At 39.9% G+C, this 57671-nt stretch carries 50 protein-coding genes and 1 tRNA gene (1 of these 51 running past the window's edge); 22 read left to right on the forward strand and 29 right to left on the reverse strand.

Annotated features, from left to right (window positions below):
• Positions 1 to 390: 390 nt before the first annotated feature.
• The 3 genes from M2132_RS02425 to M2132_RS02435 form a co-directional block, all read right to left on the reverse strand.
• On the reverse strand, positions 391 to 693 hold the full coding sequence (locus tag M2132_RS02425; RefSeq protein WP_280670984.1) for a hypothetical protein: 303 nt from the start codon (positions 691 to 693) through the stop codon (positions 391 to 393).
• A gap of 203 nt (positions 694 to 896) precedes the next feature.
• Positions 897 to 1397: a hypothetical protein gene (locus tag M2132_RS02430; protein WP_280670986.1), complete on the reverse strand. Its 501-nt coding sequence runs from the start codon at positions 1395 to 1397 to the stop codon at positions 897 to 899.
• A gap of 8 nt (positions 1398 to 1405) precedes the next feature.
• On the reverse strand, positions 1406 to 2329 hold the full coding sequence (locus M2132_RS02435) for an RHS repeat-associated core domain-containing protein (protein WP_280698191.1): 924 nt from the start codon (positions 2327 to 2329) through the stop codon (positions 1406 to 1408).
• Between M2132_RS02435 and M2132_RS02440 the strand changes: the two genes are divergently transcribed.
• The gene (locus M2132_RS02440) at positions 2240 to 2437 is read left to right on the forward strand and encodes a hypothetical protein (RefSeq protein WP_280698196.1); all 198 of its coding nucleotides are present in this window, start codon (positions 2240 to 2242) and stop codon (positions 2435 to 2437) included. The genes M2132_RS02435 and M2132_RS02440 overlap by 90 nt on opposite strands.
• Here M2132_RS02440 and M2132_RS02445 read toward each other — a convergent pair.
• The 11 genes from M2132_RS02445 to dprA all read right to left on the reverse strand — a co-directional run bounded on the left by M2132_RS02445 (position 2434) and on the right by dprA (position 16817).
• Positions 2434 to 2775 carry a hypothetical protein gene (locus M2132_RS02445; RefSeq protein WP_280670988.1) on the reverse strand — a complete coding sequence of 114 codons (342 nt, stop codon included), beginning with the start codon at positions 2773 to 2775 and terminating at the stop codon, positions 2434 to 2436. The two genes, M2132_RS02440 and M2132_RS02445, sit on opposite strands and share 4 nt — an antisense overlap.
• Positions 2776 to 2951: 176 nt before the next feature.
• A complete protein-coding gene (locus tag M2132_RS02450; protein ID WP_280670990.1) occupies positions 2952 to 3347 on the reverse strand; it encodes a hypothetical protein in 396 nt (131 codons plus the stop codon).
• Between the two features lie 6 nt (positions 3348 to 3353).
• Entirely contained in the window at positions 3354 to 3845 is a 492-nt protein-coding gene (locus M2132_RS02455) for a hypothetical protein (protein WP_280670993.1), read from the reverse strand.
• Positions 3846 to 3975: 130 nt separating this feature from the next.
• On the reverse strand, positions 3976 to 4329 hold the full coding sequence (locus M2132_RS02460; protein WP_280670995.1) for a hypothetical protein: 354 nt from the start codon (positions 4327 to 4329) through the stop codon (positions 3976 to 3978).
• 5 nt (positions 4330 to 4334) lie between these two features.
• A complete protein-coding gene (locus tag M2132_RS02465) occupies positions 4335 to 5534 on the reverse strand; it encodes an RHS repeat domain-containing protein (protein WP_280670997.1) in 1200 nt (399 codons plus the stop codon).
• Between the two features lie 159 nt (positions 5535 to 5693).
• A complete protein-coding gene (locus M2132_RS02470) occupies positions 5694 to 6305 on the reverse strand; it encodes a hypothetical protein (protein ID WP_280698193.1) in 612 nt (203 codons plus the stop codon).
• A 5-nt stretch (positions 6306 to 6310) separates the two neighbouring features.
• On the reverse strand, positions 6311 to 7060 hold the full coding sequence (locus M2132_RS02475; RefSeq protein WP_280671001.1) for a hypothetical protein: 750 nt from the start codon (positions 7058 to 7060) through the stop codon (positions 6311 to 6313).
• A gap of 12 nt (positions 7061 to 7072) precedes the next feature.
• Positions 7073 to 10864, reverse strand: coding sequence for a DUF6443 domain-containing protein (locus M2132_RS02480; RefSeq protein WP_280671004.1), 3792 nt, complete (start codon positions 10862 to 10864; stop codon positions 7073 to 7075).
• Positions 10865 to 10880: 16 nt separating this feature from the next.
• Positions 10881 to 14231 carry a hypothetical protein gene (locus M2132_RS02485; RefSeq protein WP_280671006.1) on the reverse strand — a complete coding sequence of 1117 codons (3351 nt, stop codon included), beginning with the start codon at positions 14229 to 14231 and terminating at the stop codon, positions 10881 to 10883.
• Between the two features lie 58 nt (positions 14232 to 14289).
• Positions 14290 to 15435, reverse strand: a complete 1146-nt coding sequence (locus M2132_RS02490) for a T9SS C-terminal target domain-containing protein (RefSeq protein ID WP_280671008.1) — start codon at positions 15433 to 15435, stop codon at positions 14290 to 14292.
• Between the two features lie 269 nt (positions 15436 to 15704).
• The gene (gene dprA, locus M2132_RS02495; RefSeq protein WP_280671010.1) at positions 15705 to 16817 is read right to left on the reverse strand and encodes a DNA-processing protein DprA; all 1113 of its coding nucleotides are present in this window, start codon (positions 16815 to 16817) and stop codon (positions 15705 to 15707) included.
• 158 nt (positions 16818 to 16975) lie between these two features.
• On the opposite strand from dprA, the gene M2132_RS02500 reads away from it, so the two are divergent.
• From M2132_RS02500 to M2132_RS02525, 6 genes are all read left to right on the forward strand, one after another.
• Entirely contained in the window at positions 16976 to 17929 is a 954-nt protein-coding gene (locus M2132_RS02500) for a cation diffusion facilitator family transporter (RefSeq protein ID WP_280671012.1), read from the forward strand.
• Between the two features lie 318 nt (positions 17930 to 18247).
• On the forward strand, positions 18248 to 19885 hold the full coding sequence (locus tag M2132_RS02505) for a dipeptidase (protein ID WP_280671014.1): 1638 nt from the start codon (positions 18248 to 18250) through the stop codon (positions 19883 to 19885).
• A gap of 152 nt (positions 19886 to 20037) precedes the next feature.
• On the forward strand, positions 20038 to 20835 hold the full coding sequence (locus M2132_RS02510; RefSeq protein ID WP_280671016.1) for a hypothetical protein: 798 nt from the start codon (positions 20038 to 20040) through the stop codon (positions 20833 to 20835).
• Between the two features lie 186 nt (positions 20836 to 21021).
• Entirely contained in the window at positions 21022 to 22344 is a 1323-nt protein-coding gene (locus M2132_RS02515) for an aspartate kinase (protein ID WP_280671018.1), read from the forward strand.
• Positions 22345 to 22418: 74 nt separating this feature from the next.
• The gene (gene lysA / locus M2132_RS02520) at positions 22419 to 23576 is read left to right on the forward strand and encodes a diaminopimelate decarboxylase (protein ID WP_280671020.1); all 1158 of its coding nucleotides are present in this window, start codon (positions 22419 to 22421) and stop codon (positions 23574 to 23576) included.
• Between the two features lie 86 nt (positions 23577 to 23662).
• Positions 23663 to 24811 (forward strand): glycosyltransferase, encoded by a 1149-nt coding sequence (locus M2132_RS02525; RefSeq protein WP_280671022.1) that lies wholly within the window; start codon positions 23663 to 23665, stop codon positions 24809 to 24811.
• 84 nt (positions 24812 to 24895) lie between these two features.
• On the opposite strand, the gene M2132_RS02530 is transcribed toward M2132_RS02525, so the two are convergent.
• The 5 genes from M2132_RS02530 to pepT all read right to left on the reverse strand — a co-directional run bounded on the left by M2132_RS02530 (position 24896) and on the right by pepT (position 30877).
• A complete protein-coding gene (locus M2132_RS02530; RefSeq protein ID WP_280671024.1) occupies positions 24896 to 27250 on the reverse strand; it encodes a TonB-dependent receptor in 2355 nt (784 codons plus the stop codon).
• Between the two features lie 101 nt (positions 27251 to 27351).
• Complete coding sequence (locus tag M2132_RS02535; protein ID WP_280671026.1) at positions 27352 to 27720, reverse strand: hypothetical protein; 369 nt, start codon at positions 27718 to 27720, stop codon at positions 27352 to 27354.
• A gap of 253 nt (positions 27721 to 27973) precedes the next feature.
• Entirely contained in the window at positions 27974 to 28456 is a 483-nt protein-coding gene (locus tag M2132_RS02540) for a methylglyoxal synthase (protein WP_280671028.1), read from the reverse strand.
• 41 nt (positions 28457 to 28497) lie between these two features.
• Positions 28498 to 29595: a glycine cleavage system aminomethyltransferase GcvT gene (gene gcvT / locus M2132_RS02545; RefSeq protein WP_280671030.1), complete on the reverse strand. Its 1098-nt coding sequence runs from the start codon at positions 29593 to 29595 to the stop codon at positions 28498 to 28500.
• Positions 29596 to 29653: 58 nt separating this feature from the next.
• Positions 29654 to 30877, reverse strand: a complete 1224-nt coding sequence (gene pepT, locus M2132_RS02550; RefSeq protein WP_280671032.1) for a peptidase T — start codon at positions 30875 to 30877, stop codon at positions 29654 to 29656.
• A 289-nt stretch (positions 30878 to 31166) separates the two neighbouring features.
• Here pepT and M2132_RS02555 point away from each other — a divergent pair.
• Positions 31167 to 31240 (forward strand) — tRNA-Thr (locus tag M2132_RS02555).
• Positions 31241 to 31362: 122 nt separating this feature from the next.
• Positions 31363 to 32601 carry a hypothetical protein gene (locus M2132_RS02560; protein ID WP_280671034.1) on the forward strand — a complete coding sequence of 413 codons (1239 nt, stop codon included), beginning with the start codon at positions 31363 to 31365 and terminating at the stop codon, positions 32599 to 32601.
• A 109-nt stretch (positions 32602 to 32710) separates the two neighbouring features.
• On the opposite strand, the gene M2132_RS02565 is transcribed toward M2132_RS02560, so the two are convergent.
• On the reverse strand, positions 32711 to 33286 hold the full coding sequence (locus M2132_RS02565; RefSeq protein WP_348523148.1) for a superoxide dismutase: 576 nt from the start codon (positions 33284 to 33286) through the stop codon (positions 32711 to 32713).
• 316 nt (positions 33287 to 33602) lie between these two features.
• Here M2132_RS02565 and nusB point away from each other — a divergent pair, with 316 nt between their 5' ends.
• From nusB to M2132_RS02595, 6 genes are all read left to right on the forward strand, one after another.
• A complete protein-coding gene (nusB, locus tag M2132_RS02570; protein WP_280671036.1) occupies positions 33603 to 34529 on the forward strand; it encodes a transcription antitermination factor NusB in 927 nt (308 codons plus the stop codon).
• 98 nt (positions 34530 to 34627) lie between these two features.
• Complete coding sequence (gene yajC, locus M2132_RS02575) at positions 34628 to 34948, forward strand: preprotein translocase subunit YajC (RefSeq protein ID WP_280671038.1); 321 nt, start codon at positions 34628 to 34630, stop codon at positions 34946 to 34948.
• Positions 34949 to 35047: 99 nt separating this feature from the next.
• Positions 35048 to 36049, forward strand: coding sequence for a YbbR-like domain-containing protein (locus M2132_RS02580; RefSeq protein WP_280671040.1), 1002 nt, complete (start codon positions 35048 to 35050; stop codon positions 36047 to 36049).
• On the forward strand, positions 36046 to 36621 hold the full coding sequence (gene coaE, locus M2132_RS02585; protein ID WP_280671042.1) for a dephospho-CoA kinase: 576 nt from the start codon (positions 36046 to 36048) through the stop codon (positions 36619 to 36621). The genes M2132_RS02580 and coaE overlap by 4 nt, the downstream gene beginning before the upstream one ends.
• 11 nt (positions 36622 to 36632) lie before the next feature.
• Positions 36633 to 37529, forward strand: coding sequence for a metal ABC transporter solute-binding protein, Zn/Mn family (locus M2132_RS02590; protein ID WP_280671049.1), 897 nt, complete (start codon positions 36633 to 36635; stop codon positions 37527 to 37529).
• On the forward strand, positions 37522 to 38319 hold the full coding sequence (locus M2132_RS02595; protein ID WP_280671051.1) for a metal ABC transporter ATP-binding protein: 798 nt from the start codon (positions 37522 to 37524) through the stop codon (positions 38317 to 38319). The genes M2132_RS02590 and M2132_RS02595 overlap by 8 nt, the downstream gene beginning before the upstream one ends.
• Positions 38320 to 38386: 67 nt before the next feature.
• Here M2132_RS02595 and M2132_RS02600 read toward each other — a convergent pair whose 3' ends face one another.
• From M2132_RS02600 to M2132_RS02610, 3 genes are all read right to left on the reverse strand, one after another.
• Positions 38387 to 38779 (reverse strand): HIT family protein, encoded by a 393-nt coding sequence (locus M2132_RS02600; RefSeq protein WP_280671053.1) that lies wholly within the window; start codon positions 38777 to 38779, stop codon positions 38387 to 38389.
• Between the two features lie 14 nt (positions 38780 to 38793).
• Positions 38794 to 39264, reverse strand: a complete 471-nt coding sequence (gene greA / locus M2132_RS02605; protein ID WP_280671055.1) for a transcription elongation factor GreA — start codon at positions 39262 to 39264, stop codon at positions 38794 to 38796.
• A gap of 167 nt (positions 39265 to 39431) precedes the next feature.
• The gene (locus M2132_RS02610; protein WP_280671057.1) at positions 39432 to 40598 is read right to left on the reverse strand and encodes a thioredoxin-like domain-containing protein; all 1167 of its coding nucleotides are present in this window, start codon (positions 40596 to 40598) and stop codon (positions 39432 to 39434) included.
• A 205-nt stretch (positions 40599 to 40803) separates the two neighbouring features.
• Here M2132_RS02610 and pnp point away from each other — a divergent pair, with 205 nt between their 5' ends.
• The gene (gene pnp / locus M2132_RS02615) at positions 40804 to 42969 is read left to right on the forward strand and encodes a polyribonucleotide nucleotidyltransferase (RefSeq protein WP_280671059.1); all 2166 of its coding nucleotides are present in this window, start codon (positions 40804 to 40806) and stop codon (positions 42967 to 42969) included.
• 439 nt (positions 42970 to 43408) lie between these two features.
• Here pnp and secDF read toward each other — a convergent pair whose 3' ends face one another.
• Positions 43409 to 46369 carry a protein translocase subunit SecDF gene (secDF, locus tag M2132_RS02620; protein ID WP_280671061.1) on the reverse strand — a complete coding sequence of 987 codons (2961 nt, stop codon included), beginning with the start codon at positions 46367 to 46369 and terminating at the stop codon, positions 43409 to 43411.
• Between the two features lie 316 nt (positions 46370 to 46685).
• Here secDF and M2132_RS02625 point away from each other — a divergent pair, with 316 nt between their 5' ends.
• The 3 genes from M2132_RS02625 (at position 46686) to M2132_RS02635 (ending at position 49343) form a co-directional block, all read left to right on the forward strand.
• Positions 46686 to 47072: a DUF1573 domain-containing protein gene (locus M2132_RS02625; protein WP_280671064.1), complete on the forward strand. Its 387-nt coding sequence runs from the start codon at positions 46686 to 46688 to the stop codon at positions 47070 to 47072.
• Positions 47073 to 47204: 132 nt separating this feature from the next.
• Entirely contained in the window at positions 47205 to 48326 is a 1122-nt protein-coding gene (meaB, locus tag M2132_RS02630; RefSeq protein ID WP_280671066.1) for a methylmalonyl Co-A mutase-associated GTPase MeaB, read from the forward strand.
• Between the two features lie 60 nt (positions 48327 to 48386).
• The gene (locus tag M2132_RS02635; protein ID WP_280671068.1) at positions 48387 to 49343 is read left to right on the forward strand and encodes an ROK family protein; all 957 of its coding nucleotides are present in this window, start codon (positions 48387 to 48389) and stop codon (positions 49341 to 49343) included.
• A 15-nt stretch (positions 49344 to 49358) separates the two neighbouring features.
• Here the strand turns inward: M2132_RS02635 and M2132_RS02640 are convergent, their stop codons facing one another.
• The 4 genes from M2132_RS02640 to recN are packed head-to-tail and all read right to left on the reverse strand — an operon-like array spanning position 49359 to position 54159.
• Positions 49359 to 51287, reverse strand: coding sequence for an NAD(+) synthase (locus M2132_RS02640; protein ID WP_280671070.1), 1929 nt, complete (start codon positions 51285 to 51287; stop codon positions 49359 to 49361).
• Between the two features lie 24 nt (positions 51288 to 51311).
• Entirely contained in the window at positions 51312 to 51689 is a 378-nt protein-coding gene (locus tag M2132_RS02645) for a RidA family protein (RefSeq protein ID WP_280671072.1), read from the reverse strand.
• 45 nt (positions 51690 to 51734) lie between these two features.
• Positions 51735 to 52472 (reverse strand): 23S rRNA (guanosine(2251)-2'-O)-methyltransferase RlmB, encoded by a 738-nt coding sequence (gene rlmB, locus M2132_RS02650; protein WP_280671074.1) that lies wholly within the window; start codon positions 52470 to 52472, stop codon positions 51735 to 51737.
• Positions 52473 to 52497: 25 nt separating this feature from the next.
• Complete coding sequence (gene recN / locus M2132_RS02655) at positions 52498 to 54159, reverse strand: DNA repair protein RecN (RefSeq protein ID WP_280671076.1); 1662 nt, start codon at positions 54157 to 54159, stop codon at positions 52498 to 52500.
• A gap of 104 nt (positions 54160 to 54263) precedes the next feature.
• Here recN and M2132_RS02660 point away from each other — a divergent pair, with 104 nt between their 5' ends.
• Together M2132_RS02660 and M2132_RS02665 are read left to right on the forward strand one after the other, a co-directional pair.
• Positions 54264 to 54923 (forward strand): hypothetical protein, encoded by a 660-nt coding sequence (locus M2132_RS02660; RefSeq protein ID WP_280671078.1) that lies wholly within the window; start codon positions 54264 to 54266, stop codon positions 54921 to 54923.
• On the forward strand, positions 54910 to 55239 hold the full coding sequence (locus tag M2132_RS02665) for a DUF2185 domain-containing protein (RefSeq protein ID WP_280671080.1): 330 nt from the start codon (positions 54910 to 54912) through the stop codon (positions 55237 to 55239). The genes M2132_RS02660 and M2132_RS02665 overlap by 14 nt, the downstream gene beginning before the upstream one ends.
• A 154-nt stretch (positions 55240 to 55393) precedes the next feature.
• Here M2132_RS02665 and M2132_RS02670 read toward each other — a convergent pair whose 3' ends face one another.
• Positions 55394 to 57418, reverse strand: a complete 2025-nt coding sequence (locus M2132_RS02670; RefSeq protein WP_280671082.1) for an OPT family oligopeptide transporter — start codon at positions 57416 to 57418, stop codon at positions 55394 to 55396.
• 244 nt (positions 57419 to 57662) lie between these two features.
• Between M2132_RS02670 and M2132_RS02675 the strand changes: the two genes are divergently transcribed.
• On the forward strand, positions 57663 to 57671 hold the beginning of the coding sequence (locus tag M2132_RS02675) for a winged helix DNA-binding domain-containing protein (RefSeq protein WP_280671084.1). The gene runs 1047 nt beyond the window's last position; only the first 9 of its 1056 coding nucleotides appear in the window; the start codon lies at positions 57663 to 57665; its stop codon lies beyond the right edge, outside the window.

The raw sequence follows: 57671 nt of genomic DNA on the forward strand, positions 1-57671 counted from the left end.
CAAGAGATTGAGCAAATATTCAACGCGCTTATTTCATTGATAATAAATAATTTAACTAAACAAATCAGCGAATTGTTTCAACTACTGATTCGCATAAATTATTAAAATTGAGGTAATGGAAGCAACTAAAAATGACATAAGAATTTTTCGGTTTATTTTTTTCTTATAGAAAGAAAACGTACACAGCAAAACAGAAGTGCTTAAAAAAACACAGAATAGAACTGTTCCTGATTCAAAAATATAAAGAGAATCAAAAAAGCCTATAATTTCATTCTCGTTGATACAAACCTGTAATAGGTAAAAAAAAACAAAAATAACGGACAAACAAATCAGAATAAAAGTAAAGAGCAATAAAGTTGTTAAATTAGTTTTTTTCATAATTTTTGACTTTTAAAAAGGTAAAAAGTAAACAGATGAAAAAGAAGGATCTGGAGAAGTATCTCTCCAACGTGGCTCATATTCTAAGCGGTAATTGGTAGCAATGGAGTAAATAGGAAATCCTCTTCCTTTTTTTTTGTCAAATACAGGTTGGTAATCACACCTAAAGGTATAGAAACGATATTTTTCAATTGAATCGTTCGATAAATAAAAATGACATCGATACTCACTGCGACTCATGCTATTGGATGTTTCAATTATTATTATTGTATCATTTTTGTTCAGATTTTCAAAAGCGTTTAGTGTATCCATCATTATTTTCCTGTAATATCTCCCAAATGGTTTATAATCGGTAGAAACACACGAGTCATACAAGTGTTGTAACTTTAGATCCATTTCACGACTAAGTATAGGTTCAAATGCCGGCATATTCTTGGTTGAGCTACAAGCTAAAAAATAGCATAGTGACAAACATACGATAGTAGTATATAAGAATTTATAATATTTCATCTGCTTTACTACCAAAAATCATCTGTAGAAACAATAACCAAACTATCGGGCCTAACAATTTTTATAGTACGACTTGGTAGTTCATATTTCAGATCACATTGTTCGGAATCTTTATACCCTGGTATAGAATCCTTGAAAGGAATAAGTGATTTTTCATGAAAAAGATTAAATGAATAATTTTTAGCATAATAGATAACTAAGTGATCATCAATAAAGGTATAACCAAAAGCACGACTTTTATCATAAAAATAATCAGCATGTAATTTTAAGAAACGCCTTCCTTGTTTATCTTTATCATATCGTAGAACATAAAACAGTTTATATTCCGAGTAACGTCCTATCTCTTGCTCTACATAGTTTATGAAAGACTTTATCTCTCTTTCAAGAACAGGAGAGAATACACTTTCTTGTTTCAATTCTGAAGCAATCTCTTTAGATACTTTTTCCGTTTTTTTACTATTACATGCAAAAAAAACAAAAAGGCATAATATTATAAAATAAGATTTCATGCAATTCATCATTTGCGTTTTTTGTTCAATATTATATTTTGTAATCCTTTAGGTGTATTTATATTCAAATATGTTTTGCTTTGTGGATTTGTTGGTGTATACATATATAATTCATTTAATTGTGGGTTGTATACGTAATAATTTGGGAGTTCTTGATGATATCGTTCATATTTTCTGTTTTCTTCTCTAATATAATACATATCTTTAGTATATAAAATACTTCCGTCAGCATCTTTTTTATATCCAGATGCTCCTTGAGCATTGCTTTTGGGGTGAAAATGTAAGTCGAAAACTTTTTTTGTAAAGTCAAAAGGCCCATCTGTATTTATTACATATATTTTTTTATGTGATGTAAAAATCACATAACTTAAGGAGGCATCATTATTCATATTATATCCATTTAGCCCCCATTCAACATTTGTATATTTTGCCAAAAAATAAAATAAATTAAAAGCATCTGTTGCACTTTTTGTTGTAGCATAATTCCCTCCCTCTCCTTTAGAGCTTACTCTTCCAGTGCTCGTATATCTATTATTTATTAATCCAGGTAATAAAAGTCGATCATATATAGTTGTTTTAACCATTTTTATCCCAACTCCTAAAATATGACCAAAACTATCTCCCGTTCCCGACCATGCATATAAAGTGTCAAAATCATCATCATTTTTTAATCCCAAAATCATTTTTCCATCTTCATTGACAAAATAAATATCCATACCTGTAGGGTCGATGAACCTTAAAGGATTATTTCCACAATATGCATATGGACTGATAGAATAATAACTATCAGCATGCGGATCCACACTTGTGAACCGTCCCAGAATGGGGTCGTACTGACGGGCATGGAAGTCATAAAGATTCAAGCCGTGCATCGTGTCGTACTCCTTATCGCCAAACTTATAGGGATGAACGCCTTCGTCCCTGCTGAGCACCTGTATAGGCTGACCAAACGGGAAATAGTCCGTCTTCTGGACAACCTCGCCAGAGGCATCGGCTACGATACGGTTGTTGCCCAGATGGTCGGTCTTGTAAAATCTTAAAAATAAAAATAAATTCCCACACCACCATTTAATGCTAACTTAAACATTTGTAGAAAATACTGACTGTCTTGTTTGAATTTTGGAGGAAATTGTTTTTCTTCTAAATAACTGATTATATATTTTATAGATTTAACATCCATAATACTCTCGTCCTCAAAATCATCAATATTTACATCTGCTATTTGATTGATATCATCAAAAACAGACATATCCCATAAATTATAAAAAAACGCTTCATTTAGATATAATGAATACAATTGATCATCTGAAGCTTTATCATAATATAACAAATCTTCTGCATGCTTATCCTTAGGTACAATTATTAATTTTCTAGACATATAGATAATCTTTTAATAATCTGTATTCTTAAAATGAGTTACTTGATTATATTCTGAAGAACTACGTCCCATCTGCTTGCCTTCATAGATCTTATTGTTAGGTACATTTCCATTCATATCTAAATAGATTCTTTTTCCCGTTAGTGTTGTATTCTCTATTCTAAAATAATTTCCTTTTACCTCATTTTTGGGAACATTTGTTTTACTCGTTCTTTTTCTAATATTTTTAATTTTTCTTTTGTAGCCGGATAACTATTTTTATTAAATAGTTTAACTATATTAGTAAAATTCGTTTGTAAAAAATTTTTATATTCTTCAATAGAGGTTATCTTATCAAGTTTTTTTTCATTATACAAAATTGCTTTTACTAAAGCTAAATCATACCAATTCTCATTTGCTTGATTATATCGTATTTCAATCATTTCAGAAGATTTGGAAGAGCTAAATTTTATTAGAAAGCAAATATTAGTAAATATATCATAGTAATCACCAAAAAAGACAGATGTATCCTCTTTAATTAATTTAAATCCGTTTGATTTTAAAAAATTATATATTATTCCATTATTTTTCATAGTATTCTATTTAATTAACCAAAGCCCATTAGGACTTACTTTGTAACCTTTACTGAATAAATACTTCAATTCCATTTGGTAAAAACTGCCAGGTTTAACTTGATTGAGAGGCGTAGCAAGCCTAATGTTATCTCCTCGCAAAATCATTCGATCAAGGAATTTTTGATTTGCTGACCATTGTTCTGCTGTTGTCATTCTATTCCAAACATTTGTAGGTATATTAAATCGCTTAACACCTAACTTTAAAGCAAGTTTTGAATATGCAGGATAATGTCCTAAAACTGTGGTTCCTGCTTTTGCCCCTTTTCCAGCTACACTTCCTATTTTCAAGACAGGAAGCATACCAGTTGCAAGCGTACCTGCTGCTACACCTCTATTATAATCGTTTCCATCAAAGTTTTTGCCTGTGAAAAGAGCATATATATCTTCAAAAACAGTAAAATACCTAAAAGCAAGCTTTCCAGTTCTTTGATACTCTTCTGGGCTTTTTCCATCCATCCAATATGATGCTCGCACACCCAATAAAATAGTAAAGACTACCCGAAGTTCATCTCTACTATTCTTTCTAATTCAATATTAAGATAGCCGTAGTTACAAAATCATTCTTTAATATAGTACATTATCCCCTTTAAACAAGTTCATTCCATTTTTTATTGAAAAATTCACTTTCAATACTTTCGGCATGAAATCTTTCAATGAAATCCATATAGGTCATATTGCTATCTATCCAATAACCATAATTTTTTTTGTAAGGCATTTTTAAAATCGATTTATAATCTTTATTCAATCCAATTTCTCTGGTAGGGAAACCATCGTTTTCATCAAGTTCTAGTAACCAATACACGGCATTATTTATTTTGTCTTCATAATCTGGATTTGCTTTGGGAAAAAGCAAGAATACTATTCTAATCAATAACTTTTGAAAGAAATTTTCTTTGAAATTATCCTTATTAAATCTAAATTCAAATTTTATATATTTCATGTTTTTTATTTTTTCCAGTGAAAGTGTCCAGGATCTTGAACTCGCCAATTATTACCTGGTAATTTAGTCTGTCTGAGTGATTGATTCCATCTTCGTAATGTAGGGTTACCTATTCTATGAACATACCTTGGAGATGCTCCCCATCTTGTTCCATATGTGACATAATCCCCTTTACGGCTAAAAGATTTCCCATATGGCCTAATCCATTGCTTCACTCCTCCTGTTGCTTTTGATGCAACAGTACCACCTTTATATATTCCCCATACTAATCCAATAGTATTTACAAAAGAATCAGACATCTTGAAGTTAGGTGTTCCATCTAAATTATAAACACCTCGTCCTCCCGTCAACTCATTCTCTGGCCCATAGTTAAATGCAAAACCAAAAAAAGATTTCATAGCAACAGTAACATCATTTACTATATTATAACCTAAGTTAGCAAAAAAATTATCTGAATATGATAATTCCTGCCAAAAAGACACCTCTCCTTGAACAAATTGAGGTTGATCTTTAGCCATTCCGCTTACAGCATCAGACAATGAAATACCACCAGTTCCAGAATATCCACTACTCATACCACCAAAGCCTCTACTATTGCTTGTGGAGCCAGAACTACCGCCGCCTCTGTTCTGATCTTCAATGTTAGTAGTTCCAGATATAGGTTTACTCACGATAGTTTGTAGCACTTCTCTATATTTATCGTAATCAAATCCTTTCATTTTTGGCTTTTTCCCTATTATTACCACATTTGGAAGTTCTCCTCCATAAATGACAGGTATACCAGGAAAGTGTAAGTTAACCCATTTGAGAAGATCCCCATTCCCATCATCCATCATCCCCGTTGGATCAATCCTATTAATGGGATTGTTAGAGCAATAGTGATATGGTGTTTGCGAGTATGAGCATTCCGCCAATGGATCCACACTTGTGAACCGTCCCAGAATGGGGTCGTACTGACGGGCATGGAAGTCGTAAAGATTCAAGCCGTGCATTGTGTCGTACTCCTTATCGCCAAACTTATAGGGATGAACGCCTTCGTCCCTGCTGAGCTCTTGTATGGGCTGACCAAACGGGAAATAGTCCGTCTTCTGTATAACCTCGCCAGAGGCATCGGCTACGATACGGTTGTTGCCCAGATGATCGGTCTTGTAAAAATAGTAATTTCCGTCTTCAATATACCCTCCTTCTATGAAAATTGTTTTCAAGGCTTCGGCCTTGATGATCTTTGAGTTGTTTTTCAGTTTTTAAGAGAAAAAAATAGTAAAGACTACCCGAAGTTCATCTTTACTATTTCTATCTCACATAATATTTTCAATGATTACTAAACAGTTATAAAACAGCATTTAACTTAGGGTATTGCTGACTTATTTTGTATGATAATAGTACCCTCGATAATCATATTCACCCTTAGGATTCTTTATCAAAACGGAAACCATGTAATAGATGCAAGGGAGAGTCCCTCTTTCACTTTCAACCGCGATATGTTCTTCAATGTTATCATTTTGGACTGCTTCTATAATAGGATGTAGAGAAGTATCTCCCCTAGGTGGTATATATTCCAAGCGACAATTGGTAGCAATAGAGTAAATAGGAAATCCTCTTCCTTTTTTTTTGTCAAATACAGGTTGGTGATCACACCTAAAGGCATAGAAACGATATTTTTCAATTGAATCGTTTGATAAATAAAAATGACATCGATACTCACCGCGACTCATGCTATCGGACGTTTCAATTATTATTACTGTATCGTTTTTGTTCAGATTCTCAAAAGCGTTTAGTGTATTCATCATTATTTTCCTGTAATATCTCCCAAACGGTTTATAATCAGTAGAAACACACGAATCATACAAGTGTTGTAATCTTATATCCATTTCACGACTAAGTATAGGTTCAAATGCCGGCACATTCTTGGTTGAGCTACAACCTAAAGTCAGAACCAATCCTAACAACAATGTTATTAAAATGAAGTTTTTCATAATATTCAACTATCAATAAAATGTTCTCTTATTTTATCAGTAGGGTCTTCAAGAGTGAAGTATACCGGTTCCCATTGTAGTCTGCCTTTCCCCTTTGTTAATTTATAATATATACCTTCTTGTTTGTGATCTGTTTCATCGCCATGATTTTGAATATGTCTTGTATTATAACCATAACTTTGAATATGGCTTGTTTTATAACTGTAACTTTGAATATCGTATTCCCCTTCGGAATTTTTAATAAAAATAGATGTTATGTAAGTGACAGAAGGTATTGATCCTAACTCAATACTTGTTTTTATAGACCTTTCCAAATGTCCTTTTTGAAAAGCTTTGATTATCATATCAGTAGATTTATGATTTGTGTTTGTGGGAAAAGGCAATGACTCTTTTAAAACCCACTGTCTTTTTTCTTCAAGACTCTTTCTTTGAACTTGTTCTTTCCTATAAACTCTATATTTTTTTTCATTATCGTTTGACAAATAAATACTAGTTGTATAAGATGCATAAACACTTATAGTATATTCTTGAATGATTATAGTATCGTTCTTATTCAAATTACTTATGGTATTGAGTGTATCTACCATTCTCTTATGATCAGCCTCATTAAAATCATCCTTTATTGGGCAAGAATTAAATAGATTTTTCATTTCTTTAATTATTAATTTATGTTGAGATTTATTGCTACCCTTAGCCGTGTTGCAGGTTGATATTATTGTAACACAAATTGATAATGTAATTAATAAATTTTTCATATTGTTTTATTATTATTTTCTCCTTCTAAAAGAAGAACCGGGAGATTCTGCTTTTAGTGGATGAATTATTGCTGGTTTATACTCATAGCCTGAATAAATATTAATTCCCCGTCCAATAACATCTCCATGATATATTACTTGAGATGCATTTATAGGCTCTCCAGTGTATTTATCTATAGCATAGTGTGTTCGTAAAGGAAGCATTAGTTCAGATTGAACAAGATTTTCCCAATGTATTGCAACTATTTCGGCAGTCATAACATCCTCACCTCCAGACGAGAACCAAACATTGAAAACTTTTTCTCCTCTATATATAAAATCCATTCTATGCGCCAACTCATGAAGTAAATCGAGCCAAAAGGGACGTTTGTAACCGTTCATTGATTGCATAGGTGTATTAGGATTTACTTTAAATTGATTATTTATCAGGATTATATTACCATTCAATATCATATTATCTCCATTCCAAGATTGAATAAATGCATGATTATATTCATTTGCAAAGAACCCTAAAAGGCCGGCTCCTGAATGAGTAAATTCAATACAGCTGAAAGCATCTATGATACCATCAAGAAAGAAATCGCCCCCCGCATAGGGAATAGTATAATCAGTTTTTTCGGGGTCCCATTGATAAAGTTTCCCATTTTCATATTTATACTCATTTCCCAAATGATGAATATAAATCCATTTTCCGGTAGGGTCAATAAATTTAAGCGGATTGTTTGCACAATAAGCATAGGGGCTGATGGAATAATACATCTCTGCACAAGGATCCACACTTGTGAACCGTCCCAAAATGGGGTCGTACTGACGGGCATGGAAGTCATAAAGATTCAAGCCGTGCATTGTGTCGTATTCTTTATCGCCAAACTTATAGGGATGAACGCCTTCGTCCCTACTGAGTTCCTGTATGGGCTGACCAAACGGGAAATAGTCCGTCTTCTGTATAACCTCGCCCGAGGCATCGGCAACGATACGGTTGTTGCCCAGATGGTCGGTCTTGTAAAAATAGTAATTTCCGTTCTCAATATACCCACCTTCTATAAAAATTGTTTTCAAGGCTTCGGCTTCTATCACCATATTCTCATCGTAACGGATAGTCTTCCGGTTCCTGTACGGATCAAAAATAGGAAAGCTAAGAGCTTGTCCTGAAAGCGGAAATATAATAAGTGGAGTGTTCCAGGCATACTTCACAGCAAGCTTACAGCCTCCGGCGGTATATTCGTAGTCAACCTTCCCTTCGGCAAGACTGTTGTTCATTTTCACCTGCAAGGGCATTCCGTTGTAAAGGTCGTAATAGATGGAATCGCCCTTGTTAGCATCCCACACCATTGCCCCGTTGGTATTGTAGCCATACTCCTGGCTCAAGGTCTTATACTTGATGAAATATCCTCCATCGGGCGATATGTCGTCTACTTTTTTCATCTGGTTACCCGTGTAAGTGATGTCGAGTGCCTCCCTGCTCTTTCTGACGGGAGTGTTTACGCCATATTCTATGTGCTTGACATTACCATGCTTGTCGTAACGATATGCGGAGCCACAATCATTAAAATTGAAGATGTCGGTATAAGCAGCCGAGGTGATTCGCGAAAGCCTGTCGTAACTGAACGAATACGAATTAGATGTGTTATTACGGGCCGAACCCCATTTAGTCGAGGCAATGTTACCTCCCGGGGTATAAGTAAGAGTTTGTGAAAACAGATCACTGTTTATCTGTTTTACCTGCGAGCGAACATTGTATGCGTAATCGGTTTTAAGGGCAGGTTGTTGTGCAACCTGTTCCGATACGAGTCGTCCCATTTCGTCATATTCGTTTTGTGCCAGAATAACAGGAGCATTGTTATTCAGTGCGTGTGTAGTTTTCAGTAAACGCCCGGCATGGTCGTACTCGTACGTGTAGAACTCTTCTGTTTTTGTATATTGATGAGCAGCATGATGAACAATTTTCCGCTTAATGGGCTGCCCCGAAAAATTATAATCGGTAAACTCCACATGCAACCTGATCGGGGTGCGTGTTCTTCGTTGGATAACTTGTCCACGGTCGTCGTAATAAAAAACGGTAGGTACATAGCCCTGCCCTCCATCGGGAAGATCAAAAAAGTCGAGTGTTGCTGTAAGTAATCCTTTGGCCGAAGAGTATCTCTTTTTTGAAAAGCCGGCAGGTTGTCCTTCAACAGAAGCCTCCCCTCCTTCGGCAAAAAGTTCACCTATTCCGGTAGTACTGTTCTCAAAGATATAATTGTCGTAAAAACTCACAAAAAGTATTTTAGCCGATAAATTAAGGTCGGGAAGAGTGTGGGAGGTATATCCTTTCCACCCTTTTTCATTGGGATCAGGCTCTTCGCAAACAACAATATTTTGACAGTCGGTAGATAGTTGGAAGCGGGTTTTATTTGTTGTATAAAGCCCCGATATAATCGGCCGGCCGAATTTATCGTATTTGTTAAATGCCCATTTGCCTGCTTTGCGTTGCTCGCCGTCTTGCGAGAATATCAACTGGTCGGCTTTATCGTAAATATAATACTCCCAATCGCATCCCGGCAGTTTTTTTTCCGAACATCGACCACGGGCATCGTATTTGTATATATAAGCATATTGCTTCATTTTTGTGGATGTGTCGTAAACCGTTTCTCCTGCAGCAATACCATCGGAGAGCAATGGAGGCAGTACATATCTCAGATTTCCCTTATCGTCATAGACATAATAGGTATCGTAGTTCCCATCATCATTAATCTGCCGGGTAAGAATGGTTTGGCCTATCATATTTCTAAACTCATAGATTCCATTTCCATCTTCGTTCTTTATTTCTACGATAGATAATTCAGCTTCTGGATAAACACCAACCTTAGTTATATTATTGGAAGTACCAATTGTAAACTTACAACAATGAAGCCTGAATATACTGGTATTGAATAAATATGCGATTTTGGACGACTTACCGTTGTTATGCCATTCTTCGCCTGGGCCATATTGTTGTAATGGTCTGCCAAGAGGAGAGTTTTCATAAATGTTTTTCATGTATGGCGCGGCATCGTTATGCTGAGCTTTAATAGTGTTTTTGATTAAAGAGGTTGGACTAAGGTAGGCGCCTTTCCTGCTGAGAGAGACTGGAAGCCATGTGATAGAATCTCTGCCCGAAGAGTCATATTCTTTCAATACTATTAAGTCATTTCCTTTAGGAGTTATTCCTATTTGTGTAAACTGTGACTGTCTACCTATTCCATCCATGTATTCCACCTGATCTACGTACTTCGAACCATCGGTCGATGTATAAGTCCTTACAACATTATAACTTCTCCCTGCAGATAAGCTGGGGGGGGCCATTGTGATATAGCCTGAGATAGATGTTGTTATATTTCCATTGGCATTACTATATCCTTCCGAAACAACATAATAAGTTCCGGGAGCCAAATTAATCATTTTCAGATACGAATGTGCCGTTTTGGAACAAGCTCCCTCTCCACCATAATTATCATTATATGCAATTCTTGTACCAGAAGAATTCAGTAGATGAACATAAGTATTAGACACTTCCGATCCACAGAGGGAGATAACTATATCCATCGCTCGTGAAAGGGTAAACTTATAATAGACATCCTTGGATGGTTTTCCTGCATACGAAGACCCCAAGGCTGTGGTATTGGTGTTTGTATAATTATCGGTATTCTTTGTATCTACATACATGAACGTTTCGTTTTTGCTCCCCAAATTAATTGGGTTATTCTTAGTGTCGCCCACTTGAGCTAAAATTACTCCCGAAGGAAATAGTATAGCTGTTAGAAGAATTATTATATAGTGTTTCATATGTCTCTTGTTTTAATTAATTAGAGAAATGCGATTCTCGGGATTCAATTTTCCTTTTTTTGTTTTTATCATTATTTTCGTAATAATAAGTTTCTTTTAATGCCCCAAAATTATCGTATTCGAAATAAGTTTTGATTCCACGTGGGTCAGTTACTTCCGCAACCTCTCCCAATGAATTATATTTGTATGTAGTAATCATGGCATTAGGCAAATTATTTCTCAACAAATTACTTATTTCATCCTCTTTTGGTTTTCTATCGGAAGATATATTTGAGGGAAAACTTAATCCTTTTTTTTCAGGAGCAGCAGGAAAGTATAACTTCAATAAAGCTTGAACCTGTTCGTAAGTAGCGTTGCTTATCAGAGCAATGGGGTATCTCCCACAATAAGACCACAGAGTAATAGTTGTAAAAGAATCATCCTTTACAACTGTTATTGGATTCCCGTAAACATCATAGTTACTGTATCTTACACGGGGTTTAACAAAACGGGAGTGAACACCCAAGCTATCAGTATTAACCAGATAAGCTTTTTTATAAGCACTTAAATTTACAGAAGATGTCGATTCCAATGCGTATTCTGTTTGTAGTGCAGGAAATCCTTCTTCTGAGTTTGATGGATTAGCAGTTTGCCATGAATAAGTACTTATTTGGGATGAGATTATTTTATCATTATTCAACACAATCGTTTCTATTGGATAGGAAACCATATGTTTATTCAGCATATTTTTATAACGGTTATTATCTCTATCCGCAACAGAAGCAAAAGAATCATCAAAATCACTCAAATAATACCTTTCTGTCCGAATATTATCAGAGGTATTATTCGAGTATATTGTACGGCTTTCGGATTGAGGTAACCGATCCCTGTTATACGTATAGTTAGTAGTTATACTTTGTTTTTTACCTAAATTATAGTTAGTCTCTTTTACAGATGTGGGTAAATAAGAATAAGTATATATTAAAGATGCTGTTGCATTTTTTAAAACAATATTGCCACAAGGGTTAGATAGTCGACACTTAATATATTTTAAATATTCTCCTGGTGCTAAGGAATCATGGAAGTCCTTATATTCTTGAATAGCTTCGGTATATGGATATCTCCTATCAGAGCTTATAGCTGAGTAGCTTATTGTTTTTTCAAGAACAAGGTTTCCGTTTTTATCAAATCCCTCCATTTTATTTAATTTCCCTCTTTCCAATGCTTTTGATACGAAAGGAAGGTTTTGTTCCGGACCAATTTTGTCTATAACGCCGGCTATGTATTTCTGATCACTATGCCCGTTTGTGAAATCTGTAAAATAATACTTAAATCGGGTTCCATCCTGTTTTTTTTCTGTAATTTCAGAATACGAAATATGATTGTTTCCATAATTACTGGTTCCTGGTAACCCAAAAAAAGAAGAGATTAATTCTATATCCGTCGGATATCCTGGCTTTATTTGTGAATTCCTGAGAGAGATGGGAATTGTATTCATCTCATAAAATAAACCCAAAGGACCAGAAATAAGGAAACCACTGGATCTTTCCTGATTGTCTTTATAGATAAACTCACTCCATTGGCCAGGATCTATTGCTGAAGTATTTTCATAAACTGCAATTTTTTTGATTCTTAAACCTCCAACCTGTACAGGTTCACTTGTATAAGAAAAAGACGATACATCAGTCCAGTCATCATTCCATTTCCCATAATCATGAGGTTCGTATGTGAAGCGTTTCATTCCACCTGTAGGGAGAATTATATCTTTAAGCATTCCATATGTTAATTTCTCCGAAGACACATATTTTCGGGGACCATCCATCGAGATTAGATCTTTAAGAGTCTGACTTTTATTGCCATTATAAAAACCCCAAAAATCCGTTTCGAATGAAAAATAACGAGGTAGTTTATCCATATCATAATATCTAAACTCATAAGAACGGTTCTCGCCATCTCTTTGCCGACCCTGTTGCGTTACCTTTGTTAAAAATAAGCGCTGATTGGGGTTATTGTTATACGAAAATGTGAATTCATCAATTGTTTCACCTTCCCGATTCTCTATCTTTATGCCATCCAGTTTTTTCCATTTTATTTTTTTTAAACCTTCTCTTATTGGTATCTCCTTTGAAGGATGATAGCCTTCACGTTTCAAGATGTTAACATACGGTTTAGATAGATAATCATTAGGCTCAGCAGGTATTGTATCTTCATAATTAAAGTCTGGCGTACGAGAACTATAAGAAGAGGGATGTATATATGCGTATCGGGGATATTCTAATTCTAACGATTCTGACATAGATAAATGGACAGTTTCGTTTTTCGTTTCTATCTTGCTTAGATAAACAGGAGATACTAGATAGTTTTTAAAATAGGCTCTGGGATTATCGCTTGTCACATCCCACTCTAATCTTTCACTACAAATTTCTGAATCAACATATACCTTTGGGGGTGTATAAACATGGTGTATTTGTGTAACAAATTCTTCTCTTTCGTACGAGAAATCGATTGTGTCATAGGTTGGGGTAGTGATTCTTGTCAGATACCAAGCATTTGCTATCCAAGAATTTCCGTCTTGATTGAAGTAATTTAACGAATATTCAATAGCCTCTCCATAGGTATCTCGATATTCTACTCCTCCATAATCACCCCTGTCTGGGAATGCGAGTCTACCATAATCACCAAAACGATATTTAACTCCATCGCCTGTGGTTAATATAAACCCCTCAAGCGTTTGAGAACTTAAATATTTAGGCCGATCTGTACCCGAGTAAAGGAATATTCCCGCTCTTAAAATTTCAGGGACATAAGACTTCCCTAAAAGTTCAACTTTTACCGGTTGATCACACCTTACTTGCCATTCTCCATATTGGTTTAAATAAAAATATCCGGAACACCCTGGTAAATTAAACCTAAATTCATCGGGTTCAAGGTCAATGGTTTTGTTCTTATCTAAGATTCCCTTTAGTAAATCCTCTGCAGGCCCTTCGGCAAATAAAAATCCACAATTTGGTTTATATGTAACATCATATATATCAAAATCATCAGGTATACCTTTTATTACACGGGTAACAACCCCTCCCGAGGCTAATGACCAATTGGCACCTACCCAACCGGGATGCTGATCAACCTGAAAGCCGGAAGTATTATAGTTTAAAAAAATAGGAATCTTTACCTGACCCGTATTAATTGAATAGATTGGTATTTGGACTGATTGTGCCCCGGTATATAATGATCCCTTTTGTTCGTTCTGATATCCCCAAACAATACTATTAGGACTCAAAAGACTACCTACTAAACCTAATTCTTTAACCACTTCCTGTGCTACTGTATTTAGTGGAGTAAATATAATACTCAATATTGTTAAGGTTACATAAAAATATTTCTTCATGGATTATACTATGTTTTGATTATTATCTATTTGCTTTGTTTCTTCTTTTAGCTTGAGATTATCTCTTTATTACAACTGAGCCTGTGTGTTCACCATTTACTATGAATTTCAGGGCATAACTACCCGGGAAGAGATCCGAACAGTCCATTGTGGCAGTATGTACTCCTGCCTCTTTTCTTCTTGCCGGGATATCCTTCACCAACCCGTGGGTAACACTGTAAAGGGTGATGCCTATCTCAGCCCCTTCTTCCAGCTTGTATTCAATGTTCAGAGTTGTAGATACAGGGTTCGGGAAGAAGTTGTACGAAAAGTTCTTCTCTATCCAACTTATAGGGTTGTCTGTATCCGGTGTGTTGGGTTGTTGATCGAGGCTGTCAAGCACGGCAAGGTTTTCATCGTCCGTATCCAGATAGTAATGTTCCTGTGGCGGATAGAAAAAAGCAGTGGTGAAATATACTTCCTTGTCTTGAGTTAACAGGTTGGTGTTCCTTACCGTTTCGAAAATAGGATAGCGGTAACCTTTCTCGTACCAACGGTAGGTCTCTATTTGCGTGTGGAAGGGAGGTACACTGTCCGCTATATCCAGACTGTCAAGTACACGCTCCATCGTCTGTACCGTCCTGATGCGGAATACATGATGAAGGGTATCTTTATTGGGCAGTATCATTATACCCATGGCATCGCCTTCCACCGATACGCTTCCCCTTATATCCATATATTCTGTACCTGAATAAATGGATTCGGAGTTGTAAGTGTCTTCTATCTTCTGCCCGTAAGCCAGTGGATAGTTAACCACGGGTATAGCCGGCATATTGTGCATCTGCGATACGGGGTTCTTAAAGCCCAGAAGCCTTAACATATTCTTTTGATGGCGATAAAAGTATTTGGTATAGTGTTCTGTGCCTATAACAAGGTCACCTTCCGATATATCATCCACAAGGATGGTATCTTTACCCAGTACATACAGCGAGTCATCCCACGAAACGGGAGCCGAGTAGGTAAGGCGGTATTCGTCGTTAATGGCTTTGAGTTGGCTGAAGTCCCAGATGACATTCTCTCCTTGACGTCCCGGGTCTTTATACTCTACCTGCTGCTTAACGATTTCATCGCCTGCACGAAGATGATTATTACTGTAAGTGATTTGTCCATACACGAAAACGGCAGGCAACAAAGAAAATAGAAATAGTGAAAACACTCGTTTCATATACTACTAAGTGATTATAAGGTTAATTTATGATTTTCCGTTAAATTGAAATACAAAAATACAAAAATATCGCAAATTTGATTTAATTTAAACAAAAAATCACAATTAACAGTATTTGTTTTCCTTTTGGGCTATTGATTAAAGAGTTAGTTAAAATAAACGATAGGAAATATGTGTTTATGGGCGAAAATGAGGTTAGATTGAAAGATTCAAAAATTTAGCATAATCAACCCACGGATAGTGTGTTGCTGTCCGGTTCTGTATCATCATCATTTCAGTCGATACATACCTCCGGGAAGGGGTTCTATTATGTTTTTCATTTCCATTTCCAACAATGTGGGTAAAAGCACTGGCAAAGATATACCCGACAAATCGGACAAGGAATTTACATGCATCGCGTCTTCCTGAAGGAGCAGATCGTGAATTCGTTGCTCTTCGGCAGATAGATTCTGAAACAGTTGAGGTTGTCGTTCCACTTGCTTTTTTGTTTTCAAATCCCAATTCATGGCCTTTATCAAATCGTCGGCCGATTGTAAAAGAATGGCTTTATTTTCTTGAATCAGGCGGTTGCATCCCAGCGATGAAGCGTCCGACACCCTTCCGGGAAGGGCAAAAACCTCACGGTTATAAGAGTTTGCGATATCGGCCGTAATGAGAGATCCTCCTTTCTTGTCCGACTCAACCACAACAACGGCATCTGCCAGCCCGGCTATGATGCGGTTACGCCTTACAAAGTTAAACCTTTCGGGTTCTGTTTCGGAGGTAAACTCGGTCAGCAATCCACCGTTTCCGAGCATATCCACAGCCGTTTTCCGGTGTACCGAAGGATAAATCCTATCCAATCCATGAGCCAGCACCCCAACCGTTGACAGGCTGTTTTTCAGAGCAGCACGGTGTGCCTGAATATCTATCCCATAAGCTAATCCGCTAACGATAAGAACATCAGGAAAGCTTTGCGCCACTTCTTCCACAAACCGTTCAGTAAATGAATTCCCGTAAGCCGTAGATTTGCGCGTACCCACAATGCTTATAGTTTTTTTTGCATCCAAATCGGCATTACCTTTATAATAAAGCATCGAGGGAGCATCTATACAGTGCTTCAAACGTTCCGGATAATCGGTTTGCGTATAGAAATACGTGCGGATTTTATTTTTTTCGACAAACTCCAACTCCTTTTCGGCTCGCAACAGAACCGAAGGATTCAATATCTCATCAACCATCCCCTTGCCTACTCCTCTGATTGACAAAAGACTCTTCCTTGTAGATTTAAATATGGCCTCTTCATCGCCAACCACTTCCATAAGCTGGCGAGCAGTGATACACCCTACCCCTTTTATCAGGGTAAGGGCTATTTGATATAGTTTTTTTGAATCGGTAGTCACACTTCAAAAGTAATTCCTTTAACCTGAAAAAACAAGGAGAAATTTAACCTTTCCACAAAATATTTCAGAACTTTATCCGATAAAATAAGGTTATTATAATTAAACTCTTTATTTTTGCAGGACAACCATTATTTATATTGATTCTAAATACAACAATCATGTCTGACCATCACAACCATCATAACAAAAAGCATGACCATGAACATGGGCATAGTCATTCGCATACACACAATGCCAACAAAACGGCTCTGTCATGGAGCTTCGTTCTCATAGCCGGATTCATGTTTGTAGAATTTGTGGGTGGATTCCTCACCAACAGCCTTGCCTTGCTTTCGGATGCAGGGCATATGCTCTCGGACGCTGTTGCTTTGGGTTTAAGTCTTAGTGCCGCCATATTCGGGGCAAGGGCTGCCACTCAAGACAAAACATACGGATATAAACGCTTTGAAATACTGGCTGCATTGCTCAACGGATTGGTGCTTGTTGTCATTTCCGTTTTTATATGCAAAGAAGCCATAGAGAGAATTTCGTCGCCCACGCCTGTGGTTGGTAAAGGGATGATAATTATCTCAACTATCGGGCTAATAATAAATATTATTGTTGCCTATATCCTATCGCGAGGGGAAACAAAGGATAACCTGAATGTAAAAAGCGCATTTATGCACGTTCTGGGAGACCTGTTAGGCTCGGTAGGCGCAATTGTTGCCGCCATACTGATAATTGCTTTTGGCTGGAACATTGCCGACCCGATAGCCAGCATAATTGTTTCGATACTCGTTCTTTTCAGCGGATGGAGGATATTGCGGGAATCACTAAACGTACTTATGGAAGCTAAACCTGCCAACATAGACAGCCGGAAAATAATTCAAGCATTGAAAGAAATCCCTGAAGTGAAAGACATTCACGATATGCATATCTGGACTATTACCTCCGACTTTCCGGCATTCACGGCGCATCTGAAAGTTGATATAAATTCCGACCGCGACCAAGTTCTTCAGAAAGCAATCACCGCCATAGAACAAATAAGCGGCATCAAGCACATAACCCTACAGATCGAAGGCGCGGAGATGGAAGGACATCAAGAAAACTGTTGTGATGGCCCGGTTGCATGAGATTTCAACACCTATTTTTTTCAAACTCTTAACAAAGAAAAAAAATAAAAGAGGAAATTCTTCACAGAATCTCCTCTTATGAGTTTAATCAAGATATTAGCATTTAAGGTAAAAAGATTGTTTTTAGGTTATTATCACAAAGATGTAACTTTAACAGTTATTATGCAAATCTGAAATCATATTTTAAAACATGTTTCAAATAAGTCATATTATTCATGTTTTTTATAACAAAAAAACAAAGAGTTGCTGGTTCGTGTAAAAATAAGTATTTTTACGGAATCAGTTGAGTAATATGTTTAAAAAATCAAAATAAATCTTATGAAGAAAAAACTCTTTTCTGCTTTTGTTTTCACGGCAATGTGTGCTTCACAAATTTTTGCCTGTACAAACTTTCTGGTAGGCAAACAAGCTTCTACCGATGGCTCTACAATGGTTACCTATTCGGCCGACTCGTACTCCCTTTATGGTGAACTATACCATTGGCCGGCAAAGAAATACGCAGCCGGAACCATGCTCAAAGTACACGATTGGGATACCGGTAAATACCTGGGCGAGATTAAACAAGCAGCCCAAACATACAACGTGGTGGGCAATATGAACGAGCATCAGCTCACGATAAGCGAAACCACTTTTACCGGACGCGAAGAGTTGATAGACACAACCGGAATAATGGATTACGGCAGCCTTATATATATAACCCTGCAACGTGCCAAAACAGCAAAAGAAGCAATAAAAATAATGACCGACCTTGTTGCCGAATACGGCTATTACAGCGGAGGCGAATCGTTTTCGATAGTAGACCCTAACGATGTTTGGGTGCTCGAGATGGTAGGCAAAGGCTCTGGTAGTAAAGGGGCTGTATGGGTAGCTGTACGCATTCCCGACGATTGCATCTCGGCACATGCCAATCAGGCACGTATACAGCAATTCCCATTGAAAGACCCTAAAAATTGTATTTACTCGAAAGACGTAATCTCTTTTGCAAAAGAAAAAGGATATTATAAAGGAAAAGACGAAGACTTCAGCTTTGCAAAAACATATAACCCTCTCGACTTTGGCGGACAACGGTATTGCGAAGCCCGTGTATGGACATTCTTCAACCGATACAACAAAGACATGGGTAAATACCTGTCGTATGCAAAAGGAGAAACCCAAGACCCTATGCCTTTGTATATAAAACCAGACCGTAAGCTTTCGCTGAGCGATGTACAAGCTATGATGAGAGATCACTACGAAGGTACAGAACTCGATTGGCGGGGAGATGTTGGCGCAGGCCCATTTGAGTCGCCATACCGTTGGGCTCCACTTGAGTGGGAATCTGATGGAGTAAAATATTGCAACGAACGCCCCGTGGCCACTCAGCAAACAGGTTTCACATTCGTATCGCAGATGCGCTCGTCGCTACCTAATGCAATAGGCGGCATCCTTTGGTTTGGAGTGGACGATGCAGCACAAACGGTTTATACCCCTATGTATTGTTCAATAACCGATGTTCCGGAATGTTACCGTGAAGGCAATGGCGATCTTTACACTTTCTCTTGGACTTCGGCTTTCTGGATTCACAATTGGGTGTCGAACATGGTTTACAGCAAGTACAACTATATGCATGCCGATTTACAGAAAGTACAACAAGACCTTGAATCAGGTTTCCTTGCAAAACAGCCGGAAACAGAAAAACAGGCTTTGGCATTGTACAATCAATCGCCTGCCAGTGCTGTCGAATTTCTTACAAAATACAGTAAAGACCAGGCACAATTTGCCTTCGATAAATGGAAAAAACTGGGAGAATTCCTAACCATTAAGTATATGGATGGCGTTGTTCGTAAAGAAAAAGACGGAGAATTTATTCGTAATCCTCATGGCAAACCGTCTTCACCACAACGTGTTGGTTATCCTGCCGATTTCTACAAACGTGTAGTAAAAGAAACAGGCGATAGATATAAAGTATTGTATTGATTTTAATCACAATGAAGGATTCAAAATGCCTCATTTGCGGTTTGCAAGTGAGGCGTTTTGTTTTCTGATGCAAAAAACTACGAAAAAGAAGCGTCTATATTGTTAAATATATTTACTTTTGTTTGCATATATAAACAAAAACATAAATGATTATGACCAAAAGATTATTTTTCCTGCTGCCAGCTTTGTTGCTATCTTTCTCTTTGTTTACAACCTCTTGTAGTGATGATGATGGTAATGATGAAACAAAGCTATTAGTTTCTGAAATAACTTTAGAGACAGGAACCATTTCTTACGAATACGATAAATCGAACCGTTTACTTAAACAAAACTACACTGGCAACTCTGGAGAAACTGTTTACGCCAGTTATATCTATGACGACAATGGTATGCTTATAAAAAGAATTTATTCTTCAGAAGAAGACCTTTTTTTCACTCACAAAGATGATAGCATTTTTATAAAAAGACATACTGAAGGACCTCTTGTCAATATATATGTTTTAAATGAGAAAAGACAGATAAAAGAAATAATTGTTCCAACCAATAATCAAGGGATTCTTGTTAAAATAGAATTTGAGTATGATTCAAGAGGTAATAATATTAAAGAAACAAGAAAGATGATATCAGACAATAATAAAGAAGTGATGTTTAATGTATATGTTCGCGAATATGACTCTAACAAAGGAAGGTTTTCTCAGATAAAGGCTGAGCCTTGGGTACTTCTACGTCCATTTGAATATTCCTATGTAAATAACATTGTAAAAGAAGACATCTATGATGTTCGTATTTTTAACGACAAAGACACAATTTTAAATCTCTCTTCAACAACAACTTATTCCTATCAATATAATCCAGATAACTATCCTATTACTATAAAAGAAAAGATAATCAGTGAATCGGGCGAAAACAGTGAAAAGTTTTCGACTATCACATACACAAAAGCTAAATAAGGATATCATCTGGTAATCTGAATAACGGGAGGCAAATCTTACAAGGGTTTGCCTCTTGTCTTTTTTTACTTATCAGAAAAACAAATTTAACTTTTTGAGCATCGTAATGATGTATCGTGATAGAATTTTAGTATTTTTGTATAGTCTGTATTAACTATTGGTTTTATCTCTAAAAGAAGATTCGACATGAGAGTTCTGAAATTTGGCAGTATGAGCATTGCATCCCCTCAACGGATGAAACTGGCTGCCGAGATTGTACTCAAATCGCCCAGATGCGTGGTTATACTTTCTGCAATGGCAGGTACAACCGCCGCTCTGGAAGAAACATCTAACTATTTCTATCACAAAAATATAGAAGGAGCAAACGAGATAATCAACCGGTTAGAGACGAAGTACCTAACAGAGATATCATCGCTCTACTCGTCGGAACAGACAAAGGCTGCGGCCATAGAATTCGTTTCGTCCAAATTTAACTACATGCGTTCTTTTTCGAACGAACTGTTTACGTTGTTTGAAGAGCGAATCATACTGGCACAAGGCGAACTGCTGAGTTCGGGGCTGTTTCATTTGTTGCTTACAGAAACAATGGCCGATGCGGTATTTGTTCAGGCTGCCGATTTCATGCAGACCGACAAAAACAAAGAGCCCGACCATGTACACATAAAAGAGCACTTAAAGGCTATATTAGGCGCAAATACCGAGGCGTCCGTTTTTGTTACACAAGGATATATCTGCCGTAATGTATACGGCGAAATAGACGATTTGCGATCGTCGGGCGGGAGCGACTATACCGCCTCGCTTGTGGGTGCCGCAATTGGAGCAGACGAGATTCAGATATGGACAGATGTCAATAACATGCAGAATGACGAAAACAGCGATTCTGAGATTTTTTCGGGCTCGCAACCTGTCAGACAGCTCGATTTCGACGAAGCCGCCGAACTGGCTTATTTTGGAGCTAAAATATTGCACCCCACTTGTGTGTTACCCGCGAAAATGGCTAACATCCCTGTACGCATGCTTAATATATTAGAGCCCGAAAATAAAGGCACAATAATATCAAACAAAACAGAAACAGGTACAATAAAGGCCGTTGCGGCAAAAGACGGAATCACAATAGTACAGATAAAATCGGGCAGGATGTTGCTCGTTCACGGATTTTTGCGTAAGATTTTCGAAATATTCGACTATTACCAAACGGCTATCGACATGATTGCCACATCGGAAGTAAGCATATCCGTCACCATTGATAACCCGCGTAACTTGCAGGCCATTACAGACGACCTGAAAAAATACGGAACAGTATCTGTTGACCAAAACATGTCGCTGATATGTGTTGTTGGCGATCTCGACTGGAACACTCTGGGTTATAGCTCACAGATATTAGATGCTGTAAAGACTGTTCCCCTGAGGATGGTTTCGTACGGTGGCAGCAACAATAATATGTCGTTTCTGGTGCGTCAGCAAGACAAGGCAACGGCACTGGCATTGCTCAACAAACAGTTATTCTGACTATAATTATACACTGTCATAAAAAACAAAGGGCTAAAATAAGGCAAACAATATAAAAGTACATTTTAAATTATATGACTAAAGGAATTTTTCCTGTAGACAAATTCAGGAATATTGAAACGCCATTCTATTATTACGATATAAATATTCTAAAACAAACCCTACAGGCATTAAAAGCACAAACCCAAAAATATAGTTTTGTGCAACATTATGCAGTAAAAGCAAATGCCAATCCATATATTCTTCAAATCATTGCAACTGCCGGGTTTGGAGCCGATTGTGTAAGCGGGAACGAAATAAAGGCGGCTATAAACGCCGGCTTTCCGGGCAGCAAAATAGTTTTTGCCGGTGTTGGTAAAACCGACAAGGAGATAGGTATAGCCCTCGATCATAATATATTTTGTTTTAATGTAGAATCATTGCCCGAACTCGAGGCCATTAACAGCCTTGCGGGCAAAAAAGGCAAAAAAGCTTCAGTTGCAATACGCATCAATCCTAACGTAGACGCGCATACCCACGAATATATAACAACAGGACTAAACGAAAACAAATTTGGGTTCAGCATAGATTCTTTACCAACGGTTATAGAAGCCTTGGAGTTTATGAATTACGTTGAATTGATAGGCATCCACTTCCATATAGGCTCACAAATAACAGATATAGAATCGTTCGAATCTTTATGCCACCGTGTCAATGACCTGCAAGCCATGTTTCAGGAGAAAGGCATTAAACTGCCTCACATCAATGTGGGGGGCGGTATGGGTATCGATTACGAAACACCCGACTCTAACCTTATCCCCGACTTTGCTGCATTGTTAAGCCTTTTTCATAACAATTTGGAGCTTCGTCAAGGGCAAATTGTCCATCTGGAACTTGGGCGTTCGGTTGTAGGGCAATGCGGGTCACTTATATCAAGGGTTACTTATGTGAAGGTTGGCAACCAAAAAAAGTTCGTTATCCTGGATGCTGGCATGACCGACTTTATCCGCCCCGCCTTGTATCAGGCTCAACATAAAATAGAAAATATTTCGTCCGACAAGCCTCTGCAAACATACGATGTGGTTGGTCCCATCTGCGAGTCGGCCGACTGTTTTGCCAAAGATTACCCGATGAACGAAACCGAGCGGGGCAATTTAATAGCCATACGTTCGGCCGGAGCTTACGGCGAAGTAATGGTTTCGCAATACAATTGCCGTGAAACACCGAAATCGTATTTTTCGGACAAAATTTGAAAGCTGCTTAAAACCATTCAAAAAATAAGTGCAAAAGTCATTACTAAATAGTGTTTCTTAATTACTTTTGTGTATTAATTTTTGTCATGGAAGAATATTTGTCTTATCTGTCTTTTTCTGATACCGAAATCATCGTTCTTTCGGTGCTATTCGTCGTATTTCTTGTACGCTTATTCTTTTATTTTTTTTATTACAAAAAGCCGGCAAGTTTTGTAAAAAAAACGGTTGCCAACACAAGCGCCATATCGCTAAAGAATATGCCTTCAGTTTCGGTTATTATCGTATCTAAAAACGAATCTGAAAACCTGAAAAAGAATCTTCCCGCCATATTGAGCCAAGAATATCCCAATTTTGAAGTTATAGTAGTGAACGATGGTTCGACCGACGAAAGCGAAAACCTGTTGAAACACCTCTCGGTGAACCATCCTAATCTATACCATACTTTTTCGCCCGATACCGCCGACCGTAAACTGCCAATGACTATCGGCATAAAAGCGGCAAAAAATGAAATCCTCCTCTTCACCGAAGCTAATTGTCGCCCATCATCCAAACATTGGATTATGCACATGATGCAAGGCATCGTCAATGGCAACGACATAGTGTTAGGCCACAGTAATATAGAGGGGGTGCGCGGTATTGGCAAGCATGTGGCCGCCCACAACAACTTATTCTTTGGGCTACAATATCTGTCGAAGGCCATAAGGGGATGGGCATATACAGGTACTTACCGTAATCTGGCATTCAAGCGGGAACTTTTCTTTAACAACAAGGGGTTTTCGTCCGTACTGAATTACGCAAGCTGCGAGGATGTGTATCTGAACAAAATTGTCCGTAGGTTCGATACCGCTGTCTGTCTGCATCCCGATGCTTTAGTAACAATGGAGGTAGAACGGTTCTCTATCTGGCGCGACATCAAGATAGCCTACCAACGGGCGAAACAACACTTCAAGGGAGGAGCCGTAAACACATTCTGGGTAGAAGCCTGCTCGCGTTATCTTTTCTACATGGCTCTCACTACGGCAGGTGTGATAGGTGCTCGGAACGAAAACTGGGTACTAATAGGGGCAGCCACTCTTATTCTGATACTAATGCTTATCACCCAACTTGTTATCCTCAACAAAAACTGCCGTTGGCTCAAAGCATCGCCAATCTATTGGATACTTATTCCTTTAGACTTGTTTCAACCCGCGTACAGTGCATATTTGCGCTACATAAGCAGAAACAACAAGCATTAATCATCCATCACCTATCTATCAAAAAATAAGCCTGACCCCATTTCAAAGAATGTTTGGTCAGGCTCATAAATTTATTATCTGATTTTAAAAACTCAACTTTGCCGCTAAGAAATAGTTCCGGGGCATTGACGGACCGTAAATGTAGCTCGAAACACGGTCTTTTCCTTTATCAAAATCTTTCTGATACGAATTGAAGATATTCTGCACACCTCCGCTTATCTCTAAGGCTGTACCTTTGTATAAGTCAAACTCGTAAGCGGCACGCCAATGCAGTTCAAAAAACGAGTCCGATTTCACTGTATGGTTGCTCTGGCCACCGCCTTCGTACGGAACATACATACGGCCTGTATAATTACCTGAAAGCGATGTATTAAAATGGCTGAAAGGCATAAGCGTAGCCACAAAAAAGCCATACATATCGGGGGTACGCATCATCTTGCGGGTTGCTTTAACGTCGTCTACATCATCGCCCGACCATTTGATAGCCTCATTATAACGGCTCTGCTGTATAGTTACACCGGCTTGCAATTGCAGTAAATTCCGCCATGCGGCGCGTGCCTCCAAGTTAACGCCATATACTTTTGCTCCCGGCCCGTTTTCTATCCATTTTATGGTAGAACCATCGGGCTGCTCTTCGTTTCGGGGAGTGAAAGGATCCCTCAGATGGGTATAAAAACCTTCAACAAGAAAATTCAGTTGTGTATCGTGCAGATACAAATACCAATCGGCCGAAGCGCTGAAACTATCGGATGTTTCTTCTTTTAAATCAGGATCATGTTTCCGCACAATTCTCTGACCGCTTGCAAGGTCTACGTGCAAATCCTCGTCAAAAATCTGCGGAGCCCTGAACCCGCGCCCATAACTGGCTCTGAGGTTTATATTTTTAGTAGGGTTGTAACGGATATTGGCACGAGGGCTGAAAATGGCATCGTCCATCAAACTGTGCTTATCTACACGAGCCCCAATCAAAAAACTCCACATATCGCTTTTCCATTCGTTCTGGGCAAATATACTCTCTATGTGTATTTTTTGGTCAACGGGATTGTCCCTGTATCCGCTTTCGTCTTCCAGCTCATCACGGTTATATTCAATACCGGCCGTCAGGTCGGAGGGCATAAACAGCAATTTATCTAATTTATATACATACTGACTACCCAAAATGTAAGTCAACCCTTTTGTACGCCCATAAGCATTTAAGCGAAGCTTCATGTCTTCCAGGTTGTCGGATATATTCTCTAACAAATTCACAGGTTGGCCCGCTCCGTAATAGCTTTTACGGTTGGTTAACTGAAAAGAGGAATAAACATCCAGATGGTGTTTTTCGTTAGACGAAAACAAGCTGTAATTCACCCCACCTCCATTCACTGACGACTCTGCCTGCTCGGTAATATAAGTATTGAAAGGCTCTTGATTTAACCTATCGCCACCACGGCGAAATTCGTGCATGTTATGATACTCGAACGACAGTTTGGAATATGTACTTGTTTTCAGATACGAGCGGAAACCCAAAGTACGGTTTTCGAGTTTAGGCAGTTCGGTAAACCCATCTCCATTATTGTCGTAAGCCGACCGTTTGCGGTTCTGCCCGAACACCATCAGTCCCATTTTCTGGTTGTCCGAAACCAACGAGGCATTAAACGTTGTGCTGTTCTCAAAGTTATCCGTTCCGTCTATGGCTCTTATCGTATGGCTTATTTGCCCTGTATTGCGGGTTGGCTCTTTTGTTATAACATTTATGGTTCCGGCAATAGCCGACGATCCGAACAAGGCCGAACCTCCCCCCCGCACTACTTCAACACGTTCTATCATATTGGCCGGAATCTGATCCAGACCATACACCCCAGCCAACGCGCTGAATATGGGGCGCGAATCTATCAATATCTGTGTATAAGCACCTTCAAGGCCATTCATCCGTACCTGCGGTAGCCCGCAGTTCTGGCAGTCGCTCTCCACACGCAAGCCGGGCTGGAAATTCAATCCTTGCGACAGAGTACACGAGTTTGTATAATCGAGTGTTTTTGCATCCAACACATTGACCAGCGTTGGCGCTATACGGCGCGAGGTGGCATTACGGTTTGCCGAAACCACTACCTCGTCGAGCGAAACGACCGATTCTTCAAGCTCGAAGTTCACCTCAAGGGTTTCGCCCTTTTTTGTAACTACTTCCTGCTGCTGAGTTCCATATCCTATAAAGCGTGCTTCGACTATAAATTTACCTTCGGGCAGGTTTTTCAGGAAATAATGGCCTGTTGCATCGGTAGTTGTTCCTATCGTTGTTCCTTTGATAGATACCGTAATGAATGCCAAATGTTCCTTCGTTTTTTTATCCTTTACATGTCCCATTATATGGGCATCTGTTTTTTTTATGTTTATAGGTTCTGCCTGTATATGGAATACAGAACACACAAGAACCGATAAAATGAGAATATATTTTTTCATTCTACGAATTATATTACAGTTAATAAAAAATGTACAGAAAACTGTTCTACGTTAAAAAAAGCACAGAATTCTTCTATTAAAAAAGTGAGGGGAGATTGTTTTTAAACAAACTGCAATACAGGAGGGGGACGCAAAAAATATCCTCCATCAACAAAAGAGGATATAACCGATATATACCTAAGGGCAGAGAAAACCGTTTCGACAGAAAGAAAAGCATTCAAACTGAATGGCTCGTAAATATATCCATCAGAAGTAAAGTGCGAAAGGGTTTGTATCAGCTGAATCTCGGAACAAGTATGCTCATGCCCGGAGGGAGCATCGGTATCGGATGTATAAAAATGGGAGTGTACGATGGTAACCCCTCCCACAATATGGTTGTGGGTAAAGAAACTTATGGAACAGATATACGAAATAAAGATTATCGGAAAAATAACCTTCATCAACGCAATACCTTTACTGTTTCTTTTCATTAACTATGAATCTGTAAAAATTCTATATCGGGCGCAAAGGTAATTGTGTTTTTCGGAATAAACAATTCATAGTACAATAAAAGAGGCTGTCTCAAAAGCATTCTTTTGTTTCAGTTTGTCATGTTGAACGTCAGTGAAACATCTCTTGTTTTAGAGTTAGATTCTTCGTTACACTCATGAATGACAAAAAGAACAGCACTATGGTAGTGCTTTGTTTGCTTTTGAGGCAGCCCCCGTATTTTATATGATTCTTTTATCCTTTTTTGAAAGAATCGATCAGTTTTTCAAAATTATCACGGTCAAAACGAACATATCGCGGCGATGTAGGCACATACGTCTCATCGTCCCACAGCGAGCTGGTTATCATCAGGTCGGCACTATAACGGTTGCAGGCTATAGGCACATTATGTATGCGGCACTGGCGCAGCAACATCATGATATCCGCCTCGTGTGGTTGGGCATTCAAGTCGTCAATAAGGAATATAGCCAAATTGATTTCCTTACGAACCACCATTGCCGCTATTTCGGCATCGCCCCCTAAAGGTCCTGAATTCATACAAGTAATGCTACACTCTATTCCCTTCTTATCGAAAGCCTCTTTTATGAGATGGCCGGTTGTACCCGTACACACCAAATTATGCCGAGACAAGAAGTCGGAATTATAGCAGCACCACTCTACCATATCGGCTTTACGATGGTCGTGGGCTACAAGGGCAATAGTTAGTTTTTTGTCCATAATAAAAATGTTTTACCTTACGGCAAAATATTATCTGTGTATCAGAATTTTACTTGCGATGGGCGGAACGAACCTTTAATAACTTCGGCTTTCAGTTTACGCTCCCTTACTTTGATAAAGATTTCTGTTCCGGCTTTCATATATTCGGGTTTAACGTATCCCATGCCGATACCTACCTTAAGCCAAGGAGACATTGTTCCTGATGTAACCACACCAATGGCTTCGCCTGCTTCGTTTACTATTTCGTAACCATGACGGGGCACACCTTTGTCTATCAACTTGAAAGCAACCAAACGGCGTTTCAAACCATCGGCTTTTTGTTTTTCAAGAACATCGCGGGCAATGAAGTTGTTGCCATCTGTAAATTTAGTGATCCAACCCAAGCTGGCTTCGAGCGGACTTGTGGTATCGTCCATATCGTTTCCGTAAAGATTGAAGCACATTTCCAAACGAAGGGTATCGCGAGCACCCAGACCGATAGGTTTGATGCCGAACTCCTCACCTGCTTTGAAGATTGCTTCCCAGATTTTTGGACCATGCTCTTTGTAGAAATAAATTTCGAAACCGCTGGCTCCGGTATATCCTGTATTAGAAATAATTACATCTTCAACCCCTGCCAATTTAACGGTAAGGAATGTATAGTAAGGAATGTCGATATTTGTATCAGTCAGTTTTTGCATTGTAGCCAACGCTTTAGGTCCTTGAATAGCCAACTGTCCGATATTGTCGGATGCGTTTTCTATTTCTGCACCAAGATCGTTGTTTTCCAAACACCATTTGTAGTCTTTTTCTACATTCGAGGCATTCACAACCAACAGGTATTTGTCTGTTTCGTAGCGATATACCAAAAAGTCGTCGATGATACCACCTTCGCGGTTTGTGAAGCATGTATATTGAACCTTGCCAACACCTATGGCCGAAACATCGTTCGATGTTACTTTTTGGACAAAAGCTTCGGCATTAGGGCCTTTTACCCATATTTCGCCCATGTGCGAAACATCAAAAACACCCACACCGTTGCAAACTGTAAGATGTTCTTCTATAATACCCGAATATTCGATAGGCATGTTATATCCTGCAAATTCGTGCATTTTTGCACCTAATCCGATGTGGATATCTGTAAATGGAGTAGTTTTCATAAAAATGATTTCGTTGTTTTTAAATATATTATTTATATAATTTAATAATTACTGTTGTTTATCTTTTTGCTACCAGTTCGGCAATCTTCACCACTACCTGCGATGCTTTTTCCATCGACTGGATGGGTACAAACTCGTACCGCCCATGGAAGTTAATGCCTCCGGCAAAAATATTGGGGCAAGGCAGACCTTTGAACGAAAGTTGCGCACCATCCGTTCCTCCTCTGATTGGTTGCACCCGAGGTTCTATATCAAGAGCCTTCATTGCCTCGAAGGCAACATCAACGATATGATACACAGGCTCTACCTTTTCGCGCATGTTATAATATTGGTCTTTCAATTCAAGCTTTGTTGAACCCGGATAAAGCTTGTTGATGAAATCAACGCAATCGCTCATCAAACGTTTTTTCTGCTCAAACAATTCGCGGTTGTGGTCGCGGATAATAAACTGCATCGAAGCCGAATCGACCGAACCCGATATCGAGATTAGGTGTATAAAACCTTCGTATCCGGCGGTATGTTCGGGGCGTGCGTTTGCAGGCAATAGGTCAACCAACTTATTAGCTATAAGCAAAGCGTTTATCATTTTGTTTTTAGCCATTCCCGGATGCACATTGCGCCCTTGTATTTCTATCTTCGCACTTGCGGCGTTGAAGTTTTCGAACTCCAATTCGCCCACTTCGCCGCCATCCATGGTATATGCCCATTCGGCACCAAACTTAGCAACATCAAAGTTGTGCGCACCTTCGCCTATTTCCTCATCGGGATTGAAGGCTATACGGATTTTTCCGTGTTTAATTTCAGGATGCTCTTGCAGGTATTGTATTGCTGTTATTATTTCGGCTATACCGGCTTTGTCATCAGCCCCAAGGAGCGTTGTTCCGTCGGTAACAATCAAGTCTTCGCCCTTATGTCTCAACAATTCGGGGAAATCGACAGGCGAAAGCACTATGTTTTGCTCTTTGTTCAGCACGATAGGATTTCCGTCGTAATTCTCTACGATGCGGGGCTTCACATCCTTCCCTGTCATATCGCAGCTTGTATCCACATGGGCTATAAACCCGATTGTAGGAACCTGTTTATCTGTATTGGCAGGTAAGGTAGCCATCAGATAACCTTTATCATCGAGCGAGATATCTTCCAATCCCATTTCCTTCAACTCTCCTTCAAGTACACGAAGAAGATCGAACTGCTTTGCTGTACTGGGTGTAACACCCGTTGTTGGATCTGATTCTGTATCTATTTTTACATATTTCAGAAAACGTTCTACTAATGTTGCCATATATATATTTTAATTTGTTATTATTTTTTTTGAACAAAAAAATAGAATTCTTATAAAAAATACAACTTTCTGTAAATAACAGATTTGCATAATCGGCTTTACAAACCTCACAAAGATAATAAAAGGATAGGAAAGGAAAAAATTGTAATGCCTATTTGGAGAATAAAAAAAAAGGCGTAATTTTGTGTCGGGTAAGTCCTATACGGCCAGCTCCTGATGAATCCCCCAGGGTTTGATCGCAGCAAGGGTAGTTGGTTGTAGCGGCGCGATATAGTAAGCTTACCCGCTTGCCTCTTTAGCTCAGTTGGCCAGAGCACGTGATTTGTAATCTCGGGGTCGTTGGTTCGAATCCGACAAGAGGCTCAAAAGAACGATAAAAGCATTTGATTTTCTCTGAATCGAATGCTTTTTTTCGTTTCTCACAATATTTTTGGGAGCAAATACCCGAAACGATACAAAAATTTAATTGCAAATAACACCCTCATATGTACAGGCTACAACACATACTAACACTATTGTTTTTACTACTCGCAACCTCCTTTCCCTGCAAAGCACAAAGCGAAAACCGCATAGAGAATTGGAAACAACAACAATTAGCAGCTATGCCTTCCACGAAAATGAAGGTAGAAGAATGGAAAGAATTTGACTTTAGCATTCTTTGGTTAAACCCTCACCCCTATCAAGGATATTTGGGCGAAGGATGGTATAGCGATTTGGAGTTTGCTTTCAATAAAGTAGAGAGAATATCTTCTACTGAATATCTCGTTGAGGGCGTAATCAGCCGCAACCATAGGGAACGCGATTTTAAGGGGAGCCTACTCGTAGATGAGGTACGCGAACTCAAGGAATTAGACTTTGGCATTGACGATTGGATGGAAGGAAAAATAAAAAAACAAGGATTGGTCATAGCTAACTTTCATTTAGACACCGATAAAGAACAGGAGGGCGATGGTGCATTTCGGGGAATAGTAGTCAGTAGATGGTACGTAGACTTAACGGGTCAACTTCTGTACGACGACATTCCTGACGACTCGGATGCCTATATCAACAATCAATTTGTTGGTACTTGGGCAGCTTACGACAGGGATCACCAACCCATAAAATGTGCATGGGGGCAGTACAAGATACCTGACATTGATGATTCGGCTACGGAAATTGAAGAGATTTCAGTGGAAGAAGTGGGGCATTCCGAAGAAGTGGAAGTGATAAGCCTCTCTGTTTACGAAACCATGGAAGAAGCCGAAGCCGCAATGGCAGCCATGATTGCAGGCCAAGATGTGCCCCAGTACGATAAACCACGGACAAATGAAAAAAATACCGAAACAAAAGCTCCGGCCAACAGCAAAAAGATTTCAATTCTTAACGGAAGTGCCGTTTTAGAGATGGAGAAAAGCGTTGACGAATTTCCTTGTATCGTACTACGACTTGCCGACAAAAATATAAAGATGAGTACCGGAACTTATCTGGAAATAAAAAGGCAAGATGGTTTCTACTTGATAAAGGTAAAGTACGACCCTAAACGATACCGCACCATCGACAAAGGAATAGAAGATTACCTGAAAGAACTTTTTGCAAGATTTTATGAGGACAAGGATAAGAAATACGGAAAAAAAGTGTGGGCAGCCTTCGTAAAAGAAGGCGGATTACAGCTGTTTATAGAAACGGCAAAAGAATATATCGACGACGAATTTCTGGACTCTCCTTTTAACGAAATATACGGTTAGGATAAATGCGCTGAAAACACCCAAACACTAAAAGTGGCAAGTCTAAAAAAAGACCTGCCACCCTTGTTGGTAAAAGCATTTATAGCTCATCCATTATCGAATATATTTTTTAGTAACGCGCACCAACTGCGTCCCAATCTATTATCTTCCACAAATCATTCAAGTGGTCGGCACGCCTGTTCTGATAGTCAAGATAGTATGCATGTTCCCAAACATCAAAGCCCAATATAGGTGTCAATCCTTTTGTTACAGGATTGCCGGCATTCGTCTCTTTGGTGATTGATAATTTACCATTACCGTCCTTTGCCAGCCAAGCCCATCCCGAACCAAACAAAGCAACGCTTGCCGCATTAAATTCTTTCTTAAAGTTTTCGAACGATCCCCATTCGGCATTAATAGCCTCCGCCAGTTTTCCTTTAGGTTCACCTCCACCTTTAGGACTGAACGACAGGAAGTAAAGGTTGTGATTCAGTACCTGACCCGCATTGTTGAAAAATGCACCATCGCTTTCCTTCACAATGGTAATAAGGTCGGCATTTTCAAACTTACTGCCGGGTAGCAAATTATTCAGATTGTTCACATAGGTCTGCAAATGCTTTCCGTAGTGAAATTCTATTGTTTGTTTGCTGATAACAGGTTCTAAAGCATCGGTTGCATATGGCAACACAGGTAATTCAAATTTCATAATTTCTTTATTTTTAGCGTTAATACTTATATCGTTCGTAGCATACGATGGTAGTCCTAAACTCAACATAAAGGATATAGCCATTGTTGCAAATACATTATTGTTCATAAATAGATTATATTTTAATAGCTTATCAAATCGTATATCTAATTAACGCTCATCAATCAAATATTGTTCCCTGTTTTGCCGGAAATAAGGATAGATAATATTTAACCGACATAGAAATAGTATATTTTTATCTAAATAGATGTGCTTTTAGCTACAACAAACAAAAAAAATAATGTATTTTTGTACTCTCATAAGTCAAAACAGTAAAATGATAAATCGCGTTCTCATTCGTATTAGAGTTGTCCAAATTTTGTATTCGATAGAATTGAGTCATAACAGGGACTTAAAGATAGCGGAATCGAGTTTGAACTTCAGCCTTCAGAAATCGTACGATCTGTATTACTACCTACTCTTGCTGATGATAGAGATTACAGACATGTACTCAAAAAAGATTGAACAAGGCAAAAACAAACTTCTACCCACACAAGAAGAGTTGCATCCCAATACGCGCCTTCTGGATAACAAGTTTATAAACCAACTGAAATCGAATACCCAGTTTAACAATTATCTGAAAGAACGCCCTCTGAACTGGAGCGAAAATTCTACATTTGTTCGCAAACTACTGGATACTATCTTATCGTCAAGCCTATATAAGGAATATACTTCGGATAGTGACACAAGCTACGAAGCCGACCGCACATTCTGGAAAAAAACATTCAAGAAATTCATTACCGAAAACGAAGAGCTGGAAGACCTACTCGAAGACGAAAGCCTTTTCTGGAACGACGACATCGAAATTGTTGAATCGTTTGTGCTGAAAACCATTAAGCGGTTTGACGAAAAAAACGGTACTGAACAAGAACTGTTGCCAATGTACAAGGACGAAGAAGACAAGCTTTTTGCAAAAAAACTGTTGCACGAAACAATGCTCAACTCAACAGAGTACGAGCAAATGATAGCCCAATACGCAAAAAACTGGGAGTCGGAGCGCATCGCCCTCATGGATCAGATTGTTATGCAGATTGCTATTTCAGAAATACTGAATTTCCCGAATATCCCTGTCAGTGTAACGCTCAACGAATACATCAACATAGCCAAGGTTTACAGTACTCAAAAAAGTGCTTCGTTCATAAACGGAATATTGGATACCATCGTTGCCGATTTAAAGAAAAACAACCGGATAATTAAACAATAAATAGATAGATTTAACAGATAAAAAGAAAAATACAGAATATATCTCGTACAAAATACTTGTATCTTTGTATCAATTAATAAATTAAAATATATAAAATTATGACTCTTTTACTTTTACTTCAGGATGCCGGTGGCGGCTCCAGTATGGTGTCAACCGTAGTTATGATGGTGGCAATCATTGCTATTTTCTATTTTTTCATGATACGCCCACAGCAAAAAAAACAAAAAGCGATAAACCAAGCCCGCGAAGCCTTGAAGGTTGGCGACAGAATTGTTACAGCAGGCGGCTTCCACGGGAAAATACGTGAAATAAAAGATACTACCTTCGTTATAGAAATTGCGGAAGGTGTTAAAGTAAAAGTAGAAAAAACTTCCGTTCATCCTGCCGGTACTAATACCGAGGAGGCTGCTTCTAAATAATAAGAAGTTTTCCCTCCCCTTGTCGTGTTTGCTTTGTGGAGGAAATGTATCACTTTTGGTAAGTAACACGAATAATACTTAATAATATATCCAAGAAATATGGGTAATATTGGAGATGAAATATTAAAAAAAGTCAGAACATCGTTTGCCAAGCTAACGTGGAATAAGGTTCTGACTTTTTCTGTGTTCATTATCCTTGCCGCCGTTTTTTGGTTGATGCAGGTCTATCGGGAAACTTTCGAATCAACTATCAAAATAGCGGTCGAATACAAGAATATACCCGATAGCATAGTTATAGAAAACACACTCCCCGAAAAAGTATCCGTTCGCATAAAAGACAAAGGGATAGCCCTTTTCCGTTATTTTTTCTCCAGAAACAACGAAGTTGTCACAATTGATGTGGGAGCGCTGCTAAAAAATAAGTCACATACCCTGCAAAGCGCCGTATACGAAGAACTTCTGCGAGGCAAACTCTTGAAAACGTCAGAAATGATAAGTTACTCTCCCGCACGTATATACATTGAGTTCGATGTGCTGAAAAGTAAGAAAGTCCCGGTTGTTTTTGATGGTACAATCTCGCTCTCGCCCGGATATTTACTTACCGGAGACATTCTGCTGTATCCCGATTCTGTTACCATATTCGGTCCGGAAGATGTTTTAAAGAAAACCAATTTTGCATACACCGTAAACGACACAATCGAGGATTTAAAAACGAGGGAATGTATCCCAACCCGCTTCAGGACGATAAAAAATATAAAATATGTTCCCGATAAGGTTGAATTAGAAATCCCTGTCGAAGAATATCTTCAGAAAGACATCACAGCTCCCATAAAATGTGTAAATCTACCTGAAAATCTGGATATAAGAATGTTTCCTTCTTCCTCCAAAATTTCGTTCTTTGTTGGTCGTTCCAGATACAAGGAAGTCATTACGGAAGACTTCATCATCGAAATAGACTACAACGAGCTGATTCATAAAAAAGAAATGAAAGCTCCTTTGCGGTTAACCTCAAGCCCTACCTATGTAAGGAATATATCTTTAAATCCTTCCGAAATTGAATTTGTTTTTGAAGAAAAAGACAATAAAGTTAAGAAAAAATGAAAATCATAGGGATTACCGGAGGTATTGGCAGTGGTAAATCAACAATATCAGAGCTTCTGAAGCTAATGGGAATCCCTGTTTATATTGCCGACACAGAAAGCAAAAGACTCACCAACACATCGCCTGTAATAAAAGAAAAACTAACCGCCCTGTTTGGTGAAGACCTATATCCAGATGGTAAGCTCAATAAACCAAAACTGGCATCCATAATATTTACAGACAAAGATAAACTTGAACAGGTAAACAAAATAATTCACCCCGAAGTTCGTAACGACTTTCTGAGATGGGTTGACAGGCACAACCACTACCCTATCGTGGCACAAGAGGCTGCAATTCTTTTCGAATCGGGATTGAACGAACTAATGGATAAAGTAATTGTAGTTTATGCTCCTCTTGAAACACGGATAGAACGAATCATGCTACGGGACGATGCTCCCCGCACAAAAATACTGGAAAGAATAAACAGCCAAATGTCGGACGAAGAAAAAATGAAGTTAGCCGATTTTGTTATCTATAACACCGAAAAAGAGTCATTAATAAAACAAACGATAGCCATCTTGGATGCGCTATAAACCATATACTTATGTTCAAAAAAACAAGCACATATTTTTTAGTATCAATAGCCTGTTGTATTACTTTGTTTACAGGCTGTAAACCCGATCTGGAAAGGAAAGAAGTAATATTCGTGTCAATCGAACCCCAAAAGTTTTTCCTTGAAAAGATTGTCAAAAACAATTACGAAATCAAAACTATTATCCCCGATGGTTCCAATCCGGAAAGCTACGACCCTGCTCCTGCCCAAATGGTCGATTTGGGGAAGAGTAAATTATACTTCAAAATCGGATATCTGAATTTTGAAAATGCTTGGTTGAACAATATACAGAAGAATAACCCATCGCTAAAAATCGTGAATAGTTCCGAAGCGATAGTTCCAATAGTAAGCGAATGTGGTGGCGGACACGATCACGAACATGAACACAAGCATAGTCACGAAGGCCCCGACCCCCATATCTGGAGTTCGCCGCGAACCGCACGGCAAATGGCTGTAAATATGAAAAACGAAATGATAGAACACGATGCCACCAATAAAGATTTTTACGAAAAAAACTTTCTGGAACTCGACAAAACTATCTCGAAAGTCGATAGCATCTTTAAAGCGTCTTTGGCTTCAGCGCCATCGCGCTCCTTCGTTATTTACCATCCCGCTTTGTCTTACTTAGCCGAAGAATACAATCTGAAGCAATACAGTATAGAACACCAAGGCAAACAACCCAGCCCCATACAACTAAAAGAACTTATAGACTTGGCCAAAGCCGAAAACATAAAAATAGTTTTCGTACAAGCCGAATACGACCAGAAGAATGCAGAGGTAATAGCAAAGCAGATAGGCGCCCGGATTGTAACAATCAATCTTATGGGCTATAACTGGGACGAAGAAATGATTAAGATAGCAAAAGCCCTTGCCCAAAACAATGAATAAAATCATTGAAATACACGACGTAAGCGTAGGCTACAAAAACAAGCCCGATGTTTTGAAGAATATCAATTTAGATGTTTTCCCAAACGACTTCTTGGGCATAATAGGTCCAAACGGTGGAGGCAAAACAACCTTATTGCGCACCATATTGGGAGCCATAAAGCCATCGAAAGGGAAAATCATTTTTTCAAAAAATGGTAAAACAGTCCGCCAACTGAATATCGGCTACCTGCCTCAAATAAACAAGATAGATAAGAATTTCCCGATTTCCGTTATGGAAGTTATTTTATCGGGGTTGACTATTAACCGATCGTTCCTTTCATCCTATACCAAACAGCAGAAAGACCACGCCTCGGATATAGCCTCACAAATGGGTGTACTCGATCTCCTGCATAGACCTATCGGGCAACTATCGGGCGGACAGTTGCAGCGAACCCTGTTGGGGCGAGCCATTGTTGATAGCCCCGACTTGTTGATTCTGGACGAGCCAAACTCGTATGTAGACAAGCGTTTCGAATCTAACTTCTACAATATCCTTGAAACAATAAACCAGAATACAAGTATAATCCTTGTTTCGCACGACATAGGTACAATACTGCCGCTTGTTAAGAACATAGCTTGTGTAAACGAAGGTCTGCATTACCATTCCGGACGAAACATCAGTGCCGAATGGTTGGAAAGAACATACACATCGTGTCCGATAGAACTCATAACACACGGAAGCTTTCCGCACAGGGTTTTAGATAAACATGAGGGATGCAAATGTTGCGATGACGATATAGAATCTCCTTAAAGAAAAAACATCTCCCAAGAAAAACCGGGAGATGTTTTTTATGAGTAAAAATAAAGTTTTTTCCTGTTCAGAAATTCAGGCGTATTTTTTTACAGATTTCCTCAAATTCGCTCTGTTCGAGCTTTAGCTTAGGATTTGCCGGATTCATGTCCGACTCCTCGTTTATAGGAATCAAATGTATGTGTGCATGAGGTACCTCCAGCCCTATAACCATAACACCCACCCGTTGGCAGGGTATGGCCTTCTTTATAGCAGCAGCTACACGTTTCGCAAACAGCATCATGTCTGATATAGTGGCATCGTCCAAATCGAATATATAATCCGTTTCTTGTTTGGGCACAACCAAGGTATGTCCTTTAGCCATCGGATTTATGTCAAGAAAAGCATAAAACCGATCGTCTTCCGCTATTTTGTACGAAGGAATTTCGCCTGCTATTATTCTGCTGAAAATTGTAGCCATCTTCACACTCTTTTTTAGATTGAGATATCCATAATTTCGAAAGTCATTATTCCCGAAGGAACTTTTATTTCTGCGATATCGCCCACTTTCTTACCCATCAAACCCTGAGCAATAGGCGTATTTACAGCTATCTTATTCTCCTTCAGATTAGCTTCGCTTTCGGCAACCAATGTATAAGTCATCTGTTGGTTGTTTTTGGTATTTTTTATCGTTACCTTGTTGAGTATTTGAACTTTGTCTGTACCTATTGCATCCTCATTGATAAGGCGCGCACTGGCCAATAAACCTTTCAACTGGGCAATTTTAGCTTCAAGGATGCCTTGTGCTTCTTTAGCTGCGTCATACTCGGCGTTTTCAGACAAATCGCCTTTATCACGGGCTTCGGCTATTTGTTTCGATATAGCGGGTCTCTCGAAGGTTTCGAGTTGATAAATCTCTTCTTTCAATTTTTTATAACCATCTTCGGTCATGTAGTTAACTGCCATAATAATTAATTTATTACGTTACACATTTTTTTTCAATTTAAAAATAAAGCAAAAAGAAAAAGAATCCTTGCCGATATAGACCAGAACTCCTTTCCTTTTTTTGATGTATTAAAGCAAAGATAGGCTAATTTTCTCTGCTTTGCAACTTTAGCCTGTGTTTTAAAACATTATAATAGTTTGCTTAGTTCCGCATCCATACTTTCGTATTTGATGACGCGTTTCACAATATCGCCGTCTTTATTAAGGATATATGTTGTAGGCAACGATTGTATATTATATTGTTGCAGCAAGGTTTTTTGTTGGCTGTTATCTGCTTTTACGCATACCCACGGCAGATTGGTTGTAGCATTGTTCCAGAGGTGCATTTCTTGGTCGAACGACACCTGATATATTTCTAAGCGCTCCCTGTATTTTCCGTATATCTTGTTCAACAGGGCGTTATGCGCTGGCGAATATTCCGATTGGTAGGCGGTAAAATCCAAAATAACTACTTTCCCCTTTAGTGACGAAAGTTTAATACTTTGCCCCCGGTTATTTATCAAATCTATATCCATCACTGTGGAGGCATCCTGAATATCTATATTATTGAGCAGCGATGCACTCTGATTCATGTCACGTTGTGTTTTTATGGCACTTAAAGTAAAATCGTACAGATGTTTGGTACGAGGACTGTCTTTATATCGAAAATCCCATTGGGTGGCAACAGCCCCGAAGTATTTTGATTCTTTTTTGTCGTAAGGGTCAAAAATCAGATAATCGCCCACCTTTTGGAATAAAGCATAATAGGCTGCCAAACTTTGCGGTGCTTTTGCAATTATTTTCAGGGCAAGGGCCTTATATTCATCAACAGCCACCAATAATTGGTCTGTGTATTCCTGCTCGGTTATCAATTTCGCGCTTAGCTTCGCCGCTAAATCGCCCATCGTTTTAGAAAGTTTGTATTGTTCTAAAGTAACCATTTTTATATCGGAACATACATCCGAACCTTCTATATTATAATTCTCGGCAAAGCTATTTTTTGAGGCTTGTACAGTTATTGTTTCGGTAGAGTCTATTCCCAAATTGATAACTTGCCGGCCTATACGCAGCACATAAAGCTCAGGATATTGCGGGGCATCGCTTTTAAAGCTGAACTTTCCTTCTTTATCGAGGTGTACGGAATCTAAAAGAATTGTACCGTTAAAATCTCTTTTTTCGAGGTAAAGGGTTGTACTGTCGGCATTTTCTATTATACCCTCAACCGTAAATTGCGGCTTCTTATTGCACGCCGTGACGGTTATTAACGTCAGCAAAAGAAGAAAAATGCTCTTTACTACGGTTTTCTGTCTGTTCATAATCTTAATATAAAATTGTTTTTTGTTTCTTCATTTTCACTGCAAATATACAGAATTATGTTGCGAAATTTTCAGACAAGCCATACAAGACTTTGATATCAAAACTATTTTAGCCAGCTTTACTTTACTTTCTGTAAAAATCAGTCCGTTAAATTGAAAAGTATTCTTTACCTTTGTTCGAATTTTTAGATGAAAAGAAATATTTATGATTAATCCGATTACAAAGAGTATCGATTTAGGTGATGGAAGGACTATCACCATTGAAACCGGAAAATTAGCAAAACAAGCAGACGGATCTGTTACCGTAAGAATGGGCGACACTATTCTTTTGGCCACGGTTTGTGCCGCTAAAGACGCTAATCCGGGTGTGGACTTTATGCCACTACAGGTTGAATATAAAGAGAAATATGCTGCTTTTGGGCGTTTTCCCGGAGGTTTTACTCGCCGCGAAGGACGTGCATCAGATTCTGAGATTCTGACTTGCCGTTTGGTAGACAGGGCTTTGCGTCCATTATTCCCGGACGATTATCATGCAGAGGTTTTTGTTAACATCCTTATGCTCTCCTCAAACGGTAAGGATATGCCCGATGCTTTGGCAGGGCTTGCAGCGTCGGCTGCGCTGGCTGTGTCAGACATTCCTTTCAACGGTCCTATATCGGAAGTACGTGTGGCTCGTGTAGATGGTAATTTTGTTGTAAACCCAACATTCGAAGAGCTTGCAAAAGCCGATATGGACATCATGGTGGGTGCAACAATAGATAATATTATGATGGTTGAAGGCGAAATGCTTGAAGTTTCGGAAGCGGAAATGCTCGAAGCTATCAAAGTTGCTCACGAAGCCATTAAAGTTCAGTGCCAAGCACAAATAGAACTTATGGAAATATGCGGCACAACCGTAAAACGCACATATTGCCACGAAGAGAACGACGAAGACCTACGCAAAGACGTTTGGGCTAAATGCTACGACAAGGCTTATGCTGTGGCAACGGCTTGCAACCCAAACAAACATGAGCGTAGCGAAAACTTCGGTGCAGTGCTCGAAGAATATAAATCTAATTTTACGGAAGAAGATCTGGCTGCCAAAGGTGCTTTGATTTCACGCTACTATCACGATGTAGAAAAGGAAGCCATGCGCCGTTCAATCCTTGACGAAGGGAAACGCTTGGATGGACGTAAAACAACCGAAATCCGCCCTATCTGGAGCGAGGTTGACTACCTTCCGGGGGCTCATGGTTCGGCTATCTTCACTCGTGGCGAAACCCAGTCTTTAACTACTGTAACATTGGGAACGAAGCTTGACGAAAAAATCATTGACGATGTTCTGAACTACGGTCGTGGTCGTTTCTTGTTACACTATAACTTCCCTCCATTCTCAACCGGAGATGCCCGCCCACAGAGAGGTGTTGGCCGCCGTGAGATAGGACACGGGAATTTGGCTTTCCGCGCTTTGAAACCAATGATACCCGAAAATTATCCTTATGTATTGCGGGTTGTGTCTGACATTCTGGAATCGAACGGGTCGTCATCAATGGCAACCGTATGTGCCGGAACCTTGGCTCTTATGGATGCAGGGGTACAGATTAAAAAACCTGTTACAGGTATCGCAATGGGACTTATTTCGGAAAATAAAGGAAATAATTTTGCAGTTCTTTCCGACATTTTGGGCGATGAAGACCATTTAGGAGATATGGACTTTAAAGTATGCGGAACAAAAGACGGTATCACCGCAACCCAGATGGATATAAAGGTAGACGGACTTTCGTATGAAATTCTTGAAAAAGCGTTGAACCAAGCTCGCGAAGGACGCCTTCATATCATGGGTAAAGTATTGGAAACCCTACCGGAACCAAGACCAGACTTCAAACCAAATGCTCCACGCATCGAAGTTATATTTATTCCTAAAGACTTTATCGGAGCGGTTATCGGGCCGGGCGGAAAAATCATACAAGGTATGCAGGAAGAAACAGGCGCCGTTATTACTATCGAAGAAATCGACAATCAAGGCCGTGTTGAAGTTTCTGCTAACAACAAGGAATCTATCGATGCCGCAATGGCTAAGATCAGAGGCATTATTGCTGTTCCCGAAATCGGTGAAGTATATCATGCAAAAGTGCGTTCAATCATGCCTTATGGTGCATTCTGCGAATTCCTTCCGGGCAAAGACGGATTGTTGCATATCTCCGAACTTTCGTGGGAACGTGTTGAAGACATGGAGAAAGCAGGCCTTAAAGAAGGTGATATGATTGACGTTAAACTGGTTGATATTGATGCCAAAACAGGCAAGATAAAACTTTCGGTTAAAGCCTTATTGCCTCGTCCTCCAAGACCAGACAAACCTGTTGTAAAGAAAGAAGCTAACAAAGAAGATTAAAGCAAGACTCTACTTAATAAAGTATAGAAATATTGGAAAAGCCGGTGAACATTCACCGGCTTTCGTTATATTATATTGGCGTATTTAGAGTTGTTTAATTCATATAGGGGATTTACACCTCTCTGAACAGTGTTGAAAAATCCATCAAAAAAGAATGCCTCTATCAAAGTATCAGTACGACAAGTAAATATACCCGTAGTGAATTTAGAAAATAAAAGCTAATTATCTGAGAAATAAGATATATCCATTTTGTCACCCTGAGTGAAACGAAGGATCTTTAATAAAAAAATACCAACCATTTTTGGCATCGTTACCAAAAACTATCCAAATGCACTACGGGAATACAATATCATAACAAGGTCTTATAAAAACAATAACTCCCTTTGGACGGTTTCCAAAGGGAGTTATTAGTAATAGTTATATATAAAAGGTTTATCTTTTATTTTTTAAGTTCAGCTTGTTTTTTGTCTTGTTTTTTCTTTAGGAATTCGAAAGCTATTGGTGTAGCAATGAATACAGAAGAATAAGTACCCAAGATTATACCTAACAACATTGCAAAGGCAAAACTTCTGATAGAATCTCCACCGAAGATAAAGATACAAATCAGCACAAGTACCGTACTTAAAGATGTACTGATGGTACGTGTAAGGGTTGTATTCAACGAATCGTTTATATTAGCAGCAATATCGCGTGTTGGGAAGTCTCTACGGCGTTCACGAACACGGTCAAAGATAACCACCTTATCGTGAATAGAGAACCCGATAACGGTAAGTATTGCGGCAATAAACGTCTGGTCTATCTCTAACGAGAATGGCATAAGCTTATGGAAGAACGAATATGCAAATATTACTATTGCAGCATCGTGCGCCACAGCAATGATTGTTCCTACCGAGAAAGCAACGTCGCGGAAACGGAACAGGATGTACAATCCCATACACAAGATGGCAAGACCAACGGCTCCGTATGCTGCCGTTTTCATATCGTCGGCAACGCTCGGACCTACTTTTTGCGAACTTTGTATATAGTCATCTATTGTTTTTCCCTGACCAATCAAACTTGCAAGAGCAATATTCATTTTACTTCTGATTTCGCTTTCCACACTCTCGTCGTTAGTATCATCAATACGGAAGTTAGTAGAGATACGAACCTGATTGCTCGAACCAATTGTTATAACACTTACGTTTGCTTCTCCGAACTGAGGTTTAAGCGCATCGGTTATATCTTCTGTGCTTACAGGTTTGTCAAAGCGGACAATGTAGTTACGTCCACCGGTGAAGTCGATACCACCATTCAAACCAAGTGTAAATACAGAAATAACACCTAATATTATTATCGCAAGTGATGCTGCATAAGCTTTGCGGTGCAGATTCAAGAAGTTAATCTTGGTATCCATCAAGAAGTTTTGAAGCGGCTTGCTTGCGAATGTAAGGTTTTGGAATTTACCTTTCGAAAACGCATATTCATAAACTATACGAGTCATGAAGATTGCAGTAAAGAAAGAAGCCGAGATACCTATAATTTCAGTGATAGCGAAACCACGGATAGCTCCCGAACCGAAGTTATAAAGGATAAGTCCGGTGATGATAGATGTCAAGTTAGAGTCGAAAATTGCAGAGAACGCATGTTTGTAACCATCGGCAACAGCTGTTTTCACATTCTTGCCTGCACGCAATTCTTCTTTTGTACGTTCGTATATCAATACATTAGCGTCCACAGCCATAGCCAAGGCCAACACAAGCCCCGCCATACCCGGCAGAGTCATAACCGCCCGCAATGATGCCAAAATACCCAATGTGAAGAACAAGTTCAACAACAACGCGCAGTTAGCAATCATACCCGGAATGAAACCGTAAACAAGGCACATGTAAAGCATCAGTACAATAAGTGCTATCACAAAAGAAATCAATCCTGCCTGAATAGCTTCTTCTCCGAGCGAAGGACCTACTATATCTTCCTGTACGATACGTACACCGGCTTTCATTTTACCCGATTTCAGAACGTTTTCCAAGTCTTTGGCTTCTTCAACCGTGAAGTGGCCTGTAATAGAAGAGTTACCTCCTTCTATCTTATTGTCTACGTTTGGCGCAGAATAAACATATCCGTCAAGAACGATAGCAATACTATGCCCTATTTCAGCACCTGTGATGCTGGCCCATTTTTTTGCTCCGGCAGAGTTCATCTGCATGCTAACACCCCAACCTTTGTTTGGCACTTGGTCGGCTTTAGCCGAAACAACAGCGTCTCCGTCTAATGCTGGTCCTTTTTTGGTTCCATCACCACGGAGAGAGTATAATTCGTAGAAAGTTTCTTTTTTAACGCCTTCGCGGTCTACAGCCTTAAAGCCCCATGCAAACTTAAGGTCGATAGGATATGAATCCTTAAACTTAGCAAGTATGGTGTTTACTTCGGCTGTATCTTTTTTATCAACAAGTGCTACAACAGCTCCATAACCTTGCGATGCAAAATATTCGACCAAGCCTTTCGAGTAACCGATATTGTTGCTGCTATCGGCGGCAACTGCAGGAACTTCCGCAACAGCAGGCGCAGGCACTGCGGCACTATCGGTTGTGGCAACAGCAGCAGAATCTGGTGTAGCTGCAACCGGAGCAGTTTTTTCACCCTTTTTGGCAATAGCCAGATATTCTATACTTTTAGTATTTACTTCCGACAAGAAAGAGCCAATCTCTTGAGTTGTGTATGTACGCCAAAACTCAAGGTTTGCATTTCCTTGAAGAAGCTTCTTAACACGCTCCGGTTCTTTAATACCAGGAAGCTCAATCTGGATACGGTCGGCCCTACCGGGCAACTTCTGAATATTAGGAGCAACAACACCAAAACGGTCGATACGTGTACCCAATACCTGGAACGAATTGTCGGCAGCGCTTTCTATCTCTTTGTTAAGAACATCTCTTACTTTGGAGTTATCGTCGGTCGATTTAATTTGGTCTTTCAGCGATCCGTTACTAAAAATATCGGCCAATTTAGCAGATTTGTTGATAGCCTCATATTTTTCAACAAAAAGAGACACGAAGTCTTTGTTCGTTCCCTTGGTGTTTTCGTCGATTGCCTGTTTAAGAGCCTGATCGAATTGAGGGTCGTCGGTGTTAGCCAGTGTTCTGATTACCGCAGCCGCGTCAACCTCAAGGAGAACTGTCATCCCGCCTTTGAGGTCAAGCCCTAAACCGATTTCTCTTTCGCGACAGTCTTTTAGGGTATAGCCCAACCATACATTTGTAGTAGCAAGAGAATCAAGATACTGATACTCGAGCTCGTAATCTCCGTTTGCATATTCTATCGCTTCTTTTTCATAATATCTTGTTACAAACGAAAAAGACAGATAGTAACAACATACCAAAGTCAATAGAACGGCAAAAACTTTTACAAATCCTTTGTTTTGCATGTTTTAAATTTACTTAATTATTTTTGATTATTTTAATTTATTCTTTGTTCTGATTGCATAATTTGTGCTTAAACGCACCTTTAAGCGTGCAAATATAATCTTTTTATTCTTTTTGTAGGTTAAAATCACCCATTAATTTACCATCCTTGCAACATGATATTTTCAGTTCGCTACAAACCGGTTTATTACAAACACGTTCTTAAATTGTGAATGTTGGTGTTGAGTGAAATAAATGTTAAAACAGATTATAGTCTATAATTTATCGTTACCTTTGTGTTCGGTAATAAAAATATATTTGTTTTAGATATTTTAAATTATGAAAAAGTTATCTTTAATATTAGTATCGCTTTTCTTGTGTGTCGCTTTTGCTAACGCGCAAGATAAAGTGGCAGCCAAATTCGACAAAAACGTTCATGATTTTGGAAAAGTAGCAGAAGAGGCCGGGCAGGTTACAAGCGAATTTACCTTCACGAATATAGGTAAAGCCCCGTTGCTTATCCAGAGAGTTGCGGTATCTTGCGGATGCACAACAACATCATACACAAAAGAGCCTGTGCTTCCGGGTAAAAAAGGTTCTATCAAAATTTCTTACTCAACAACAGGCCGGGTAGGGTCGTTCAATAAAACAACAACGGTCTTTACTAATGTGCCCGACTCTACATTCAGATTGGTTATAAAAGGAGAGGTTCTTCCAAAGAAATAAGCAGAAGAATTTCTTTTACTCGATATAGGAAAACCGGATTGGATTTTAAATTTCAATCCGGCTTTTTTTATACTATATTTGTAAGGAGTTTTATATATTTATTTTTATATCAAAATTATACAACAAATTTGTATGAATACATCAGGCTTGGACGAACACCACCATATAGAAAACGGTTCCGAATTTGAATCTTTGCAAGTAAATAAAGGAGTTGCAGAACAACCTATCGTAAACCCTTACCTGAAAGATTTCAGCCGTTTTAAGAGAAAAACTTATACAGCTTCCGACTTTGTGGAAGGTATCCTGAAAGGCGATATAGCATTGCTGAGTCAGGCTGTGACATTGATAGAAAGCATAAAGCCCGAACATCAGTCTGTGGCTCAAGAGGTAATAGAAAAATGTTTGCCTTATTCGGGAAACTCGATACGTGTGGGCATAACCGGTGTTCCGGGTGCAGGCAAAAGTACATCGATAGACGCCTTTGGCATGAATATTCTGAACGAAGGGTGCAAGTTGGCTGTACTGGCCATCGACCCATCGAGCGAAGTATCGAAAGGCAGTATCTTGGGCGATAAAACACGTATGGAAAGGCTGAGCGTCGCTCAGAATGCTTTCATACGCCCTTCGCCATCGGCCGGTTCGTTAGGAGGCGTTGCCCGCAAAACCCGTGAATCGATAGTGCTTTGCGAGGCGGCTGGCTTCGACCGTATTATAATAGAAACAGTAGGTGTAGGCCAGTCTGAAACCGCTGTACACTCGATGGTCGATTTTTTTCTGCTCATTCAGCTTGCCGGAACAGGCGACGAGTTGCAGGGGATCAAACGGGGTATAATGGAAATGGCCGACGGCATCGTCATCAACAAAGCCGACGGAAACAACATAGACAAGGCCAATCTGGCAAAATCGCATTTCGAAAATGCCTTGCACCTTTTCCCATTGCCCGAATCGGGCTGGGCTCCCAAGGTTTTAACTTATTCGGGTTACTACGAGTTAGGGATAAAAGAAGTTTGGCAAATGATAGACGATTACATCCGGTTTGTAAAAGATAATGGCTACTTCGAATACCGAAGGAACGAACAGTCTAAATATTGGATGTACGAAACCATAAACGAACGCTTGAAATCTAATTTCTACAATGACGAGAAAGTACAAGCCGAATTGAAAAAAAGCGAAGAATTGATCCTCAACTCACAACTCAGTTCGTTTGTAGCAGCACAGCATGTCATGGATATTTATCTGAATGAAAGAAAGTAGAACTTATTTGGTAAGTAAGATGTTTAAACGTTAGTAGTAAGCCAAAATAATGAATCTGTTATGGAAAAACCATATGCCATAGGTATTGATATAGGAGGAACAAACACTGTATTTGGTGTTGTTGACAAAAGAGGCCATATCATCGGGAAAAACGCCATAAAAACCTCATTGTATCCCGAAGCAAACGATTATGCCGATTATCTGGCAAAATCATTGGACGAGATAATAAATACGGTTGGCGGCAAGCAGTATATAAAAGGTATTGGCATCGGGGCGCCCAATGGGAATTATTTTTCGGGCTGCATCGAATTGCCTCCAAATCTGCCATGGAAGGGAGTGATTCCGATGGCACAAATGCTGACAGACAGGCTGAACCTCCCTGTTTCGCTGACAAACGACGCAAATGCGGCGGCAATAGGTGAAATGACTTATGGAGCGGCTCGCGGCATGAAAGACTTTATTGTCATTACCCTCGGCACAGGTGTTGGCGGGGGCATTGTTGCTAACGGACAGCTAATATACGGGCACGATGGCTTTGCCGGAGAATTGGGGCATATCACTATCCATAAGAACGGACGCACTTGTGGTTGTGGACGCAAAGGCTGTCTCGAAACCTACGCATCGGCTACGGGCGTTGCGCGCACAGCCAGAGAATTTTTAACCGAACGTGCCGACACCAGTGTTTTGCGTGATCTGGAAAACATAACATCAGAAAATGTTTATAACGCAGCCATTGCAGGAGATGCTTTGGCGCAGGAAGTGTTTGCATATACAGGACAGATTTTGGGTGAAGCCTTTGCCAATTTTATCGCTTTTTCGAGTCCCGAAGCAATTATTCTGTTTGGCGGACTCACCAAAGCAGGCGCTCTCATCATGAATCCTGTAAAAGAGTCCATGGAAAACAATGTTATGAATATCTATAAAGGTAAAACAAAACTCTTAGTTTCCGAATTGAAAGAAAGTGACGCTGCCATATTAGGAGCCAGCGCTTTGGGTTGGGAAATAAAAGAATTCTGAAGGTGTTAAGTCCTTTTACAGCCCTTCCAACTGCGTTAACCACAAAGCGGCCGAAGCATCGCTACCCATTCGCCAATCGCCTCTGGGCGATAAGTTGATAGAACCCACTTTAGGCCCATCGGGCATGCACGAACGTTTAAACTGTTGTGAGAAAAACCGGCGGTAAAAAATCTTTAGCCACTTCAAAATAACTTCGTTTTCGTATTCCCCAACAAAGGTATTACATGCCAGAAAATAAATTTTCTTAGGTTCAAAACCGAAACGAAGCATGTTATACAGGAAAAAATCGTGCAAAACGTAAGGACCTACCATATCTTCCGTTATTTGTAGTATTTCTCCGTTTTTACCCGCAGGGAGGAGTTCGGGGCTTACAGGAGTATCAAGTATATCTTGCAATATGGCTCCGGAGGTTTCGTCCAATTGCGTTTCCGAAATCCAGCTCACAAGTGTTTTAACAAGAGTTTTAGGTACACCTGTGTTTACGGCATACATCGACATATGGTCTCCATTGTAGGTACACCAACCGAGAGCAAGTTCCGACAAATCGCCCGTACCTATAACCAAGCCGTTCACTTTGTTGGCATAATCCATCAATATCTGGGTACGCTCGCGGGCTTGCGAATTTTCGTATGTCGTATCACGCACATCTTCGCTGTGGTCTATATCTTTGAAATGCTGGCGCACGGCATCCGCTATCGGTATTTCGATTGTAGTTACACCCAACGATTCCATCAACGACAGGGCATTCTGGTACGTACGGTCGGTAGTACCGAATCCGGGCATTGTTATGCCATAGATATTCCGGCGGTCGATGTGCAGCTTATCGCAAGCTTTAGCCATAACCAAGAGAGCCAAAGTAGAATCCAATCCGCCCGAAACACCTACCACCATAGTGTTGCAGCCTGTATGCAACAATCGTTTGGCCAAGCCACCTACTTGAATCGAAAATATTTCGGTACACGCTTCATCCCTGCTTTCGGGCGAAGGAACAAAAGGTGTGGGATTGGCTCTGTGGTTCGGAACGATATCTTTTACTCCGTTCTCAATCTGAATAGTCCGGTATTCAACCGCGTTCAGATGTTTATATTCGGATGTGGTGAACGACTTATTTTTTAACCTTTCGCCACGCAGTTTATCCACATCTACATCACCAATCAACAATTGGTTATTGAACGAAAAGCGTTCGCCCTCGGCTACGATTTCACCGCTTTCGGCAACGAAACTGCTGCCCGAAAAAACAAGGTCGGTTGTAGATTCACCGTTTCCGGCCGAAGCATAAACATACCCACTCATGCAGCGTGCCGACTGTTGGGCAATCAGAACCTTGCGGTAGGCTTGCTTACCTACCGTATCGGGACTGGCCGACAGATTGAACACGACCTCCGCCCCATTCAGAGCATGGAGGCTCGATGGTGGAATAGCAGTCCAAAGGTCTTCGCAAAGTTCTATAGCAAAACAGAAGTCAGTTGTTTTAAACAGCAGATCAGTGCCGATAGGTACTTGCTGCCCACAAATGCTTACCTCTGTTTGTTTCAACTCGCCTGAGGACGCGAACCAGCGTTTTTCGTAAAACTCGTTATTGTTTGGCATAAAGGTTTTAGGCGTGATGCCCAATATTTTACCTTTATGAACAACAACCCCAACATTATACAGACGGCCGGCTACCGCCAAGGGCATCCCCAGAATAGATATAATATTGAGGTTGTTCGTTGCTTTGCATATCCTGTTCAGAGAATTTACGGATTCATCGAGCAAAAGGTGTTGGCAGAACAAATCCTGTGCCGTGTATCCCGTTATACATGTTTCAGGAAACACAACAACCGATACGCTTTGCTTTTCGGCATCAGCAATGACGTTCAGTATTTCACCTGTGTTATAATCGCAGTCGGCCACCCGTAAAGCAGGCGAAGCTGCAGCAACTCGAACAAATCCGTAATTATTCATCGAACAAGAATTTTTTTAAGTTTATTATCTGGCAGCGATAACTTCAATCTCTACCAAAGCGTTTTTAGGAAGCGTTTTCACTGCGAAAGCCGAACGCGCAGGGAAAGTTTCGCCAAACTGAGCGGCATATACTTCGTTCATTCCGGCAAAGTCTGCCATGTCAGAAAGAAGAACCAAAGTTTTCACGATATTATCGGTAGTCAAGCCTGCTTCTGCAAGGATAGCCTTGATGTTTTTGAACGATTGCTCTGTTTGCTCTTTCACTCCGCCTGCAGGAAATTCGCCTGTTGCAGGGTCTATTGGCAATTGGCCTGAAATGTAAATAAATCCGTTAACTTCCACAGCCTGACTGTAAGGTCCGATAGCTGCCGGAGCAGCATTTGTTGCGATAATCTTTTTCATTTTTATTAATTTTTTAAGTTTGAGTATAATTTATGTTTATAAAGTTTACAATCCTTTTTGGCGGACAACCTCGTAGATAAGTATACCTGCCGCTACCGAAACGTTGAGCGACTCGATAGTCCCGAACTGGGGTATTTTCACCAGATTATCGCAAATACGTATGTTCTCGTTCGACACACCTACATCTTCGGCTCCCATCACGATGGCAACAGGCCCCGTATAGTCTGCTTCCGTGTAAAACTCACTGGCATGCTCGGTTGCGGCAACCACTTTCACACCGCAGTCTTTCAAGAAACGGATGGCTTCGGTAAGGTTCTGTTCCTTACACACAGGAATCTTCATCAATGCTCCTGCCGAGGTTTTAACCGCGTCGGCATTCACCGTAACGCTGCCACGGGCGGGAATAACGATGGCATCGACCCCTGCAACCTCGCACGTACGGGCTATTGCTCCAAAGTTACGAACATCGGTCAACCCATCCAAAACAAGAATGAATGGATTTTTGCCTTGCTCGTACAAAAAAGGTATGATATCTTCTATCCGCTCGTATGTGATGGCCGAAAGAAAAGCTATCACCCCCTGATGGTTTTTGCGGGTATAGCGGTCTATACGCTCCACAGGAACCCTTTGCATGGGTATATCATTGGCCTTGAGTACGGTTGTCAGTTCCTTGTATAAGTCGCCTTGCAATTCGCGCTTAACTATCACTTTATCTATTTCTTTTCCGGCCTCTATGGCTTCGATAACGGCCCGGATGCCAAAAATCATTTCCTTTTCTTTCATTCAGATTTATTATATATCGGTGTTTTTATTTTTCTTCTAACATTTCTTTGGCGTTTTGCCTTGCCGTATCGGTTATCTGTGCCCCGCTAAGCATCTGTGCCAGTTCTTCTATCCGTTCTTCTTGCGTTAGCAAACGCAGGTTTGTTGTTGTACTGTCTTTATCGTCTTGTTTGTAGACGTAATAATGCGCCTCGCCTTTGGCTGCAATCTGCGGTAGGTGGGTTATGGCTATGACTTGCATTTGGTTACCAAAATCTTGCATGACGCGCCCCATACGGTCGGCCACCTCGCCCGATACGCCTGTGTCTATCTCGTCAAAGATAATGGTGGGCAAAGCTGCCGCTCCGGCAATCATGGATTTAAGACAGAGCATAACACGCGAAATTTCACCGCCCGATGCCACATTAGCAACAGGTTGTAAAGGTGCGTTTTTATTTGCCGAAAACATAAACCGCAATTGGTCGATGCCCGAAATGTCGAGATGCTTCTTTTCTTCCATCCGGCACTCAAAGCGAACATTGGGCATGCCGAGGTATGCTATTTTTTCGGTAAGCTGCTTTTCTACTTGCTTTGTTGCCGCCATACGCTTCTTGCTCAAATCTTTAGCCAGAGCAAGCGCGGTTTCCTGCTTTTGGTTCACGTTTTTTTGCAAGGCTGCAATCTGTTCGTCGAAAGAGTCTATGCTGTTTAGTTTAGCTTCGAGTTCCGCTTGTATATCAAGCAACTCCGCAACAGATGCAACACGATGCTTTTGCTGAAGGGTGTATAGGGTGCTGAGCCGCTCTTCAATAAAAGCCAGCCTTTCGGGGTTAAATTCCACATCGCCGGCATAACGCTCGGCCTCGGAAGATAGCTCCCGCAGGTCGATATATGCCGATTCTATGCGGGCAGATATATCGTTTGCTTTATTGAATATTTTTGTAAGATTTTGGGCTGTATTCAGTCCTTCCTTCAATGCGGGTATTACCCCCCTGTCGTCGTCCGATAAGGTGACGTGAATCTTATAAAGAGCCGATTTTATATCTTCGGCATGGGTCAATGTTTCTTGCTCTTGTTCAAGCACCGTTTGCTCACCGTCTATCAATTTTGCCTCGGCAAGTGCTGTATATTGGTAGCGGATATAGTCTTCATCGTCCTTGCTCTTCAAGGCTTGTTCCTGCAAATCGGCAAGAGTTTTTTCGGCATCCTTATATTCCTTATAAGCCGCTTGATACTCTTTCAGCAAGCGCATGGTTCCTGCTATGATGTCAACAACTTGCATCTGGAAACGGCTGTCGCCGAGCATCAGGTTTTGGTGTTGCGAATGTATGTCGATAAGCAAGCCGCCAAGTTCCTTTAGGTCGGTAAGCGATACAGGACTGTCGTTGATAAATGCGCGCGATTTTCCGTTTGCCAGAATTTCGCGGCGAAGGATATAAGAATCGGCGTCGTATTCTATACCGCTTTCTTCGCAAAACGATTTCAGGTCGTATGCCTTTACATCGAATATACCTTCGATGACGCACTTTTGCTCACCTTGCTTTATAGACTTCGTGTCGGCACGTTGCCCAAGGATAAGCGATAAAGCCCCCAATATGATAGACTTTCCGGCTCCTGTTTCGCCCGTAATGACCGAAAAACCCGGGCCGAAATCCATTTCGAGCCTGTCTATCAATGCATAATTACTTATATATAACGATTTTAGCATTTATCCGATACTTAAACTAAGTAAGAAAACAAAGGTAATGAAAATTTAGTTTGTAAAAAGCCTGTAATTATTTCGTATTTTTGATGCAAAATAAATAAAAAGCAATGGACTTGAAAGAAAAAGTAAGGGAATTGCGCCAAATGGTGCCTGTCCCGGTTTCGGAGGCAATGGCTCTTTTGAAGGAGAATGAAGGTGATACCGAAAAATGCGTTTACCTATTCAAAGCGAAATCTGTGAAGGAGATATGTGTTGCCACCGGTTGCGACGAAGCTACGGCTACTCGCCACTATGAAGCCGAAAAGTTTGATATAAACAAAGCTATATCTGCTATCAGGGAAGAAGCATTCGATAGGAACTATAAAGAGATTGAAGGTGTAACATTCGGCAGGCTGAACACTGTATCGGAATGGATCCGTCTGATAGAAGAGAAAGATTTTGCTACTTCGTTAGATTATATCCGTTTAAGGGACGTAACCGATACCTTGTCTTTAATCCCTTCAACAGCGGAGATAGCGGAAAAAGTGTTGCAATCGCAGAAAATAAAAGCGGCTGTTTTTGAAGGATATTCCGATAATGATGCAATAGACGAATTTGTACGCCGCCATCAACGATTGGACGATAGCCCTGAATTTCAGGCTTGTTTGCGGTCTGTGGTGCTGAAACTTACTGTTTTGAAAGAAGAGATAGGCCGCTATAAACGTAATCTTGTGAGAATATATAATAACAATAACCAATTAAAAACTGACAATCATGCAAAGCGATGAAAATTGGGACGACCCCTCGATACAAGAATTCGATGAGATGCAAAAATATGCATTCGTAACGCAACGTGCCCTGGATAACGACTTTATAGGATATTGCTACCGCGAATATTCGGATATAAAGATAGATAGCGGTTGGCGATTTATGCACGGCGATGAGGAGGAAGATTATCTCGAAAATCCGGAAAACACCGAAACACGCGACCTCTCGGAAGTTTTAGCTTGGAAACCTCAACTGAAAGATATTTTATCCGCAAAACGGAATACCGAATTCGAATGGGATATCCAGACAAATTCGTTCATAGAAATAACAGAGTAAAATCAAACTGCTTATTTCTTATTCAAAACAAGACGTTTTTCTTTGGATACTCCAATTTAATACAATCACCTCAAATAAAGAGAGAGAGCTGAATTCTAAATTTCTTGCAAATTTAAAACTCAGCTCTCCTTATTTATTTTATTACCTATAATCCTTACAGGTCTTTTTTAGCCTTTATTGAAGAATAAGCCAAATAAACAATAACAAGGGCATACATCAGCAATGCTACATATTGCGAACCATTACTACCCGCCCATCCTGTTAGGGTAAGGTCAATATCAAGATAACGGATAACGGCACTGACAACACCCATCAAAGCTCCACCGGCAATAAATCCGGATGCAAGCAGCGTTCCTTTTTCTACACGGATATTATTCAATTCTTTATCTTTACCGCGGCTGCCTACATACCAGTTAACAGCACCACCAACCAACAGCGGAATATTCAGGTGGAACGGAATAAACATACCCAAGGCAAATGGCAATGCGGGTACTTTCATAAAATTGAGAGCCAATGCTATCAATGCACCTATACCATATAGCAGCCAAGGCGCTCCCGTACCGGACATCAATGGGTCGATAACGGCTGCCATGGCATTGGCCTGCGGAGCAACAAGCGCGCCCTCGCCCGTAAAGCCGAACGTATCGTTCAATATAATCATCACACCACCAACCGTTGCGGCCGAAACCAGCGTGCCCAAGAACTTCCATGTTTGTTGTTTGGCAGGTGTTGTACCCAGCCAATAACCCACCTTCAGGTCGGTAATGAATCCTCCTGCCATCGACAAGGCTGTACAAACAACCCCTCCGATAATCATGGCCGACACCATACCTACTTCACCCTTCAAGCCAACAGCCACCAAAACAACCGAGGCAAGGATAAGCGTCATCAGCGTCATACCCGACACCGGATTACTACCCACAATGGCAATAGCATTGGCCGCCACCGTTGTAAACAGAAAAGCGATAATAGCCACCACAAAGATAGCCACCACGGCAAAGAACAAGTTATGGATAACACCCAGCCAGAAAAATATAAATGTAGCGATAAGAGCAAGAATAACACCTATCGAAATTATTTTCATCGAGATATCCCGTTGAGTGCGTTTATCTATTTTCGCGGCTCCTTTTGCTCCGCCTTTCAGCTCTTTCGATGCCAAGCCAACAGCACTTTTTATAATAGGCCAAGATTTTACGATGCCAATAATACCTGCCATAGCAATACCCCCGATACCTATATGGCGGGCCATTGTGGCAAAAATCACTTCGGGAGTAGCATTGGCTATTCCTCCTATTGTTTCGAAAGCACCACCCGGAAGGTAAGCCGCAGGGTTGATAGATTGCAGAGTCGCATCTCCAAGAAGTGGAAGTAAAGGAACAATCACAAACCATACAACAGCCGAACCGATACAAATGATGGTAGCATACTTCAGCCCGATAATATATCCCAAACCAAGAACCGCAGCCCCTACATTTATGCTGAACACTACCTTAGCTTTATTGGCCAAGGTTTCGCCAAATGAGAATACTCTGGAAGAGAATACTTCCGACCATGCTCCGAATGTAGCGATTACAAAATCGTAAAGCCCACCAATCAATCCGGCAATGATAAGGGCTTTAGACTGATTACCGCCTTTTTCGCCCGACACCAATACCTGCGTTGTGGCCGTTGCCTCAGGGAAAGGATATTTTCCGTGCATTTCCGAAACAAAATATTTACGGAAAGGTATCATAAACAAGATACCAAGAATACCTCCCAGCAACGAACTCATAAATACCTGAAAGAAATTTACCGAAATATCGGGATATTTGGCTTGCAGGATATAAATTGCAGGAAGCGTAAAGATAGCCCCTGCCACAATAACACCACTACTGGCCCCGATAGACTGGATAATCACATTTTCGCCCAAAGCGTTTTTACGTTTGGCTGCCGCAGATACCCCTACGGCAATGATTGCGATAGGAATGGCCGCTTCGAACACTTGCCCAACCTTCAGCCCCAAATAGGCCGCCGCCGCACTAAACAGCACGGCCATTATTAAACCCCATGTCACCGACCAGGGCGTTACTTCACGATATTGCTTATCGGGCGACATGATGGGTTTGTACTCTTCCCCCTCCTGCAGCTCTCGAAAAGCATTTTCGGGTAAACCGGTTACTTTTTCTTCTTCTGTTTTCACTTGTTTACTTTTTATAAGTTTTGTATGACTAATTATAATTATTTTCTCATTCAATAAACTGCCTACCGAAGCCCAAATTTGACTTCAGGGCAACAAAATCCCGAACAAATTTACATTTTTTAGAAGAACAAAAAAACTATTTAAAAACATTGGCATAAAATAACAGGAAAAATAAAGCCGTTTTTTGTATAATTTTGAACGCTTCATGAAGCTCAAGAATACGCTTTTCCTTTAATCGTTTTTTATGCAAAAG

It is taken from the genome of Dysgonomonas sp. PH5-45 (assembly GCF_029893235.1).
Classification (GTDB): Bacteria; Bacteroidota; Bacteroidia; order Bacteroidales; family Dysgonomonadaceae; genus UBA1309.

What these genes read in the sequence shown, in the direction of transcription:
- M2132_RS02645 (WP_280671072.1), bottom strand. Translation starts at nt 51,689, where the DNA reads ATGAAAAAGATTATCGCAACAAATGCTGCTCCGGCAGCTATCGGACCT.
- M2132_RS02665 (WP_280671080.1), top strand. Translation starts at nt 54,910, where the DNA reads ATGCAAAGCGATGAAAATTGGGACGACCCCTCGATACAAGAATTCGAT.
- M2132_RS02480 (WP_280671004.1), bottom strand. Translation starts at nt 10,864, where the DNA reads ATGAAACACTATATAATAATTCTTCTAACAGCTATACTATTTCCTTCG.
- lysA (WP_280671020.1), top strand. Translation starts at nt 22,419, where the DNA reads ATGACTAAAGGAATTTTTCCTGTAGACAAATTCAGGAATATTGAAACG.
- M2132_RS02430 (WP_280670986.1), bottom strand. Translation starts at nt 1,397, where the DNA reads ATGAAATCTTATTTTATAATATTATGCCTTTTTGTTTTTTTTGCATGT.
- meaB (WP_280671066.1), top strand. Translation starts at nt 47,205, where the DNA reads ATGAATACATCAGGCTTGGACGAACACCACCATATAGAAAACGGTTCC.
- M2132_RS02580 (WP_280671040.1), top strand. Translation starts at nt 35,048, where the DNA reads ATGGGTAATATTGGAGATGAAATATTAAAAAAAGTCAGAACATCGTTT.
- M2132_RS02510 (WP_280671016.1), top strand. Translation starts at nt 20,038, where the DNA reads ATGACCAAAAGATTATTTTTCCTGCTGCCAGCTTTGTTGCTATCTTTC.
- secDF (WP_280671061.1), bottom strand. Translation starts at nt 46,369, where the DNA reads ATGCAAAACAAAGGATTTGTAAAAGTTTTTGCCGTTCTATTGACTTTG.
- M2132_RS02515 (WP_280671018.1), top strand. Translation starts at nt 21,022, where the DNA reads ATGAGAGTTCTGAAATTTGGCAGTATGAGCATTGCATCCCCTCAACGG.
- pepT (WP_280671032.1), bottom strand. Translation starts at nt 30,877, where the DNA reads ATGGCAACATTAGTAGAACGTTTTCTGAAATATGTAAAAATAGATACA.
- M2132_RS02590 (WP_280671049.1), top strand. Translation starts at nt 36,633, where the DNA reads ATGTTCAAAAAAACAAGCACATATTTTTTAGTATCAATAGCCTGTTGT.
- greA (WP_280671055.1), bottom strand. Translation starts at nt 39,264, where the DNA reads ATGGCAGTTAACTACATGACCGAAGATGGTTATAAAAAATTGAAAGAA.
- M2132_RS02635 (WP_280671068.1), top strand. Translation starts at nt 48,387, where the DNA reads ATGGAAAAACCATATGCCATAGGTATTGATATAGGAGGAACAAACACT.
- rlmB (WP_280671074.1), bottom strand. Translation starts at nt 52,472, where the DNA reads ATGAAAGAAAAGGAAATGATTTTTGGCATCCGGGCCGTTATCGAAGCC.
- M2132_RS02445 (WP_280670988.1), bottom strand. Translation starts at nt 2,775, where the DNA reads ATGTCTAGAAAATTAATAATTGTACCTAAGGATAAGCATGCAGAAGAT.
- M2132_RS02565 (WP_348523148.1), bottom strand. Translation starts at nt 33,286, where the DNA reads ATGAAATTTGAATTACCTGTGTTGCCATATGCAACCGATGCTTTAGAA.
- M2132_RS02640 (WP_280671070.1), bottom strand. Translation starts at nt 51,287, where the DNA reads ATGAATAATTACGGATTTGTTCGAGTTGCTGCAGCTTCGCCTGCTTTA.
- recN (WP_280671076.1), bottom strand. Translation starts at nt 54,159, where the DNA reads ATGCTAAAATCGTTATATATAAGTAATTATGCATTGATAGACAGGCTC.
- M2132_RS02470 (WP_280698193.1), bottom strand. Translation starts at nt 6,305, where the DNA reads ATGAAAAACTTCATTTTAATAACATTGTTGTTAGGATTGGTTCTGACT.
- M2132_RS02450 (WP_280670990.1), bottom strand. Translation starts at nt 3,347, where the DNA reads ATGAAAAATAATGGAATAATATATAATTTTTTAAAATCAAACGGATTT.
- M2132_RS02425 (WP_280670984.1), bottom strand. Translation starts at nt 693, where the DNA reads ATGATGGATACACTAAACGCTTTTGAAAATCTGAACAAAAATGATACA.
- M2132_RS02525 (WP_280671022.1), top strand. Translation starts at nt 23,663, where the DNA reads ATGGAAGAATATTTGTCTTATCTGTCTTTTTCTGATACCGAAATCATC.
- M2132_RS02660 (WP_280671078.1), top strand. Translation starts at nt 54,264, where the DNA reads ATGGACTTGAAAGAAAAAGTAAGGGAATTGCGCCAAATGGTGCCTGTC.
- M2132_RS02560 (WP_280671034.1), top strand. Translation starts at nt 31,363, where the DNA reads ATGTACAGGCTACAACACATACTAACACTATTGTTTTTACTACTCGCA.
- gcvT (WP_280671030.1), bottom strand. Translation starts at nt 29,595, where the DNA reads ATGAAAACTACTCCATTTACAGATATCCACATCGGATTAGGTGCAAAA.
- M2132_RS02540 (WP_280671028.1), bottom strand. Translation starts at nt 28,456, where the DNA reads ATGGACAAAAAACTAACTATTGCCCTTGTAGCCCACGACCATCGTAAA.
- M2132_RS02485 (WP_280671006.1), bottom strand. Translation starts at nt 14,231, where the DNA reads ATGAAGAAATATTTTTATGTAACCTTAACAATATTGAGTATTATATTT.
- M2132_RS02600 (WP_280671053.1), bottom strand. Translation starts at nt 38,779, where the DNA reads ATGGCTACAATTTTCAGCAGAATAATAGCAGGCGAAATTCCTTCGTAC.
- M2132_RS02440 (WP_280698196.1), top strand. Translation starts at nt 2,240, where the DNA reads ATGGAAGTCATAAAGATTCAAGCCGTGCATCGTGTCGTACTCCTTATC.
- coaE (WP_280671042.1), top strand. Translation starts at nt 36,046, where the DNA reads ATGAAAATCATAGGGATTACCGGAGGTATTGGCAGTGGTAAATCAACA.
- M2132_RS02535 (WP_280671026.1), bottom strand. Translation starts at nt 27,720, where the DNA reads ATGAAAAGAAACAGTAAAGGTATTGCGTTGATGAAGGTTATTTTTCCG.
- M2132_RS02500 (WP_280671012.1), top strand. Translation starts at nt 16,976, where the DNA reads ATGTCTGACCATCACAACCATCATAACAAAAAGCATGACCATGAACAT.
- nusB (WP_280671036.1), top strand. Translation starts at nt 33,603, where the DNA reads ATGATAAATCGCGTTCTCATTCGTATTAGAGTTGTCCAAATTTTGTAT.
- M2132_RS02475 (WP_280671001.1), bottom strand. Translation starts at nt 7,060, where the DNA reads ATGAAAAATTTATTAATTACATTATCAATTTGTGTTACAATAATATCA.
- M2132_RS02455 (WP_280670993.1), bottom strand. Translation starts at nt 3,845, where the DNA reads ATGGATGGAAAAAGCCCAGAAGAGTATCAAAGAACTGGAAAGCTTGCT.
- M2132_RS02625 (WP_280671064.1), top strand. Translation starts at nt 46,686, where the DNA reads ATGAAAAAGTTATCTTTAATATTAGTATCGCTTTTCTTGTGTGTCGCT.
- yajC (WP_280671038.1), top strand. Translation starts at nt 34,628, where the DNA reads ATGACTCTTTTACTTTTACTTCAGGATGCCGGTGGCGGCTCCAGTATG.
- M2132_RS02490 (WP_280671008.1), bottom strand. Translation starts at nt 15,435, where the DNA reads ATGAAACGAGTGTTTTCACTATTTCTATTTTCTTTGTTGCCTGCCGTT.
- pnp (WP_280671059.1), top strand. Translation starts at nt 40,804, where the DNA reads ATGATTAATCCGATTACAAAGAGTATCGATTTAGGTGATGGAAGGACT.
- M2132_RS02530 (WP_280671024.1), bottom strand. Translation starts at nt 27,250, where the DNA reads ATGAAAAAATATATTCTCATTTTATCGGTTCTTGTGTGTTCTGTATTC.
- M2132_RS02595 (WP_280671051.1), top strand. Translation starts at nt 37,522, where the DNA reads ATGAATAAAATCATTGAAATACACGACGTAAGCGTAGGCTACAAAAAC.
- M2132_RS02460 (WP_280670995.1), bottom strand. Translation starts at nt 4,329, where the DNA reads ATGAAATATATAAAATTTGAATTTAGATTTAATAAGGATAATTTCAAA.
- M2132_RS02610 (WP_280671057.1), bottom strand. Translation starts at nt 40,598, where the DNA reads ATGAACAGACAGAAAACCGTAGTAAAGAGCATTTTTCTTCTTTTGCTG.
- M2132_RS02505 (WP_280671014.1), top strand. Translation starts at nt 18,248, where the DNA reads ATGAAGAAAAAACTCTTTTCTGCTTTTGTTTTCACGGCAATGTGTGCT.